This window comes from Pseudomonas sp. PB105 (assembly GCF_009764655.1).
Classification (GTDB): Bacteria; Pseudomonadota; Gammaproteobacteria; order Pseudomonadales; family Pseudomonadaceae; genus Aquipseudomonas; species Aquipseudomonas cyclaminis.
Map to the genome: position 1 here is coordinate 56,463 of NZ_RWIO01000046.1, position 51,583 is coordinate 108,045.

46 protein-coding genes and 1 pseudogene (1 of these 47 running past the window's edge) are annotated in these 51,583 nt (G+C 60.8%); 29 read left to right on the forward strand and 18 right to left on the reverse strand.

The genetic code is table 11. The annotated features are described in order from the left end of the window. Positions 1–960, reverse strand: the 5' portion of a protein-coding gene (hmgA, locus tag EJD88_RS12730; protein WP_158878115.1) for a homogentisate 1,2-dioxygenase. Its footprint begins 324 nt before the window's first position; the window shows 960 of its 1,284 coding nt (coding positions 1–960); its start codon is at positions 958–960; its stop codon lies off the left edge, out of view. A 119-nt stretch (positions 961–1,079) separates the two neighbouring features. Between hmgA and EJD88_RS12735 the strand changes: the two genes are divergently transcribed. After that, entirely contained in the window at positions 1,080–1,859 is a 780-nt protein-coding gene (locus EJD88_RS12735; protein ID WP_158878116.1) for an IclR family transcriptional regulator, read from the forward strand. Position 1,860: 1 nt separating this feature from the next. Here the strand turns inward: EJD88_RS12735 and dacB are convergent, their stop codons facing one another. The 7 genes from dacB to EJD88_RS12770 all read right to left on the reverse strand — a co-directional run bounded on the left by dacB (position 1,861) and on the right by EJD88_RS12770 (position 9,430). Next, positions 1,861–3,306 carry a D-alanyl-D-alanine carboxypeptidase/D-alanyl-D-alanine-endopeptidase gene (dacB, locus tag EJD88_RS12740; RefSeq protein ID WP_158878117.1) on the reverse strand — a complete coding sequence of 482 codons (1,446 nt, stop codon included), beginning with the start codon at positions 3,304–3,306 and terminating at the stop codon, positions 1,861–1,863. 76 nt (positions 3,307–3,382) lie between these two features. Next, positions 3,383–5,800 carry a TonB-dependent receptor gene (locus tag EJD88_RS12745; RefSeq protein WP_158878118.1) on the reverse strand — a complete coding sequence of 806 codons (2,418 nt, stop codon included), beginning with the start codon at positions 5,798–5,800 and terminating at the stop codon, positions 3,383–3,385. A gap of 109 nt (positions 5,801–5,909) precedes the next feature. Further along, positions 5,910–6,845 (reverse strand): glutathione S-transferase family protein, encoded by a 936-nt coding sequence (locus EJD88_RS12750; RefSeq protein WP_158878119.1) that lies wholly within the window; start codon positions 6,843–6,845, stop codon positions 5,910–5,912. A gap of 75 nt (positions 6,846–6,920) precedes the next feature. Then, positions 6,921–7,196: a GIY-YIG nuclease family protein gene (locus EJD88_RS12755; protein ID WP_099585028.1), complete on the reverse strand. Its 276-nt coding sequence runs from the start codon at positions 7,194–7,196 to the stop codon at positions 6,921–6,923. Positions 7,197–7,232: 36 nt separating this feature from the next. After that, positions 7,233–7,703 (reverse strand): nuclear transport factor 2 family protein, encoded by a 471-nt coding sequence (locus tag EJD88_RS12760; protein ID WP_112193583.1) that lies wholly within the window; start codon positions 7,701–7,703, stop codon positions 7,233–7,235. A gap of 96 nt (positions 7,704–7,799) precedes the next feature. After that, positions 7,800–8,435 (reverse strand): response regulator transcription factor, encoded by a 636-nt coding sequence (locus EJD88_RS12765; RefSeq protein WP_099584969.1) that lies wholly within the window; start codon positions 8,433–8,435, stop codon positions 7,800–7,802. A 188-nt stretch (positions 8,436–8,623) separates the two neighbouring features. Further along, entirely contained in the window at positions 8,624–9,430 is an 807-nt protein-coding gene (locus EJD88_RS12770; RefSeq protein WP_099584968.1) for a response regulator, read from the reverse strand. Positions 9,431–9,737: 307 nt separating this feature from the next. On the opposite strand from EJD88_RS12770, the gene EJD88_RS12775 reads away from it, so the two are divergent. The 8 genes from EJD88_RS12775 to EJD88_RS12810 all read left to right on the forward strand — a co-directional run bounded on the left by EJD88_RS12775 (position 9,738) and on the right by EJD88_RS12810 (position 17,460). Beyond that, positions 9,738–10,337 (forward strand): DUF1120 domain-containing protein, encoded by a 600-nt coding sequence (locus EJD88_RS12775; protein ID WP_256673688.1) that lies wholly within the window; start codon positions 9,738–9,740, stop codon positions 10,335–10,337. Between the two features lie 48 nt (positions 10,338–10,385). After that, on the forward strand, positions 10,386–11,000 hold the full coding sequence (locus EJD88_RS12780; protein WP_158878121.1) for a DUF1120 domain-containing protein: 615 nt from the start codon (positions 10,386–10,388) through the stop codon (positions 10,998–11,000). A 39-nt stretch (positions 11,001–11,039) separates the two neighbouring features. After that, complete coding sequence (locus EJD88_RS12785) at positions 11,040–11,657, forward strand: DUF1120 domain-containing protein (RefSeq protein WP_099584965.1); 618 nt, start codon at positions 11,040–11,042, stop codon at positions 11,655–11,657. Positions 11,658–11,736: 79 nt separating this feature from the next. Continuing rightward, entirely contained in the window at positions 11,737–12,357 is a 621-nt protein-coding gene (locus EJD88_RS12790; RefSeq protein ID WP_112196911.1) for a DUF1120 domain-containing protein, read from the forward strand. A 27-nt stretch (positions 12,358–12,384) separates the two neighbouring features. Then, on the forward strand, positions 12,385–13,089 hold the full coding sequence (locus tag EJD88_RS12795) for a fimbria/pilus chaperone family protein (protein ID WP_158878122.1): 705 nt from the start codon (positions 12,385–12,387) through the stop codon (positions 13,087–13,089). Positions 13,090–13,245: 156 nt separating this feature from the next. Continuing rightward, complete coding sequence (locus EJD88_RS12800) at positions 13,246–15,645, forward strand: fimbria/pilus outer membrane usher protein (RefSeq protein ID WP_178117257.1); 2,400 nt, start codon at positions 13,246–13,248, stop codon at positions 15,643–15,645. A gap of 10 nt (positions 15,646–15,655) precedes the next feature. Continuing rightward, positions 15,656–16,795 (forward strand): DUF1120 domain-containing protein, encoded by a 1,140-nt coding sequence (locus EJD88_RS12805; protein ID WP_178117252.1) that lies wholly within the window; start codon positions 15,656–15,658, stop codon positions 16,793–16,795. Positions 16,796–16,812: 17 nt separating this feature from the next. Then, a complete protein-coding gene (locus EJD88_RS12810; RefSeq protein WP_158878123.1) occupies positions 16,813–17,460 on the forward strand; it encodes a DUF1120 domain-containing protein in 648 nt (215 codons plus the stop codon). Here the strand turns inward: EJD88_RS12810 and EJD88_RS12815 are convergent. Next, positions 17,457–18,722, reverse strand: coding sequence for a CynX/NimT family MFS transporter (locus EJD88_RS12815; protein WP_158878124.1), 1,266 nt, complete (start codon positions 18,720–18,722; stop codon positions 17,457–17,459). The two genes, EJD88_RS12810 and EJD88_RS12815, sit on opposite strands and share 4 nt — an antisense overlap. Positions 18,723–18,952: 230 nt before the next feature. Here EJD88_RS12815 and EJD88_RS12820 point away from each other — a divergent pair. Both EJD88_RS12820 and EJD88_RS12825 read left to right on the forward strand, forming a co-directional pair. Continuing rightward, positions 18,953–19,264 (forward strand): annotated as a pseudogene (locus EJD88_RS12820) (type II toxin-antitoxin system MqsR family toxin). Then, a complete protein-coding gene (locus tag EJD88_RS12825; RefSeq protein ID WP_099584959.1) occupies positions 19,261–19,755 on the forward strand; it encodes a type II toxin-antitoxin system MqsA family antitoxin in 495 nt (164 codons plus the stop codon). Before EJD88_RS12820 ends, EJD88_RS12825 begins: the two are co-directional and overlap by 4 nt. Before the next feature lie 58 nt (positions 19,756–19,813). Here the strand turns inward: EJD88_RS12825 and EJD88_RS12830 are convergent, their stop codons facing one another. The 4 genes from EJD88_RS12830 to EJD88_RS12845 all read right to left on the reverse strand — a co-directional run bounded on the left by EJD88_RS12830 (position 19,814) and on the right by EJD88_RS12845 (position 23,983). Then, positions 19,814–20,578, reverse strand: a complete 765-nt coding sequence (locus EJD88_RS12830) for an amino acid ABC transporter ATP-binding protein (protein ID WP_003171943.1) — start codon at positions 20,576–20,578, stop codon at positions 19,814–19,816. Positions 20,579–20,589: 11 nt separating this feature from the next. After that, a complete protein-coding gene (locus tag EJD88_RS12835; protein WP_158878125.1) occupies positions 20,590–21,687 on the reverse strand; it encodes an amino acid ABC transporter permease in 1,098 nt (365 codons plus the stop codon). A gap of 10 nt (positions 21,688–21,697) precedes the next feature. Beyond that, on the reverse strand, positions 21,698–22,879 hold the full coding sequence (locus EJD88_RS12840; RefSeq protein WP_158878126.1) for an amino acid ABC transporter permease: 1,182 nt from the start codon (positions 22,877–22,879) through the stop codon (positions 21,698–21,700). Positions 22,880–22,951: 72 nt separating this feature from the next. Continuing rightward, entirely contained in the window at positions 22,952–23,983 is a 1,032-nt protein-coding gene (locus EJD88_RS12845; protein ID WP_017526224.1) for an amino acid ABC transporter substrate-binding protein, read from the reverse strand. A 348-nt stretch (positions 23,984–24,331) separates the two neighbouring features. Between EJD88_RS12845 and EJD88_RS12850 the strand changes: the two genes are divergently transcribed. Beyond that, complete coding sequence (locus EJD88_RS12850; protein ID WP_158878127.1) at positions 24,332–24,988, forward strand: alpha/beta hydrolase; 657 nt, start codon at positions 24,332–24,334, stop codon at positions 24,986–24,988. A 95-nt stretch (positions 24,989–25,083) separates the two neighbouring features. Then, complete coding sequence (gene rhlB / locus EJD88_RS12855) at positions 25,084–26,547, forward strand: ATP-dependent RNA helicase RhlB (protein WP_178121990.1); 1,464 nt, start codon at positions 25,084–25,086, stop codon at positions 26,545–26,547. An 86-nt stretch (positions 26,548–26,633) separates the two neighbouring features. Here rhlB and moaE read toward each other — a convergent pair whose 3' ends face one another. From moaE to EJD88_RS12880, 5 genes are all read right to left on the reverse strand, one after another. Beyond that, positions 26,634–27,083 (reverse strand): molybdopterin synthase catalytic subunit MoaE, encoded by a 450-nt coding sequence (gene moaE, locus EJD88_RS12860; protein ID WP_158878129.1) that lies wholly within the window; start codon positions 27,081–27,083, stop codon positions 26,634–26,636. A 2-nt stretch (positions 27,084–27,085) separates the two neighbouring features. Further along, complete coding sequence (gene moaD, locus EJD88_RS12865; protein WP_099584953.1) at positions 27,086–27,328, reverse strand: molybdopterin converting factor subunit 1; 243 nt, start codon at positions 27,326–27,328, stop codon at positions 27,086–27,088. After that, positions 27,325–27,798 (reverse strand): cyclic pyranopterin monophosphate synthase MoaC, encoded by a 474-nt coding sequence (moaC, locus tag EJD88_RS12870; RefSeq protein WP_099584952.1) that lies wholly within the window; start codon positions 27,796–27,798, stop codon positions 27,325–27,327. Before moaC ends, moaD begins: the two co-directional genes overlap by 4 nt. A gap of 75 nt (positions 27,799–27,873) precedes the next feature. Then, the gene (locus EJD88_RS12875) at positions 27,874–29,268 is read right to left on the reverse strand and encodes a PhoH family protein (protein ID WP_032886372.1); all 1,395 of its coding nucleotides are present in this window, start codon (positions 29,266–29,268) and stop codon (positions 27,874–27,876) included. Between the two features lie 322 nt (positions 29,269–29,590). Beyond that, positions 29,591–30,715 carry a polysaccharide deacetylase family protein gene (locus EJD88_RS12880; protein ID WP_158878130.1) on the reverse strand — a complete coding sequence of 375 codons (1,125 nt, stop codon included), beginning with the start codon at positions 30,713–30,715 and terminating at the stop codon, positions 29,591–29,593. Between the two features lie 119 nt (positions 30,716–30,834). Here EJD88_RS12880 and yaaA point away from each other — a divergent pair, with 119 nt between their 5' ends. From yaaA to EJD88_RS12960, 16 genes are all read left to right on the forward strand, one after another. Then, a complete protein-coding gene (yaaA, locus tag EJD88_RS12885) occupies positions 30,835–31,614 on the forward strand; it encodes a peroxide stress protein YaaA (RefSeq protein WP_158878131.1) in 780 nt (259 codons plus the stop codon). An 899-nt stretch (positions 31,615–32,513) separates the two neighbouring features. Then, entirely contained in the window at positions 32,514–33,830 is a 1,317-nt protein-coding gene (locus tag EJD88_RS12890) for a nucleotide sugar dehydrogenase (RefSeq protein ID WP_099584949.1), read from the forward strand. 82 nt (positions 33,831–33,912) lie between these two features. After that, complete coding sequence (gene alg8, locus EJD88_RS12895) at positions 33,913–35,394, forward strand: mannuronan synthase (protein WP_160385045.1); 1,482 nt, start codon at positions 33,913–33,915, stop codon at positions 35,392–35,394. 36 nt (positions 35,395–35,430) lie between these two features. Then, on the forward strand, positions 35,431–36,597 hold the full coding sequence (locus EJD88_RS12900) for an alginate biosynthesis protein Alg44 (protein ID WP_112193564.1): 1,167 nt from the start codon (positions 35,431–35,433) through the stop codon (positions 36,595–36,597). Positions 36,598–36,605: 8 nt separating this feature from the next. Beyond that, positions 36,606–38,132, forward strand: a complete 1,527-nt coding sequence (gene algK, locus EJD88_RS12905; protein ID WP_256673689.1) for an alginate biosynthesis TPR repeat lipoprotein AlgK — start codon at positions 36,606–36,608, stop codon at positions 38,130–38,132. Further along, positions 38,129–39,613, forward strand: a complete 1,485-nt coding sequence (locus EJD88_RS12910; protein WP_099584946.1) for an alginate export family protein — start codon at positions 38,129–38,131, stop codon at positions 39,611–39,613. The genes algK and EJD88_RS12910 overlap by 4 nt, the downstream gene beginning before the upstream one ends. Continuing rightward, positions 39,613–41,181 carry a mannuronan 5-epimerase AlgG gene (gene algG / locus EJD88_RS12915; RefSeq protein ID WP_099584945.1) on the forward strand — a complete coding sequence of 523 codons (1,569 nt, stop codon included), beginning with the start codon at positions 39,613–39,615 and terminating at the stop codon, positions 41,179–41,181. The genes EJD88_RS12910 and algG overlap by 1 nt, the downstream gene beginning before the upstream one ends. Positions 41,182–41,192: 11 nt before the next feature. Beyond that, positions 41,193–42,641, forward strand: coding sequence for an alginate O-acetyltransferase (locus tag EJD88_RS12920; RefSeq protein WP_112196908.1), 1,449 nt, complete (start codon positions 41,193–41,195; stop codon positions 42,639–42,641). Positions 42,642–42,649: 8 nt separating this feature from the next. Beyond that, positions 42,650–43,759, forward strand: coding sequence for a mannuronate-specific alginate lyase (locus EJD88_RS12925; protein ID WP_158878132.1), 1,110 nt, complete (start codon positions 42,650–42,652; stop codon positions 43,757–43,759). A 202-nt stretch (positions 43,760–43,961) separates the two neighbouring features. Further along, complete coding sequence (locus EJD88_RS12930; protein ID WP_099584943.1) at positions 43,962–45,494, forward strand: MBOAT family protein; 1,533 nt, start codon at positions 43,962–43,964, stop codon at positions 45,492–45,494. An 11-nt stretch (positions 45,495–45,505) separates the two neighbouring features. After that, positions 45,506–46,690 carry an alginate O-acetyltransferase gene (locus EJD88_RS12935; RefSeq protein ID WP_099584942.1) on the forward strand — a complete coding sequence of 395 codons (1,185 nt, stop codon included), beginning with the start codon at positions 45,506–45,508 and terminating at the stop codon, positions 46,688–46,690. 16 nt (positions 46,691–46,706) lie between these two features. Next, the gene (locus tag EJD88_RS12940) at positions 46,707–47,363 is read left to right on the forward strand and encodes an alginate O-acetyltransferase AlgF (protein WP_099584941.1); all 657 of its coding nucleotides are present in this window, start codon (positions 46,707–46,709) and stop codon (positions 47,361–47,363) included. A 171-nt stretch (positions 47,364–47,534) separates the two neighbouring features. Next, positions 47,535–48,986, forward strand: coding sequence for a mannose-1-phosphate guanylyltransferase/mannose-6-phosphate isomerase (locus EJD88_RS12945; RefSeq protein ID WP_099584940.1), 1,452 nt, complete (start codon positions 47,535–47,537; stop codon positions 48,984–48,986). A gap of 711 nt (positions 48,987–49,697) precedes the next feature. After that, the gene (locus EJD88_RS12950) at positions 49,698–50,162 is read left to right on the forward strand and encodes a multidrug transporter (protein ID WP_099584938.1); all 465 of its coding nucleotides are present in this window, start codon (positions 49,698–49,700) and stop codon (positions 50,160–50,162) included. Between the two features lie 14 nt (positions 50,163–50,176). Continuing rightward, entirely contained in the window at positions 50,177–50,989 is an 813-nt protein-coding gene (locus EJD88_RS12955) for an SDR family oxidoreductase (protein WP_158878133.1), read from the forward strand. After that, on the forward strand, positions 50,990–51,391 hold the full coding sequence (locus EJD88_RS12960; protein WP_099584936.1) for a DUF4440 domain-containing protein: 402 nt from the start codon (positions 50,990–50,992) through the stop codon (positions 51,389–51,391). The last annotated feature ends 192 nt before the right edge of the window (positions 51,392–51,583 follow it).

Here is a 51,583-nt window from a genome sequence, read left to right on the forward strand (position 1 = left end):
GCGGAAGGTGTTTTCGGCGACCATCCAGCGCGGCGGGAAGATCACGAAGTCGAGGTTGGCCAGGCCGTGCACGCTGGTGGGCGAGGTCAATACGGTGAAGATCGACGGATCGGGATGATCGAAACTCACGGTGCCGAGGGTGTTGAAGCGGCGCAGGTCGTATTTGTAAGGCACGTTGTTGCCGTGCCAGGCGACCACGTTCAGCGGTGAGTGGTCCAACTCGCAGGCCCACAGCTCACCGAGGAATTTCTGCACCAGGGTTGTAGGCTGTTTCAGGTCTTCGTAGTGGGCAACCGGCGTGAGGAAGTCACGGGGGTTGGCCAGGCCGTTGCTGCCGATAGGTCCAAGGTCCGGCAGGCGCAGCGGCGCGCCGTGGTTTTCCGCGACATAACCGCGTGCTTGCGCATCCAGCAGTTCGACGCGGAATTTGAGACCACGCGGGAGCACGACGATCTCCAACGGCTCCACCTCCAGCACACCGAGTTCGGTGGCGATACGCAAGCGGCCCTGCTCGGGGACAATCAACAGTTCGCCATCGGCATTGAAGAACACGCGCTCCATCGAACGGTTGGCGCGGTAGGTATGAATGCTGATGCCTGAGGGCTTTTCTGACCCGGCGTTCGCCACCATTGCGACGAGGCCGTCGATAAAGTCTGTCGGCTCGCCGGGAATATCCAAAGGGTTCCAGCGCAGGCGATTGGGCGTTACCGCACCCAGAGGGCCACCGGCCAGCTGTCGCTCCAGCTTGACGAACGCCGGGTGATTGGCCGATGGCTGGATGCGGTACAGCCAAGTGCGACGGGCTTCGCTGCGCACCATGGTGAAGGCGGTGCCGGAAAACAGTTCGGTATACAGCCCGTAGGGCGCTTTTTGCGGGGAGTTCTGGCCGACCGGCAAGGCGCCGGGCAGGGCTTCGCTGGCGAATTCATTGCCGAAGCCCGAAAGATATTCGAGGTTCATGGAGCTTCCTCTGGGGTCAGTTGTTTTTATCGTAATCCAGTTACGCATAACGTAATTTGATCACCATCGACCGTCAAGCTATAAAGACGCCCATTCATCTCTCGGATTCTCGCCCTTCCATGGAAAAGCCCCGCGACACCGGTAAACAGAAAGTCCGCTCGGCCGAAGTGGGCACCGACATCCTCAAGGCCCTGGCCGAGTTGTCGCCCGCCACTTCGTTGTCGCGTCTGGCCGAACATGTGCAGATGCCGGCAAGCAAGGTGCATCGTTATTTACAGGCGTTGATCGCTTCGGGTTTTGCCGAACAGAACACCGCCACCAACCATTACGGCCTGGGGCGCGAGGCGCTGCGGGTGGGCCTGGCCGCACTGGGCAGCATGGACGTGCTGAAAGTCGGCGCAATGCCCCTGGCAGAACTGCGCGACGAGTTGAATGAAACCTGCTTTCTGGCGGTATGGGGCAACCAGGGCGCGACGGTGGTGCAGATCGAGCCGGCGGTGCGCGCAGTCACGGTGGTGACGCAATTGGGTTCGGTGTTGCCGCTGCTCAGCTCGTCCACCGGGCTGGTGTTCAGCGCCTTCCTGCCGTCGCGGGAAACCGTCGAGTTGCGTGAGCGTGAAATCCAGGCCGGTCTCGCCCACGCCCTGGCCGACGACCAGGCCTACGCCCTCACCTGCGAGCAGATCCGCAGCCGTGGCCTGCACTTTGTGCATGGCCTGCTGATGCCGGGGGTGGATGCGCTGTCGGCGCCGGTGTTCAACGCGGTTGGGCAAGTGGCGGCGGTGATGACCGTGGTTGGCCCCACCTCGCTGTTCCATGCCGACGAAGATGGCCCGGCGGCGCAGCGCTTGCTGGCGGCGACCCAGGCCGTGAGTTGGCGGATGGGTTATCAGCCCTGAATCAGTCGTGCCAGTGCGTCAGGGCCACGGCCAGGCGGTTTTCCAGGGCACGGATCGGCGCTGCATCGCTCAAGTAGTTATTGCTGATCATCGAAAACACCAGCCGCCGCCCTTCGGCATCGGTGATGTAGCCGCTCAATGATGACACCCCGGCCATAGAGCCGGTCTTGGCGTGCAGGTTGTTTTCGGCAGCCGTCCCGCGCAGGCGATAACGCAGGCTGCCGCCGGTCATACGGTCGGCATTGCCGGCAATCGGCAAGGCGTTGTACCAGGCGTCGAACCAGGGTTGTCTGGCGCTTACCAGCAGCAGGTCCGCCAGGTTCTGCGCCGACACCAGGTTGCGCCGCGACAAACCCGAGCCATCCACCTGGCTGAGCGTCGCCGGGTCCAGGCCCTGGCGCTGCATAAATGCCGCTACCGCCGCCACACCCGCCGCCGCCGTCCCCGCGTTCGCCGTTTTACGGCCCATGGCCTTGAGCAACGCTTCGGACATGTTGTTGTTCGAGAGCTTGAGCAGCGGCGTGATCAGTGCCTGCAACGGTGCCGATTGATGCTCCGCCAGCACCCTGGCGGTCCCAGGGCTTGCACCGCCAATCACCCTGCGCCCCAGCACCTCGATACCCTGCTGCGCCAGGGCTTGCTCGAACAGATGGGCCACCAGTTGCGTCGGCTCCCACACGCTCACCCACTGCCGGCTTTGCTTGCCCGGCGCCAGCGTGCCTGTCAGTTGCAGCAGATTGGTGCCGTGCTGACGGGTGATGCCATAGCTGTTGCCGGGGCCGCTGACGGCGCGGTTGCCCAGTTGCACGTAATCCGTGGGTGGGCTTAAAGAAACAGTCACCGGCTGGCCGGCAATGACCGGCGCCTTGGCCGTGACGATCAGGGTGCCCGCGTCAAAATCCGCATTGGGCGATACCGTCAACGCCGAAATCTGCGCGCCGTAGTAGGTACTTTCATCGTCCTGGGCCCAGTCGACGCCCAGCCGTTCGGCGTCGAAAAAGCTGTCGTCGAACACCAGGTCGCCCTGCACCTGGCGCACGCCCTGGCTCGCCAGTTGGGCGGCGAGTGCCTGGTAGTCGGCGAACTGGGTGGTCGGGTCACCCAAGCCGCGCAGGTAGAGGTTGCCGGTCAGGCGCTCACCTTGTTGCGGGCCGTTGCTCAGCAGTTGCGTGGAAAAGCGGTATTGCGGCCCCAGCACATCCATCGCCGCAGCGGTGGTGAGCAACTTGAGGTTGGAGGCAGGGATCAGGCGTGTGCGCGGGTTGTGTTGATAGAGGGTGCCGCCACTGCGGGCGTCGCGCACCATGACCGAAACCGTGGCGCCGTTGAGGGCAGGATCGGCCAACAGGCGGTCCAGCGTCGAGGACGTGGACGGCTGCGAAACACTCGCACAGCCGCCCAGTAAAATGCTCAGGCACAGCAGGTGTAGCCATCGTCCAAAGTGCATCGGTACCGTGTTCCGCAAAGCCATTAATGGCCGCAACGCTAACAGCTCCGTACCTTTGTGGCGAGCGGGCTGGGGTTTAGAACTCCAGGGTGCTGGACACCGACACCTGCCGCGCATCGCCCATGGACACAAACAGGCGGCTGGCCGCCGAGGTGTAGTAGACGCGGTCGAACAGGTTCTTCACGTTGACCTGGAACTTGACCTTCTGCCCGTCGATCCGGGTGTCGTAGGTGGCGAACGCATCCGCCACGGTGTAGCCCGGCAGGTCGAAATCGTTGGCGGCGTCGCCTGCGCGCTCGCCGACATACCGCGCACCCGTGCCGACGCGCAACTGATCACCGCCGAAAATGTTGCCGAAGTCGTAGGCCACCGACAACGAGCCGGTATGCCTGGCCACGTTTTGCAGGCGGTTGCCTTGCAGCGTCGGGTCGTTGTCCTTGATGTCTTCGGCATCGGTGAAGGCGTAGCTGCCGATCAGGCTCCACTTGTCGGTCAATTGGCCGCTTGCATCCAGTTCCAGGCCACGAGAGCGCACTTGACCGGCGATGCTGTAGACGGTGTTCGCACCAGAGCCCACCGACACCAGCACGTTGCGCTTGTCGATGTTGAACAACGCCGCGCTGGCGGTGATGCGCCCAGGAATGTCGAGCTTGGCGCCCAGTTCCCACGACTTGGATTCTTCGGGCGTAAGGTCGCCGGTCAAGGTGCTGCCATCGGCCAAGGCAGCGATGGTGGAGTTGGGCTTGAACGATTCGGTGTAGCTGCCGTAGAACGACAGCTCATCGGTGTAGCGATACACCAGCCCCGCACGCGGCACCCAGGCCTGGCCGTTGCCGTCGGTGTTGGCCTTGAACGGCACGCCTTTGCCGGCGTATTGGTCGTACATCTGGTAGCGCGCGCCCGCCACGAATATCCACTGGTCGGTGAGGTGGATCGCGTCCTGGAAGAACAGCGAGTCGCTGCGCAGCAGGTCGGTCTGGGCGCTGTCGGCGGCGCTGACCGTCGTGCCCGCGACTTCGTTGCCATACACCGGGTTGTTGTAGTTGAACGTGGTGCGCGAGGCCTGGCGAATCAGGTCCGCGCGGTAGACCTTGCGGTACTCGTCGTCCAGGCCGAACACCAGGTCATGCTGCATGCCCAGCACATTGACCTTGCCTTCCAGGCTGGCCGTGGTGAAGCGGTCGGTGGTGATCGCGCCCTGGGTGCCGTCCATCCTGCGGGTCAGGGTGCCGTTGGTGTTCACCGCGCTGACGCGCACCTGGCTGGCGTCGTAGGTTTCACGGTTCCAGCTGTAGCCGAAATGGGCTTTCCAGTCGTCGTTCAAGTCGTGGTCGGCTTCAAAGCGGTACAGGTCGGAACGCCCTTCCATATTGTTGAATGACTCATCCAGACGGCGGGTGGCCGGGATGTCCAGCGGGTGGTTGGACTTGTCGATGGCCGTGCCGCGGTCGAACGGCGAAAGAAATTCGCGGTGCTCGTAGGCAAACAACAATTTGGTGGTGTCGCCGTACCAGGCCAGGGATGGCGCCACCAGCGACTCGCGGTGAGTGCCGAAGTTGCGCCAGTAGTCTTCGTCTTCATGGTCGACGATCAGGCGATACGCCAGGCCCGAATCGCCGATGGGGCCGGTGGTGTCGAGGTTGCCGCCGCTGCCGTTCTTGCCGTCGCCGAAGGACGAGCCACGCACGGTCAGGGACGTGGCCTGGGTCAGTTGCGGCTTTTTACTGACGATATTGACCACGCCGCCCGGGTCCTGGATGCCATACAACAGCGACGACGGGCCTTTGAGCACTTCGACCCGCTCCGCGGTTGAGTTCAATGCACGGCCCTGCACCACCGGCATGCCATCGCGCATGATCGAGCCGTTACGGTTGTCGCCAAAGCCGCGCAGCATCACTGCGTCCTGGGTGCTGGCCAAGGTGTTGGCCTGGGTAATGCCGCTGACGTTGGCCAGGGCGTCATCCAGGTTGCGCGGGGTCTGGTCGCGCAGCACTTGGGCGGGTACTACATTGACGGTTTGCGGGGTTTCCAGCAGCAAAGCACGGGAGCGCATCACCGAACTGGTGGGCGGCGGCTGGTAGCTGGTGCTGTCCTCGGTTTGGCCGACACCGCTGATGGTGGTCGAGCCGAGGTTGAGCGCACCCTCGGTGGGCACAGGTTCCAGGGCCAGGGTGCGGGCGTCGATCTGGCGGAAGGTAAAACCGGAGTTCGCCAGCAAGTGTTGCAGGGCCTGGGTCGCGCTCATTTGCCCGCGGACCGCCGGGGCACTGAGGCCGTAAGGCGCTTCATCGGTATAGATCACGCTGATCCCGGTGACCCGGCTGAAATCGCTCAAGGCCTGGGGCAACGGTTTGGCAGCCAGGGCAAAGATGAACTGGGCGCTTTGCTGCTCCTGCGCCTGAGCCACGCCCAGGGGCAGCAATGCCAACCCCGACACCGCTAATACCGAGGCTCCCAGCCACTGTTTAACCAAACCGCCTGCCGTCGACTTCATGCTGTGAGAACCCGTGTAGAAAACGCCGTTAATGCGAATAGATCGCAGTTTCAAGCACTACACGGATGGGCTGGCGATTTACCTCACCTGTATTTACAAATATTTTTATTTATTGCGCCTGAATGCGAAATCCGAAACGCGGGAAATGCACGTGAACGGTACCGGCGCGTTCGTCGGTGCGGCGCAGAATCAGTTCTTCGCGCCCAGCGAAGAGCAATTCGCCAGCGACCGGGTCGACACCGTAATCGATGGCGCTGATGGTCACTTGCTCGCCGACCTGGAAGCCATTCAAGTCCTCGAACACTTCTTCCGGCAACGGCGCCGGTGTGGCCTTTTGTGCGATTTCCAACGCCTGCTCGGCGGTCATCTGGCTCGCGGTGCCATGGCCAAAACCGAGCACACGGCCCAACCACGCCGACACGGCCGGATACGCGTCCACCAACGGCGCGGTCACCGGCGTGGCCTTGAGAAACCACAGCGGGTGGGCCAGGGCAAAGTCGGCAATCGACGGTTCGCCAAACAGGAAGTCGCCCGGCTCTCGCTGCAATTGCTGCTCCAGCCGCGCCATAATCGCCGGCCATTGATGCTTGGCCAACTCGGCCGGAAGCTTGCTCGCGGTGCCGCCGCTGAACAGCGCGGCGCGGTCGGCGAGAAACGCCTTGATCGCTTCCGGCGGCAACTTGCCAAAACGCACCGCCACCGACTCCGGCTGGAACACCAGGCTTACGGCGTGGGCAAACACCACGCTGTCGGCCCAAGTGGCGAAGGTTTGGGTGATCATTTCCTGGCCCAGGGGAAACAACGCAGGTGCAATTTTTTCCTGTTCCAGGCGGCGAGCGATCAGGGCCGTGTCGCAATAAATGTCGGCGCCCACTTGCAGCACCGGGGTTTTACGATAGCCGCCCGTCAAGGCCGTCAGATCCGGTTTTGGCATCACCGGGGAGATATGCACCGAATGCCAGGACAACCCTTTGAAGCCCAGCAACAGCCGAGCTTTTTCCGCGAAGGGGGATGTGGGGTAGTGGTGCAGAATTAGCTCAGACATGCTGGGGTCCACCTAACAAATGAACCCGCAGCTTAGCGCGCATCTTGCTCAGGTGGCGTGATGGGAACCCATCAGTCAGATCAATGAACCACTCGCCGCCAGACACTCCTTCGCACTCTTCTTCAGCTTCTTGATCAAGCGTTCCTGACGCAACGCGTCGCCCTTGCTCGCGCACTGCTCGGTGTACACCAGCGCAACGGCAGGGCTGGAGAGAAAAAACCGTGCGCCCTTGCCGCTCTGATGCGAGGCAAAACGGCGCACCGGGTCATTGCTGATGCCGCAATACAGCGAGCCATTGGCGGCGCGCACCAGGTAGACGTACCAAGGTTTGGGTTCGACGGGATCAGTCACGGCCAGGTTCAACAGACAAGTGGAACACCCAGCGTATCAACGACTGGCCTGGAATGCCTTCAAGCCTTTATTGGCCTGGGCACGCACGGCGTTTTTCACCAACGGCGTCCAACCCAACAACAGGCCCTTGGTGCCGAGTGCCTGGCGCGACCAGCGCCACAAATCAAAGTGATCGTGGTGCTCGCAAATCTTGCCGTCGCGGAACACAAACCGCGCCTGGATATCGTTGACCACGGTGTTGCCCGTGGCGCTGAACAGGTAGGTGGCGACCCAATGCGCGCCGCCGCTGTGGTCATCACTGCGCACGTTGTCGAAAGTCAGGGAGAAGTCTTTGGCGCGGGTGGTGAGCATGCGCCACATATCGCCGGCATCACGTCCGCGCAGTTCGCCGAAGGCCGGGTCGCTGAACACCACATCATCGGTGTAGCAAGCCGCCATCGCCTCGGCGTCAAGGCGCTGGAAAGCGCTGTAGAACTCGGTGATCAAAGCGTTATGGGCGTCGCTCATGGACAGGTTCCGAAAAGCCATAGGGGTTGCGTACGATAGTGCGCAAACGCGCGGAACACTATCGGCATTTACCAGGCTAATACCGCAGGCTAAGCGCTAAGGCACCATGCCACAGCTACGCGCGTAGGCGAACAGGTCCACATCGGTGGAAATGCACAGCCGATGCATCGCCGTGCTTTTCTGTTTGCTGATGGTTGAAATACTGCGATTGACCCGTGCGGCGATCTGGCTCACGGTCATGCCGCTGGCCAGCATGCGCACCACCTCCCGCTCCTTGTCCGACAGCTGCGGCTGCTGAGACTGATCGCCGGTACCCGCCTCCACCATTTGTACTCGCAGACATTCGCTGGCAAAGGTCTTGCCTTCACTGACCGCCTTAATCGCCAGAGGCAGTTCCTTGGCCGAGGCACTCTTGGCCACAATGGCCTGTGCCCCGTGGGCAAACGACGCACGCAACGTGGCCACATTGGCGAACATCGTCACCAGAATCACCGGCAACCCCGGGTACTGGCGCTGCAACAGGCTGAGCAGGCCGTAACCGTCAGCCTGCTGGCCACCCGGCATGGCGAAATCGGTCACCAGCACATCGCAGGGTGTGCTGCCCAGCAACCTGAGCAACTCATCGGGCCCATCGGCCTCCCCCACTACTTTGCACCGTCCATTCGCCTCGATCACGACCCGCTGCCCGATACGCACAATGGGATGATCGTCAGCAATAATTACTTGAAGCATAGGCACCCACGGATGATGGCAACTTGGACGCAGGCAAAATAGCGCCGTGGGCGATCCTCAACAACCGCTCACGACAATGAGCCGGGAGTCTCGTCCAGTGTTTGGTAGCCAATAAGCAACTCCCCACAAAACAAAAAGAAAATACCTACATAAAAAAACCGATCAACACTCGGCAAACCGTCGGCCTCCTACAGGCTGGTCAAGTAGGTGATGTAGGCCTGCAGGTCCGCCTGGAACACTTCCAGCTCGGCCCTGACCGACATCACGCCGTGAGCCTGGACCTGCTCAATCAACTCAACGCCTCTGGCCTCAAGGCCAACCCCACCCAGAAACGCCAGACTGCCCACCAGGCGATGCAAACGCTCGGCAGTCATTGCCGTATTGCACGTGAGGCGCGCATGTTCCAGCAGTGCACTGTCCTCCCGCGCGGCGACCAGCAGGCTTGCGAGCATCATGTCCACCGCCGATTGGCTGCCAAAGGTCTGGACAAGATCAGCGCGGGTGGGCCATGCCACGCCGGGCGGGGTGGGCTTGCGCACCGGCGGCAGCGCACCGGGGCCGGGCAACCAGTACAGCAACACCTTGCGCAGTTGTTGCAGCATCAGCGGTTTGCGCAGCCAGGCGTCCATGCCGGCGGCGCGACATCGTTGCTGATCGTGGAGTGTCAGGTTGGCGGTCAAGGCAATCACCGGCATGCGTGCCAGGCCGTTGATGCGCTCGCGAAGACGGATGGCGCGGGTCATCCGGTAGCCATCCATCAGGGGCATCTGGCAGTCAGTGATCACCAGATCAAAGGGCCGGCTGACGATCGCTGCCAGGGCGCTGCGCCCATCGCTGAACAGCTCAAATCCCAGCCCGAGCGCCCCCAGGTACCAGCCCAGCAAGGCGCGGTAGGTGGAATGGTCTTCCACCACCAATACGGTCACATGCTGCCAATGGGCCGACAGTGCCGATTGCAGGTCAGGCACTTCGCCAGGCGGTGGGCAGGACGGCATGATCACCTCGTTGTTACGGTCGGTCCTACTGCCCTCTTTTGACATTCAAATGACTGCTTAAAAACCCACCAAGTATCCCTATGACCATTTTTATGGCGATACAACAACTACGAAAGCTCAACACTTCCTACACATGCTCGGATTTCTTCCGACGCTATTCAGTGCACTCCAGCATTGTCGTAATAGTTGTATTCCCCCCGCCTCAGGTCGCCCGATAAATTGCGCCCCTCTCCAACGTCAGGCTTTGCCCTGGCACTGTAATTCGTCTGTTTTTGCACTGGAACAACCTGAAATGAAGATGTCCCTGATGAGCACCGCCCTGTTGCTCGCGACCACTCTACCCGCCTTTGCAGCCAGCACTGTGGACCTGACCGTAAAAGGCGTGATCACCCCAAGTGCCTGTACGCCTGTAATTGCAGGCGGAGGCGTGGTCGATCACGGAAAGATCGCCTCAAAAGATCTGGTGCAGGACAACCCTACGTCCCTGCCAAGGGTTATGTTGCAATTTTCCCTCAACTGCGAAGCACCAACCCACTTCGCCATCAGGCCCATCGATAACCGCACGGGTACCTCCATCGGAGGCAGCGACTTCGGCCTTGGCCTGATTAATGGCAACAAGAAGTTGGGGAGGTTTTCCCTGACGCCAAGAAACATGATTGCTGACAACACCGCCGTCCAACCGATTGCCTCTATAGATGGCGGGCAAACTTGGTATGCGGAGTGGGCCTGGGAACTACAGACCCTATGGGGCGTAGGCGCCCTGGACGACGCCAGCATGCCGATTCCGGTGAAGGAACTGACCTTGGATTTTGAAGTAGGGACCCAGATCGCACGCGCAGACCAGTTCGACTGGAGTAACGAAGAGCCCATCGATGGCTCCGGCACTCTGGAAGTGGTTTACCTGTAGCCCTAACCCCCCCGTCCATCGACCTCTTCTCACAAAGGTTCTTTATCCATGAGCACATTTGCCACTCGCGCTGCGCTGGTACTGCTATTCACGCCAATGGTGTTTGCAGCCAGTAACACGGACCTCGCCATCAAAGGCAGCATCACTCCCAGCGCCTGCGAACTCTTGATGTCGAGTGGCGGCGTGGTCGATTTCGGCAAGATGTCGGCCAAGACACTCAATGCTGAACAATTCACCTCACTGCCCAACCAGGCGATGGAGTTTAGCGTGCGCTGTGAAGGCCCGACCTTCTTTACCCTGAACACCATCGACAACCGCGCCGGCAGCTCGGCCAATCATGATAGCTGGCATGGGTTGGGCATGACACCCGACGGAGAGAAACTGGGGGGCGCAGCCCTTGCCTTGCGCGAGCTGGTCGCCGACGGCATACCCGCCCGCCCCATCGTCTCGGAGGACGGCGGCATGACCTGGAAACCGGCAGTGGCGCTCAATCACGTCATGCTGACCGCTGTTGCGATGGGCAACGAACTGGTGCCCATCGCCGTCAAGAACCTGGACGCACAGCTCAGCCTTTATACCCATATCGCACCTGCCGAGCGCCTGACTCTCATCGATGAAGTCCCCGTGGATGGTCATGCCACTGTGCAACTCAACTATCTGTAATTACTGCAGAAAAATGCAACCGAAAGGAACTCGTCCGCCATGAAAAAAATTTTTAGCACTCTCTCTGCCTGCCTGCTACTCGCGTCCCCAGCCGCTTTTGCGGCCTCCACGGTGGACTTGGCCGTCAAAGGCCTGATCGTCCCCAGCGCCTGCACCCCTAGCCTGTCTAGCGGCGGGGTGATCGATCACGGCAAGATTTCGGCAAAAGACCTGCGCCCGGACAACCCGACGCTGATCGGCACTCACACCATGACCATCGCCGTGATATGTGATGCGCCCATTCAGTTTGCCCTGCACTCGGTCGACAACCGCGCCGGCTCAGCCACTGGTCCTACCAGCTACGGCCTGGGACTGATCAACGGCAACCAGAAACTGGGGCGGTATAACCTGATCCTGAGCAACCCGATTGCCGACAGCGTACCAGTGCAACCGATTGCCTCCAATGACGCGGGTAACACTTGGTACAGCGAGCGCTTCTGGGACCCGGGCCTGTACATGTCCGTTGCAGCCATGGATGACGACACTCAACCGCTATCCGCCAAAGAGGTCGTCATGGATATGCAGGTCGAGACCGTCATCGCCCGCACCGACAGCCTGGACCTGAGCAACGAAGTCCCCATCGATGGCTCGGCCACACTTGAAGTGAAGTACCTGTAATGCCTTGCCCACCATGCCGGGGCATATGCCCGGCATGGGTTTTCCGATAGTCGTGCTTATGTGTGCCAGTGATGAACCGATGAATTCGTATGCTCGCTTTCTAGTACTGCTTTTGCCGCTAACCACCAACGAAGTCATTGCCGACTCGCTTGTCGACCTCACGGTTACTGGCAGACTCACGCCCGATGCCTGCCGCGTCGAGCTGTCCGATGAAGGCACCGTCGAACACGGCAAGATTCCCACCTACCGTCTGAACGCCTCGGCACCTACCGCACTGCCCGGGCGGGTGCTCGAATTAAGCGTGATCTGCACACGCCCCATGCTGTTTGCCCTGGTAGGTATCGACAACCGTCCGGAGTCCGCGATAACCCCCGGAACATTCGGCCTTGGAGTCAACGCTCATGCACCGGGACAACGCCTGGGGTCGGTGTCGCTCAGCTACCGCGACTCGATAGGGGATGGACAGCACATGCAGGCGTTGGCATCGATCAACAACGGCGAGACCTGGGTCCCGCAGTCCGCTGCCACACCACAGACCTATATGGGCTTTGCACTACCAGGCGAGCGCCAGCCCGACTTCATCAGCCAGTTGTTCAGCCAGCTCTGGGTCGACACGGTAATCGACGCCACAGAGCACCTGACCCTGGATCGAGACGTGCCGCTTGATGGTTCCATCGTGCTGGACTTGCGCTACCTCTAACTTTTTTGCCCCAACGGATACCCCGTCATGACGACGTTATGTTCAAACACCGCCGCCGGTTTTATCGCCCTGATGCTCTTGCTCGGCACTCAAGTCAAAGCCGACGGCATGGTGCCCGAAAGCTCTGTGGTGATCGTTCACGAAGCCGAGGGCGAGGTGGCGATTTCGGTGACCAATACCGACAGCAAACTCGCCCTGCTGCATGTGACCCTGCAAGACGTCCCCGAAGACACTGAGCCGCTGCTGGTGGTCACGCCGCCGCTGTCACGGGTGGAACCGTCCAAATCACAACTGGTGCGTTTCATTCTGCAAAACCAGACGCCACTGAAAACCCAGCGCCTCAAGCGCGCGATTTTCGAAGGGATGCCCCAGGGCCGGGCCGCTACGCAAGCAGGCCATGCACGCGTGGGTGTGACCGTGCGCCAGAACCTGCCGGTGATCGTGCATCCAAAGGGCCTGGCACTTAACCGCACGCCCTGGACTGACCTGACCTGGTCATTGCGCGATGGCATGTTGCAGGTGCGTAACGACACGCCCTATGTGGTGCGCCTGGCCCAGGAGCTGCGTTTGCTGCCCGGTGACGGCAAGGCCATGTTGCCGCGCACCTATGTGCTGCCGGGTGAAGCATTGAGCGTGCCGGCCAGCGGAGGGCCAGCGACTAAAGTCCAGTTACAGCCGGCCACGGTGTACGGATTTGCCGTTGCGGCCTACGAAGCACCCATCACGCCCTGACCCCACAAAACAGGCGCGCCAGATGCCTGGATAACGAAGTGATAGCTCATTGACTATCACCGGAACGCCTGCATGCGCCGGAAAAACCGGGCCTGGGCGTTCACTATTCGAGTGCCTTTCGTGAAAACAGTATTGAGTTACCGTGACGGCAAAGCCATGCCCGAAACACCGCCTCGCCCCGCCTTGCCGATCACGTTGCTGCTGTGCGCCTTGCTGCCGGCCAAAGGCTGGGCAGAGGGCGCTCCGGCGTCCGGCTTCGACGCCATAACCCTGCACCAACGGGGCATCGACCCGCAATTGGCCAGCCTGCTGCTGGATGCGCCGCGCTTTACCGCCGGGCAACATCTGGTCAGCCTGCGGGTCAACGGTCAGCAACGTGAGCGGGTGCGGGTCAGCTTTGATCAGCAGGGCACACTGTGCTTCGACCGCGCCTTGCTGGACGCCGCCAACCTGGTGGTTCCCGACGACGACCAGCACTGTCATGACTTCATCGCGCGATACCCGCAAAGCCTGGTGGAGCCTGATCCCGCCAACCTGTCGGTGCAGCTGGTAGTGCCCACCGAAGCCCTGCGGCCAACACCCCAGGATGTATCGGGTTATCAAACCGGCGGCTTTGCCGGGTTGCTCAATTACGACCTGACCGGGTTCTACAACCGCTATGGCGATGACGCCAGCCGGTTTGGCTCGGCCAATACTGAAGTCGGCTTCAATGCCGGTGACTGGATCGTGCGCAGCCGTCAGGTGCGGACATGGCAGGATGGCCTCTCGCGCACGACCCATCTGGAGGCCTATGCCCAGCGCACCTTTGCCAGCCATCAAGCGGTGTTGCAGGCCGGGCAGATCAACCTCTACAACCCGGTGTTGTCCGGCGCACAGATCACTGGCGTACAGGTGCTGACCGAGCAGGCCCTGCTGGAGCAAGGCCAGGGCGCGGTGATCGAAGGCATCGCCAACAGTGCGGCGCAAATCGAAGTCCGGCAGAACGGCGCGCTGATTCACTCCACCGTCGTACCCGCCGGGCCGTTTGCGCTGAACGACGTACGACGCTTGAACACCCGTTCGGACGTGGAGGTCACGGTCAAGGAAAGCGTCGGCGGCGAACGACGCTTCACCGTGCCGGCCGCCATGCTCGGCCTCGGTTTGCCTGCACCGGGTTACTCGGTCGCCGCCGGACGGGTGCGGAATATCGGCGATGCCCAGGGCGATGATCCCTGGGTGGTGAGCGCCGGCTGGACAGGCACCGTGCACCCGCAAGTGACCTTGGGCGGCGGCCTGCTGGCGGCCGATGAATACCGCTCTGCCGGTGCCAGCCTGGGCTGGCTGCCGTGGCTGGACAGCCAGATCCAGCTGTCCACGCAACTGTCCGATGCCAGTGGCAGAGAACAGGTCAGCGGCGCACAAACCGATCTGTCCTGGTCCCAGCGCTTGAGCGAACAATGGTCATTCAGCGCGGCCAACTCCTGGCGCACCCCCGGCTATCGTGAACTCGAAGAAAGCACCTACGAACGGGACACCGGCCAGCAGCACTCCCGCTATCGCGATCAACAAAGCATAACGCTCGGCTGGGCCCATCCGTGGCTCGGCGCATTCAGTGCCGGGTTTTCACGGGCCAGCCGTTTCGATGGCGACAGCAGCAGCCGCGCCTTGGCCTCCTGGGGCACCAGTGTAGGCGGCGTGTCTTTGTCGGCCAGTGCCGAATGGCAAATGGGCGGGCGCCAGCAACAGGACAATGCGGTGTACCTGAACATCAGTGCACCACTGGGCGAAAATCGCCGGGTGCGTGGCTGGGTGCGTAACTCAGCCGGTGAGAACCGCACCGGTATGGGCGTCACTGAACAGCTGGACGATCAACTCAGCTATCGGGTCAGCGCCGAACACGACAGCCGCGACCGTCAAGTGGAAACCACCCTGGGCGTGTCGGCACTGCCGCGCTACAGCCAGTTGGACGTCAGCTACAGCCGCTCCGACAGCGAGCGCTCCAGCTATCAAGGCGGCGCCCGTGGCGGCGTGGTGATGCACGGCGACGGCGTGACGTTTTCACCCTACCCCGTGCGCGACACCTTCGCCCTGGTGTCGGTGGGCGACATGAGCGGCGTCAAGCTCAGCACCCCCAGCGGCCCGGTCTGGACCGACTGGCAAGGCCAGGCGGTGGTGCCCCAGGTCAACGCCTACGGCCGCAGCCTGGTGGAAGTGCAGACCCGTTCGTTGCCGCGCAATGCCGACATCAGCAACGGCCTGGCGATGATCTCGGCCGGGCGCGGTGCCGTGGACCGAGTCGAGTTTGGCGTGGGCCTGACGCGCCGCGCCCTGCTCACAGTCAGCACTGACCAGGGCGCACCGCTGCCCACGGGGGCCTCCGTCAGCAGCGCCCGTGGCGAGTTTGTCACCCTGGTCCAGGAAGGCAGCCAGGTGTTCTTGCCCAATGTGCTTGAGCAGCCAGCCTTATGGATTACCCGAGCGGACGGCAGCCGCTGCCAGTTGCGCTTCGAACTGCCGGAAAAAGCCGACCCCTCGGTGTATTTCGAAACCGCACCCGCCCGCTGCCATCAACCTTGAGGACACTGCCATGCCCCTTGTCACCCGTCTGCATCAACTGAGCCTGTGGCTATTGATTGGCGTTGCCGGCACCGCCCTGGCTGCGGACGAATGCCAATTGAATGTGAGCGAACCCTTGGTGGATTTCGGCCTGATGAGCCGCCTCGCCCAGGACGACAGCGCGGCTGAACGCTTGCTGGGCGAGCGCCGCCTGAGCCTGAGCTTCACCTGCCCCAAGGCCGACGACATGAGCCTGTTCTACCGCGCCCTGGCCGCCAATGCGCAGCGTCTGCAATTGACCGAGCACGGCAGCTACGCCGTCGAAGCCGGCCATGCCGTGCTCGATGGGCACCGCGTGGAACTGGGCCTGCTCCCCGCACCTGGCCAGCCACCGTTGACCAGCGCGACAGCTCTGGACTGGCTTCCCGCTCATGGCATCACGCCCGTGCAACGAGGTGCGGTCGTCACCGGCCAGAATCTGTCGTTGCAACTGACCCTGCGCGCCTGGGCCGACCCTGCCGCCACCCAAGTACGGGATGCCACCACCTGGGAAGCCACCGGGACGCTCTATAGCCCCCAGCATGGCCGCTCTCGCGAACTGAACCTGCGTGCGCACTTCGCCCCCGTGGCCTGCCAACCCACGCTGTCGGATCACGGCATCGTGGACTACGGCACCTTGCTGGCCAAAGACTTGAATACCACCCTCGAAACGCCTTTGCCCGGCAGAACCTTGCGCTTTAGCGTGATGTGCGACGCCGCTACGCGTTTTGCCCTGCGCATGCATGACAACCGCCAGGGCTCGGCCACCGGCGGTATCGATGAGACCGCCTATGGCCTGGACCTGGATGCCAGCCACAATAAAATCGGGCGCTTCTATCTGACAATCGACCCAGGTGAATTCAACGCCGACACCTTCAGGACCCTGTACCGCACCGACTCCACCAGCAATGGCGCGGCGTGGAGCAGTTCCAGCCAACGGCAAATCCCCATGGCCGCCAACAGCTACATGGGCTTTACCGACAAGGCCGGCAACACCCAGGGCCCGATCGCGCTGCGCAACCTGTCCGGTACGGTGCGCATCAAAACCTACCTGGCGCCCACTCAATCCCTGGACCTGCGCCACGTAGTGCGCATCAACGGCTCCGGCACCCTCGAAATCATCTACCTGTAACCCTTGGGATCAGCCTCATGAAAAAGCACGACATCGCCCTTTTCACCCTGCTGCTCGGTAGTACGCCCAATGCACAGGCCGCTTCGATCGTGGATCTGGCGGTCAAGGGTCGGATCACGCCCACCGCGTGCAATCCATTACTGTCCAACGGTGCAATGATCGACTACGGCAAAATGTCCCACCAAGACCTGAGCCCGGACAAAAGCACCCGTCTGCCGGTCAAGCTGCTGCAAGTCAGCATCGACTGTAGCGCGCCAAGCCGTTTCGCCTTGCGCATGCACGACAATCGGGACGGCTCGGCCATGGTCAACAGCGAGATTTACTACGGCCTGGGCTTGGACAAGAGCGGCAACCGCATCGGCCTGTATTCCATGACCTTCGACCCTCGCCAGACTCAGGTCGACAGCACCACGCAGGTCTACGGCACCGAGTCCACCACGGGCGGGCTGGCCTGGCGTACCGCCAACCTCAACCCGATCAACATTGGCGCCAACAGCTACCTGGGCTTCACCGCCATCGCCGGCAGCACGGCCGGGCCGTCGGCGATCCAGGAGCTGATCAGCACGGTCAAGGTCGAGACCGTGATCAACGCCACGCAAAACCTGGACCTGAGCAGCGACACCCGACTCGATGGCCTGGCCACCTTGGAGGTCGTGTACCTCTAGCGTTTCTCGCTGTTGACTTGCACATACCGCGCACGCCCGGCGCCCAGCCCAGCGATGATCGCGCCCAGGCCGATCACCGCGAAAATCCAGCCGATGGCCGCCCAGCCACCGGTCCAGTCATGCATCAACCCAACCGCCAACGGGCCGAGGGATGCCAGGGTGTACCCGATGCCCTGGGCCATGCTCGACAGGTTGGCCGCCACATGGGCATCTCGCGAACGCAACACGATCAAGGTCAGCGCCAGGCTGAAGGTGCCGCCCTGCCCCAGGCCGAGCAGAATCGCCCAGCCCCACAAACCGTCCAAAGGCGCATACAGGCAACCGAACAGCCCGCCCAACGTCAGCAGCATCACCACCAGGATTGCCAGGCGCTGGTCTTTGCCACGAGTGGCCAGCCACGGGGCGGCCAGGGAACTCAATAGCTGCACAATAATGGAGCCAGACAGCGCCAACCCTGCTTCGGTGGCACTCAAGCCTCGGTCAATCAGGATCGAAGGCAACCAGCCGAACACGATATAGGCCAGGGACGATTGCAGCCCCATGTACAGGGTCACCTGCCAGGCCAGCGGATCACGCAACAAGCCCTTCACCCGATACGCGACACGGTGAGCGCCGTGTTTCTGTCCGATCTGCGGCAACCAGAACAGCGCCGCCACCAGCGCCGGCAGCATCCAGAAGCCCAGGCCCACAGTCCAGTTGTCGCCGAAATAGTGACTCAACGGCACCGTCGCCCCCGCCGCCAGCGCGGCACCCAGGCACAGCGCCATGGTGTAGACCCCCGTCATGGTGCCCGCGTGCTTGGCGAAATCGCGCTTGACGATACCCGGCAGCAACACGCCGATGATGCCGATGCTTGCGCCGGCGATCAGGCTGCCGACGAACAGACCGACCTCGCCGAAGGAACTGCGCAGGATGATACCGGCAGCCAGTGTCAGCAAAATCCCCAGCACCACGCGCTCAGCGCCAAAACGCCGCGCCAGGATCGGAGCCATGGGCGCAAACAGCCCCAGGCACAGCACGGGCAAGGTGGTCAGCAGACCGGCCTTGGCCGCCGACAAGCCCAGGCTGCTGGATACGTCACCGAGCACCGGCGCCATGCTGGACAGCGCCGGACGCAGGTTCAGCGCCACCAGCACCAGGCCCAACAGCAACAGCCAGGGGCGGTTCACCGTCGCAGGCGCGTGCTGCACGACGTCATCGTCGGCTTCGGCGTCAATCAACAGTTCTTCGAGTTCGGTCGTGTGTTTGGATGGAAGGTTCATTGATCAACTATCGGCAGATGGATTTGGCACGGGGTCCACCAGGCGTCAGACCGACGCTGGTCGTCTGTCGTGGGATGCGGACTTTCGCCCAACCATAGGATGAATTTTCCTACAGCCTATTCAGCGCTGCCTACAAAGGCAACGCACTACGGTTCTTAGGCAGGAAAAGGAGCAGTATTTTCGATTGGTAAAATTACCCTTAGAGGGTAATTATTCGGCTCAGGTGTCTTATGGAAAAGTACACACCTCATTACGATCTGGCGGGGATAAAGGCGGATGTCAGGCGGCTTGGAAGGAAGGCGTTTACCCGCACTGCAGAAGAGTGCGGCGATGCTCTTGGCCTTAGTATCAAGGATATGCAGGAGGTCATCTATGAGCTGCAGAACTGGATGCTGCACAAGTCGATGACCACCTAGGGAGACCATCGAGTTTGGCAAGATGTGTTTCACATCCACTCAAAAGGTAAGGAGATTTACATCAAGGTCACATACCGCACTGACGGTAGGCCTCCGGTAGTCTCCTTCAAGGAGAAAAACCCATGAAAGAAAAAGAGCTTTGCTACATCTGTGGCGCTCCTGATGCGTTGAGCTATTACGAGGGACGCAGTGAAACCATCCGCATCAAAGGCATGGAGCGTCGGGTCGATAATCTTTCAGGCTGGGAATGCGAGGTGTGTGGCGACGGTTTCTGGGATCCCGACAACGACAGCGCTGACCGTTACGGCGAAGCGAAAGACGAACTCACCCTCGCCGCTCGGAAAATGATCGGCGCCGAGATTAAACGTACCCGCCGCAAACTGCACCTTACGCAAAAAGAGGCAGTAGATTTGCTGTCCGGGGCCGGTCACAACGCATTCTCTCGCTACGAACGCGGCGAGCTTCTTGCGCCCAAGCCCTTAGTGCTACTGATTCGGTTGTTGGATCGCCATCCGCATTTGCTGGCGCAAGCAAGAATTCTGGCCGAAGGTGCTGATTTGCGTGGCGCTTTCACCTATACCGTCCACGACGAGACTGAAACGCTGAAAGCCTCATAAATCACAAATAATAAACCCGGCGCCAAGGCCGGGTTTATTTTCAAGCATCATCTATCGATCAATGCAAAATCTGGCTCAAGAACAACTTGGTCCGGTCATTCTGCGGATTGTCGAAGAAGTCATTCGGCGCTGCCTGTTCCACGATCTCGCCCTTGTCCATGAAGATCACGCGGTTGGCCACGGTACGGGCGAAGCCCATTTCGTGGGTCACGCACAACATGGTCATGCCGTCTTCGGCCAGGCCGATCATGGTGTCGAGTACTTCCTTCACCATTTCCGGGTCCAGCGCCGAGGTTGGCTCGTCGAACAGCATGATTTTCGGCTTCATGCACAGGGCGCGGGCAATCGCCACACGCTGTTGCTGGCCGCCGGACAGTTGCCCCGGAAACTTGTGGGCCTGCTCCGGAATGCGCACGCGCTCCAGGTAGTGCATGGCGATTTCTTCGGCCTTGCGCTTGGGCATCTTGCGCACCCACATCGGTGCCAGCGTGCAGTTCTGCAGGATGGTCAGGTGCGGGAACAGGTTGAAGTGCTGGAACACCATGCCGACTTCACGGCGGATCGCTTCGATCTGCTTGAGGTCGTTGGTCAGTTCCACGCCATCGACCACGATGCGGCCCTGCTGGTGCTCTTCCAGACGGTTGAGGCAGCGGATGGTGGTGGACTTGCCCGAACCCGACGGGCCGCACAGCACGATACGCTCGCCCTGCTTGACGTTGAGGTTGATGTCTTTCAACACGTGGAACTGGCCGTACCACTTGTTGACGCCCTGCATCTGGATAATGCCTTCAGGGCTCACAGGCTGTTTGATTGCTTCGCTCATAACAACAACTCCTAACGCTTGTGGCCTGTGTCGAGCTTGTGTTCCAAATGAATGGAATAGCGCGACATACCAAAACAGAAAATCCAGAACACCAGGGCGGCGAACACGTAGCCTTCAGTGGCCATGCCCAGCCATTTCGGGTCGGCGGCGGCTTGCTTGACGCTGTTGAGCAGGTCGAACAGGCCGATGATGATCACCAGGCTGGTGTCCTTGAACAGCGCAATAAACGTGTTGACGATACCGGGGATCACCAGCTTCAGGGCTTGCGGCAGAATCACCAGGCCCATGCTGCGCCAGTAACCGAGGCCCATTGCGGCGGCCGCTTCGTACTGCCCCTTGGGAATCGCCTGCAAGCCACCGCGCACCACTTCGGCCACATAGGCCGACTGGAACAGGATCACGCCGATCAACGCCCGCAGCAGCTTGTCGATGCCCATGCCTTCCGGCAGGAACAGCGGCAGCATCACCGAGGACATGAACAGCACGGTGATCAACGGCACGCCGCGCCAGAATTCGATGAAGGTCACGCAGACCACTCGAATCGCCGGCATGTTCGAACGCCGTCCCAACGCCAGCACGATGCCCAGGGGCAAGGCGCCGGCGATACCGACAGTGGCGATCACCAGGGTCAGCATCAGGCCGCCCCATTGGCTGGTCGCCACATTGGCCAGGCCGAAGATGCCGCCGTGCAACAGGAAGTAGGCGATGATCGGGTACAGCACCAGGAAGCCCAGGCCGTAGATCGCCTTGCGCTGGAAGCGCGAGATGAACAACGGCGCCACACCAACGATGGCCAGCCACACGGTCAGGTCTACACGCCAGCGCAGGTCGCCGGGGTAGTAGCCGTACATGAACTGCCCGAAGCGCTGTTGGATAAACACCCAGCAGGCGCCCTCTTTGGTGCAATCGGCGCGTGTGGTGCCGACCCAGTTCGCATCAAGGATGGCCCAATGCAGGATCGGCGGTACTACCAGGTAGACCAGGTACAGCGACAGCAAGGTCAGCAGGGTGTTGAGCCAACCGGAAAACAGGTTGGCGCGCATCCATGCCACCGGGCCGAAGACTTTGTTCGGCGGCGGCATATCAGGTTTGAACGTATGCGTACTCATGGGCGTTTCCTCACCGCTCGATCAGCGCAATGCGCTTGTTGTACCAGTTCATCAGCAGGGAAATGCTGATGCTGATCGCCAGGTACACGCTCATGGTGATGGCAATGACTTCGATGGCCTGGCCGGTCTGGTTGAGCACCGTGCCGGCAAACAGCGAAACCATTTCCGGGTAACCGATACCGGCGGCCAACGACGAGTTTTTCGCCAGGTTCAGGTATTGGCTGGTCAGCGGCGGAATGATCACCCGCAAGGCTTGCGGGATGATGACCTTGCGCAGCGTCGGCCCAGGGCGCAGGCCCAGGGAGCGCGCAGCTTCGGTCTGGCCGTGGCTGACGGACTTGATGCCCGAACGCACGATCTCGGCGATAAACGCTGCCGTATAAACAGTCAGTGCCAGGGTCAGTGCCAGCAATTCAGGAATCAGCACCCAGCCGCCGACAAAGTTGAAGCCTTGCAGCTTGGGCATTTCCCAGTGCAACGGTGCACCGAAGATCAGGGCGCACAACGCCGGGATCACGATGAACAGCGCCAGGCCCGCCCAGAACTTGTGGAACGGAACGCCAGTGGCTTCAAAGCGCTTGTTGGCCCAACGCGCCATCAGCACAATTGCCACGATCGCCACCACCACGCTGGCCACAAAGGGCCAGAACCCGTCAGCGGCCAGCGCTGCCGGCATGTTCAGGCCTCGGCTGCTGACAAAGAAGGTGTCACCGAAGTTATGGCTATTGCGCGGCCCCGGCATGGTCAGGAACACCGCGAAGTACCAGAACAGGATCTGCAGCAACGGCGGAATGTTGCGGAACACTTCCACGTACACCGTCGCCAGCTTGTTGATCATCCAGTTCGGTGACAGGCGCGCCACGCCGATGATGAAGCCGAGCAAGGTTGCCAGGACCACGCCGATCACGGTCACCAGCAAGGTATTGAGCAGGCCGATTACAAAGACGCGGGCATAGCTGTCCGATTCGATGTAGTCGATCAAGTGCTGCGCGATGCCAAAGCCGGCACTGCGCTCAAGAAAGTCGAAACCCGAGGTAATGCCCCGGTGCTGAAGGTTGGTCTGGGTATTGTTGAAGAGGTACCAACCCAGCGAGACCACCGCCACAATCGTGATGATCTGGAAGAGCCACGCACGCACTTTGGGATCGCTGAAGCTGAGCTTCTGCTTTGGTGCGCCGATTTGATTTTGCATGAAGTGCCCCGGAAAGAATGGAACAGAACATCACCCGGCGGTTGGCCCACCGGGTGACAGAACCATCAGCGATCAGCGCACAGGGGGTGCGTATTGAATGCCGCCGTTGTTCCACAGCGCGTTCAGGCCACGGTCGATTTCCAGCGGGGTGCTCTTGCCCAGGTTGCGCTCGAACACTTCGCCGTAGTTACCGACTTGCTTGACGATCTGTACGACCCAGTCTTTCTTCACTTTCAGGTCTTTGCCGTATTCGCCGTCAGCACCGAGCAGACGTGCAACGTCCGGGTTCTTGGTGGACTTGGCTTCAGCTTCAACGTTTTTCGAGGTGATACCGGCCTCTTCAGCGTTGAGCATGGCGTAGCCTACCCAGCGCACGATAGCCAGCCACTCGTCGTCGCCATTACGCACGACCGGGCCCAGGGGTTCCTTGGAAATGGTTTCCGGCAGAACCACGTAGTCCTTCGGCGAGGCCAGCTTGCTGCGCTGGGCGAACAGTTGGGACTTGTCGGAGGTCAACACGTCGCAACGACCGGATTCCAGCGACTTGGCGCTTTCGTCGGAGGTGTCGAAGGTGATCGGGGTGTATTTCAGACCGTTGCCACGGAAGTAGTCGGAAACGTTCAGCTCGGTGGTGGTACCGGCCTGGATGCAGATGGTTGCACCGTCCAGTTCCTTGGCGCTTTTGACGCCCAGCTTGTTGTTTACCAGGAAGCCGATGCCGTCGTAGTAGGTAATGAAGCCCGGGAATTTCAGGCCCATGCCTGCGTCACGGGAGCTGGTCATGGTGGTGTTGCGCGAAAGGATGTCGACTTCGCCGGACTGAAGCGCGGTGAAACGCTCCTTGGCGTTCAACTGGCTGAACTTGACCTTGGTCGCGTCGCCGAACACAGCAGCGGCTACAGCGCGGCAAACGTCAGCGTCGATCCCGAGGATCTTGCCACTGGCATCCGGTACCGAGAAACCCGGCAAGCCGTCACTCACACCGCATTGCACAAAGCCTTTCTTCTGCACGGCGTCCAGAGTGGCGCCAGCTTGGGCGAAACCACTGACACCCAGTACAGCGGCCGCGGAAACGATGGCCAGGGTGGATTTCAATACCTTCATTCAAACCTCCAAATACGCTCTTGTTGTGTCGAAGCTCCGAACCTCAGCGCACCCTTATGAGGCGATATCGACCCGTGTTGGTTTTTTTTAGGGCCGAGCGGCATGAGGCTGTCGCGGTAATTCCAGCTGCTTTCCTACAAGCGGCACTCACTGATAGTGTTACCGTCACAAGAAAGTTCTGACATCGACCTACACGTAGCAAGGCGCGTACCAGAGTCGCGGCTGAGTCGTTTCAGCCCATGGTCAATAGAAAAAGATTCAGCCTTGCGACATTCTCTTAACAGATCAACCTCTAGCGCACCGTTCCGTCGCACTTAATCGGAGCGCACGCACATTTATGGAGCAGACATGACCGAGCCCTTGATTCTTCAGCCCGCCAAGCCCGCAGACGCCTGCGTAATCTGGTTGCATGGCCTGGGTGCCGATCGCTACGACTTCTTGCCGGTGGCTGAAGCGTTGCAGGAAGAATTGCAGACCACCCGCTTTGTATTGCCCCAGGCGCCGACCCGTGCGGTGACTATTAATGGCGGCTACGAGATGCCGAGCTGGTACGACATCAAGGCCATGAGCCCGGCGCGTTCCATCAGTCTGGAAGAGCTGGAAGTATCGGCAAAAATGCTCACGGATTTGATCGAGGCCCAGAAGAGAACCGGAATAGACGCTTCGCGAATTTTTCTTGCGGGTTTTTCCCAGGGCGGCGCCGTGGTCTTCCACACTGCGTTTATGAATTGGGAAGGCCCGCTGGGTGGCGTCATCGCCCTCTCCACTTACGCGCCTACCTTTGGTGATGAGCTGGAATTGTCGGCCAGCCAGCAGCGCATTCCGGCCCTGTGCCTGCACGGCCAGTACGACGACGTGGTACAGAACGCCATGGGCCGTACGGCGTACGAGCACCTGAAGAGCCGTGGTGTCACCGTGACATGGCAGGAATACCCAATGGGTCACGAAGTGTTACCTGAAGAGATACGCGATATCGGCACTTGGCTGGCCGAGCGCCTGCGCTGAACTCCGCGTTTATGTAGCCGTATGACAGACGCACTACGCCGCGCCCGATTCTTGCATTACACTGGCCGGCGTACATTCCTTAACCAATTAATGAGATCACCGTGCTCAAAGCACTCAAGAAGATGTTCGGCAAAAGCGAGGCTGAGCCGCTCGCGCCTGTTCCCAGTGCTCCTGTCCCCTCCTCCGGCAGCCGCAATGACGGCCAACAGCCCGGCCGGACCGCACCTGTCGCGCAGCCGAAGACGCCGCCGGTGACACCGCTCGAACAGGCGACACCTCAGGCTGAAGCCGCGCCAGCCCCGAAGCCGCGCCGGGAACGTGCGCCCAAACCGGTCGTCATTCCCTGGAAACTCGAAGACTTCGTCGTCGAGCCCCAGGAAGGTAAAACCCGCTTCCACGATTTCAAACTGGCTCCGGAACTGATGCACGCCATCCAGGACCTGGGCTTCCCTTACTGCACGCCGATCCAGGCGCAGGTGCTTGGCTTCACCCTTGCCGGCAAAGACGCCATCGGCCGTGCCCAGACCGGCACCGGCAAGACCGCCGCGTTCCTGATCTCGATCATCACCCAGCTGCTACAAACACCGCCGCCGAAAGAGCGCTACATGGGTGAACCGCGCGCGCTGATCATCGCCCCGACCCGGGAGCTGGTGGTACAGATCGCCAAGGACGCCGCCGACCTGACCAAGTACACCGGCCTCAACGTGATGACCTTCGTCGGTGGCATGGACTTCGATAAACAGCTCAAGCATCTCGAAGCCCGCCACTGCGACATCCTGGTCGCCACCCCTGGCCGCCTGCTGGACTTCAACCAGCGCGGCGACGTGCACCTGGACATGGTCGAAGTGATGGTGCTGGACGAAGCCGACCGCATGCTCGACATGGGTTTCATCCCGCAAGTGCGCCAGATCATTCGCCAGACCCCGCCGAAAAACGAGCGCCAGACCCTGCTGTTCTCCGCGACCTTCACCGAAGACGTGATGAACCTCGCCAAGCAGTGGACCACCGACCCGTCCATCGTCGAAATCGAAGCGCTGAACGTCGCCAGCGAAAACGTCGAACAGCACATCTACGCTGTGGCCGGTGCCGACAAGTACAAGCTGCTCTACAACCTGATCAACGACAACGGTTGGGAGCGCGTCATGGTGTTCGCCAACCGCAAGGACGAAGTACGCCGTATCGAAGAGCGCCTGGTGCGCGACGGCGTCAACGCCGCGCAACTGTCGGGCGATGTGCCACAACACAAGCGCATCAAGACCCTGGAAGGTTTCCGCGAAGGCAAGATCCGCGTGCTGGTGGCCACTGACGTCGCCGGGCGCGGGATTCATATCGACGGCATCAGCCACGTGATCAACTTCACCCTGCCGGAAGTGCCGGACGACTACGTGCACCGGATTGGCCGTACCGGCCGTGCGGGTGCTGCGGGTGTGTCGATCAGCTTTGCGGGAGAAGATGACTCGTATCAGTTGCCATCGATCGAGACCTTGCTGGGCCGCAAGATCAGCTGCGAGACACCGCCGACGCACTTGCTGCGTGCCGTGGAGCGCAAGCGCCCCTAAGGCTTGGAATGCAGTAAAAATGTGGGAGGGGGCTTGCCCCCTCCCACATTTGATTTGAGGTGATTTTAAGAGAGGTGTTCGGCGGGCTATTTCCAGCGATCCGCGGCAGCGTGGTCGCTGTCCCGCCCTTCCACCCAGCGCGCCCCTTCGGGGGTGTTCTCTTTCTTCCAGAACGGCGCCCGGGTCTTCAAGTAATCCATCACAAACGCACACGCATCAAACGCCGCCTGGCGATGGGCACTGGCGGCCGCGACAAACACAATCGGCTCACCCGGCTCCAACGCGCCAACGCGGTGCAGCACTTCGAGCTTGAGCAACGGCCAGCGTTGCTCGGCTTCCACGACGATCTTGGCCAAGGCCTTTTCGGTCATGCCGGGGTAATGCTCCAGGAACATCCCCGACACATCGCGGCCGTCATTGAAGTCGCGCACATAACCAACAAAGCTCACCACCGCGCCCACGCCCACGTTGGCCGCGTGCATGGCGTTGACTTCGGCACCGGGATCAAACGCCTGGACCTGCACACGGATGGCCATGCTCAGCCTCCGGTCACGGGCGGGAAAAACGCGACTTCATCGCCTGCTTGCACCGGTTCGTCGAGGCTGCACAACTCCTCGTTGCGGGCGCACATCAGGCTCGTCTCGTTGAGGACTGCGAACTCGGGGTCACCGGCCAGCGCCAGGCGCACGGCATCAACGGTGGCAAACTCACCTTCCATCTCCAGCGAATCGAAGCCCACCGCTTCGGCATAGCGCGCAAAAAACAGTACGTTAATGCTCATACTTGATCCGCCTTGAAATGCCCGCTCTTGCCGCCCAGTTTTTCCAGCAGGCGAATACTTTCGATGGTCATGCCGCGATCCACGGCCTTGCACATGTCGTAGATCGTCAGTGCAGCGACACTGGCAGCGGTCAGTGCTTCCATCTCTACGCCGGTCTGCCCGGACAGTTTGCAGCGCGCCACGATATGCACGGCGTCCACACCATCGGCGCTCAGTTCAACCTTGACGCCGGTAAGCATCAACGGATGACACAGCGGGATCAGATCACTGGTTTTCTTGGCAGCCTGGATCCCGGCAATGCGGGCCACGGCAAACACGTCGCCCTTGGGGTGGGCGCCGTCGACAATCATTTGCAGGGTGCCTGGCAACATGCGCACCCGCGCTTCAGCCACCGCCTCACGGAACGTCACGGACTTGTCGGTGACGTCGACCATATGGGCGCGACCTTGGGAATCGAGATGAGTCAGCACAGCGATACTCCTGATCAGGAGCCGCGAGTGTAAACCATGTGGGAGGGAGCAAGCGCCCTCCCACAGTGACCGCGTTTACAGATGGGATTCGGCGTATTCGGCCAGAATCGAGCGAGGCACCCCTTGCAGCGCAATGTGCACGCCGTTGGGGAAGTCTTTGAAGCGTTCCGTCAGGTAGGTCAGCCCGGAGCTGGTCGCGGACAGGTAAGGGGTGTCGATCTGCGCCAGGTTGCCCAGGCACACCACTTTTGAACCGGCGCCGGCACGGGTGATGATGGTCTTCATCTGGTGCGGCGTGAGGTTCTGGCATTCATCAATCAAAATCAGGCTTTGCTGGAAGCTGCGACCTCGGATGTAGTTGAGGGATTTGAACTGCAACGGCACTTTGCTGAGGATGTAGTCGACGCTGCCATGGGTGTTTTCGTCATCCATGTGCAAGGCTTCGAGGTTGTCGGTGATCGCCCCCAACCACGGCTCCATTTTTTCCGCTTCGGTGCCGGGCAGGAAACCGATTTCCTGGTCCAGGCCCTGCACGCTGCGGGTCGCGATGATGCGGCGATAGCGTTTGGTCACCATGGTCTGCTCGATAGCAGCGGCCAGGGCGAGGATGGTTTTACCGGAACCCGCGGCGCCGGTCAGATTGACCAGGTGGATGTCCGGGTCGAGTAGCGCGTACAGCGCCAGGCTCTGGTAGATGTCACGCGGTTTCAGGCCCCAGGCTTCCTGGTGTAGCAGGGGTTCCTGATGCAGGTCGAGGATCAGCAGCTTGTCGACCTGAATCTCCTTGATCCAGCCTACAAAACCCTGTTCGTCGATGATGAATTCATTGATGTGCACGGCCGGCAGGTTGTCGATCAGTTGCACCTGATGCCAGGTGCGGCCGTGGTCCTGACGGGTTTCGACCTTGCTCACGAGGTCCCAGAACGAGCCGGTCACCGTGTGATAACCCCGGGACAGCATTGAAACGTCATCGACCAGTTGGTCGGTGCTGTAGTCCTCGGCCGCAATCCCGCACGCTCGGGCCTTGAGGCGCATATTGATGTCTTTGGTCACCAGCACCAGGCGCAGGTCCTTGTCGCGCGCGTGCAGGTCGATCAATTGGTTGATGATTTTGTTGTCGTTGAGGTTTTCCGGCAGCAGGCTGTTGGGCTCGCTGCGCTTGCTCATCAGGATCGACAGCAAGCCCTTGGGCCCGCTTTTGCCACGCTGGATCGGCACGCCGACTTCAACATCCTCGGGTGAGGCTTCGCCCAGGGTCTTGTCGATCAGGCGGATGGCCTGGCGGCATTCGGCGGCAACGCTGTGGTGCCCACTTTTGAGCTTGTCGAGTTCCTCAAGCACAATCATCGGGATGGCGACGTGGTGTTCTTCGAAGTTAAGCAGTGCGTTTGGATCGTGGATCAGTACGTTGGTATCAAGCACATAAAGGATTGGCTGGTCGGAAGAAGGGGTGCGTCCATGATCATCCATACTCGGTCACCTTTGTGGGAGCCAGTCGACGCAATACCACGACAGTGCTGCGCCTCGATTGACCGCCGAACACACCGCAAAAGGAGTCTTGGAAGACGCCACCTGTGGTGCAGGTTTCGGCGATCTGACTTCGTAATACCGCAAAACCCATGACAGAAAAAAGCACTTTGACGCTTTTTTGAAGTTTATTTTTCAGGATGACGAATAGCACTAGCCGAGTGCCATGCACCCCGTTAAAGTCGGAAGTCCGCCTGCCTCGAAACGTCGCACAAAATCACCCCCATTTCGCCTTAAACCCAACAGGGGCAGGCACTTCATATTTTTAACGAAAGGCTTCCCGGCAGTCCTGCCAACCCAAGCCACTCTGCGCCGTTGCCTGTAGCAACAGAGGCAATGCCACCCGCGCCTTGTCCTGGGTATCGTGGAATACAATCACCCCTTTGCGCCACAGCAGCATCAGCGTGAGCACGCGCTGCATCGACTCATCGGCCTTGAGCTTGCCCGGCTCGTCCTGGGAATCGATGTCCCACAATGCCACCTGCAAGCCCTGCTGCTGGAAAAAACCCTGGCTGTCCGCACGACGCTGTCCATAGGGCGGGCGGAACAGCGGCACATAGTTTTCCGGCATCAGGTTCTGCACCAGCGCGGCACTGCGGGTGATGGAGCTTTGCCAGTCGACCCAATGGCTATGGGACCGGTACTGCCAGCCTTGGGTGCCGACGCACTGGCCCTGGTACAACGCCTCCACCTCAGCGGCGGAACTGCGCTCTACGCGGGTTTGCAGGCTGCTGCCGAGGGCAAAGAAGGTGGCGTTCATCTTCTGCTTGCGCAGGTAGTCGGCGAGCCAGTCGGTATTGCCACTGACCGGCGCCGGGCCGCCGTCGAAGGTCAGCAGGAACAGACGGTCGTTGAACTCGTCGCCGTTACGTTCATGGTCGCCGAACCGCGCAACTTCGCTGCTGATCTGCGGGAACAACGCGGCTTTGCGCAGCAGTTCGTCCAGGTAGCGTTCGTGGAAGGTATGGCTGGGGGCGGACCAGCCTATATAGAAGGAGTCTTCGCTGACTTCGAACTTGCCGGCCTGTTCGCGCAGGTCGTCCATGTTTTCCACCAGGTAGCAGAACGAGGCATCCACCTCGCAGCTCTGTTGGGCGACGGTGTAGTTTTCCAGCAAGCGTTGCCAGAGCTGGCGGCGCAGGTCGTCGATGACGGCCTGGTTGATGATCTTCAGGCCCAGGCGCTGTTTGAGCGCTGCGTCGCCCAAGGACTCACTGGCGAGCAGGCTGCGGGCGAACATCAGGATTTCGGCGCGCGAGGCGACGTCGAACAGCGCAGGGCTGCTGAGTTTTTCGGGCCAGGTGCCACGGTCCAGGCTGGCGACGTCCGTCGGCGCCGCATGGGCGTTCAGGCTTAACAGGCACGCGGCCAATAACAGTGCTATTCGCACACAGGGTCTCCCTCTCCAGAGTCGTCGGCCACTATAGCGGATCGCGCCTATCGGCATCATAGGTGGAGTCAAACCGCCCCAGCCCCTAGAATCCCCCCACGATTACAGGAGACGACTTCATGCTGACGGTGATTTCCCCCGCCAAGACCCTCGATTTCGAGTCAAAACCGGCGACCCCACGCTTCACCCAGCCGCAATACCTCGACCACTCCCAGGAGCTGATCGAACAATTGCGCGAGCTGAGCCCGGCGCAAATCAGTGAGCTGATGCACGTTTCCGACAAAATCGGCGGCCTCAACGCCGCACGTTTCGGCAGCTGGACGCCGGCCTTCACTCCGGAAAACGCCAAGCAGGCGCTGCTGGCGTTCAAGGGCGACGTATATACCGGCCTCAATGCCGAGACGTTCAGCGATGCCGACTTCAGCTACGCCCAAGACCATCTGCGCATGCTCTCGGGCCTCTACGGCCTGCTGCGCCCGCTGGACCTGATGATGCCGTACCGCCTGGAGATGGGCACCAAACTGGCCAACGCCCGTGGCAAGGACCTGTACGCATTCTGGGGCACGCGCATCAGCGAATGGCTCAACGAAGCCCTGGCCGAGCAAGGCGATGATGTACTGCTCAACCTGGCATCCAACGAATACTTCTCGGCGGTCAAGCGCACGGCCCTGAAGGCACGGATCATCAATACCGAGTTCAGGGACTTCAAGAACGGCCACTACAAAATCATCAGTTTCTACGCGAAAAAAGCCCGGGGCATGATGAGCCGCTTCGTGATTGAGGAGCGCATCAACGATCCGGCCAAGCTCAAGCAGTTCGATGTGCAGGGCTATCGCTTCAATGCGGAGCAGTCCAAACCGGACAACCTGGTGTTTTTGCGCGATCACGCACCGGAATAAGGCCTCGCAGCCTTCTTTCAGACAATGAGATCCAAATGTGGGAGGGGGCGTGCCCCCGATGGCGGTGTGTCAGCCAGAGATAACTTGGCTGATCCGCTGCAATCGGGGGCAAGCCCCCTCCCACATTTTTGTCCGCATTTCCCACCATGAATCGTCAAATTTATGGCGTCAAAAAAAATCCAGACACATCCCTAACATTTATTTCACTCGACATTTCCGATTTTTTTTCGTAGTGGCACCACTTTTTTTAAACACTAGTGGCACAAAACTATCCCACCGCGCCAACTCCCTGTAACTACTGGCTCAAATAGCAAGTGCTATCAATATAGTACCAGTGCCATCTCGGTTAATATTTCAAGAAATTTCCACGCTCGGGATAGGCGGTCTGGAACTTCGTCCAAAAGCACGGCTCATACCACCGGTAACGAAATTCTCTGATTCTGTAAGAGATGACTTACATGGCGACCAACGGAAGTAGCGAAGTTGTCACATTGAACTTTGACTCATTGGTCATATTGCCAACCGATTAATCAAGAGCGGCGACAAGGATGATTTGCTTCTCCCTGTAAGGCCAGGGCCAAACCTCCCCTAATGGTCAGTGAGTCAACCCAAGGCATTGATATTTAAAGGTTTGCAGCCTCTATCAAAGCCCTGCGGCACTGGCGCCAGGCCCTTCTCCCAGGAAGGCCGGCTGCATTTGAGGGCAGGTCCCAACAACAAGGCCACGTTGCGCACAACTTGAGTGCACTAGTTAGCCACTCACTATTTAACATGCCTGTACGCGGTAAGTCGGCGTCTATTCGCCCAACTTTCGTGGCATCAGTGACGCTTGCAAACATGAACTCCGGCCATTAATTGGCATGTTTAACACAGTCTTGAATGACAAAGAGGTAAATGCGATGCGCATCAGCATATTTGGTCTAGGTTACGTTGGCGCAGTGTGTGCCGGTTGCCTGTCTGCCCGTGGCCACGAAGTGGTCGGCGTAGACATCTCCAAGGATAAGATCGACCTTATCAACGCTGGCAAATCGCCAATCGTTGAACCGGGTCTGGGCGAGCTGTTGAGCCAGGGTATCGAAACCGGTCGACTGCGCGGCACCACCAACTTCGCCGAAGCCATCCGCGATACCGACCTGTCGATGATTTGCGTCGGCACGCCGAGCAAGAAAAACGGCGACCTGGAACTCGACTACATCGAAGCCGTGTGCCGCGAAATCGGTTTTGTCCTGCGTGACAAAGCCACCCGCCACACCGTAGTGGTGCGCAGCACCGTGCTGCCGGGCACCGTGGCCAACGTGGTCATCCCGATTCTCGAAGACTGCTCCGGCAAGAAAGCCGGCGTCGACTTCGGTGTCGCGGTCAACCCGGAATTCCTGCGTGAATCCACCGCCATCGCCGACTACGACCTGCCACCGATGACCGTCATCGGCGAGTTCGACAAAGCCTCCGGCGATGTCCTGCAGTCGCTGTACGAAGAACTCGACGCGCCGATCATCCGCAAGGACATCGCCGTTGCCGAGATGATCAAGTACACCTGCAACGTGTGGCACGCCACCAAGGTGACCTTCGCCAACGAGATCGGCAACATCGCCAAGGCCGTCGGCGTCGATGGTCGTGAAGTGATGGAAGTAGTCTGCCAGGACAAGACCCTCAACCTGTCCCAGTACTACATGCGCCCAGGCTTCGCGTTCGGCGGCTCGTGCCTGCCAAAAGACGTGCGTGCCCTGACCTACCGCGCCAGCTCCCTGGACGTGGAAGCGCCGTTGCTCAACTCGCTGATGCGCAGCAACGAGTCCCAGGTGCAGAACGCCTTCGACATCGTTTCCAGCCACGACAAGCGCAAAGTCGCCCTGCTGGGCCTGAGCTTCAAGGCCGGCACCGACGACCTGCGTGAAAGCCCGCTGGTAGAACTCGCGGAAATGCTGATCGGCAAGGGCTACGACCTGAGCATCTACGACAGCAACGTCGAGTACGCCCGTGTCCACGGTGCGAACAAGGACTACATCGAAGGCAAGATCCCGCACGTGTCGTCCCTGCTCAACTCGGACTTCGACGACGTGATCAACAACTCCGACGTGATCATCCTGGGCAACCGTGACGAGAAATTCCGCGCCCTGGCGCAGAACGCACCGCACGGCAAGCAAGTGATCGACCTGGTGGGCTTCATGTCCAAGGCGACCTGCACGACCGGTCGCACCGAAGGCATTTGCTGGTAACAGCAACGGCAAGTTCCGCGCTGCACCTGTCCTGATCCCCAGCAGGTGCAGCCGGAGCCTTCTTCACCTTCGGATGACGCTTATGTCCAAGTTAAAACACGTACTGCTCCAATCCGCCGGCTGGCTGTTCTTTCTGAGCCTGCTGATGGGTCTCGCCTTGCTGTTGCCGGCGAGTACGTTCGACTCCGAGTCGAAGAATTTTATTTTCCTGATTGGCGCCGTCGGTATCTGGCGCTACTCGATGGGTGCTACGCATTTCTTTCGCGGCATGCTGTTTTTGTACGTGGTCTACCCGCACCTGCGCCGTAAAGTGCGCAAGCTGGGCAAGGCCGCCGACCCATCCCATGTGTTCCTGATGGTTACCAGTTTCCGGATCGATGCGCTGACCACCGCGCAGGTCTACAGCTCGGTGATCCGCGAGGCCATCGAATGCGGCTTCCCCACCACCGTGGTCTGCTCCCTGGTGGAAATGTCCGATGAGCTGCTGGTCAAGAGCCTCTGGGAAAAGATGAACCCGCCGGACCACGTCAAGCTCGACTTCGTGCGCATCGCCGGCACCGGCAAGCGTGACGGCCTGGCCTTCGGTTTCCGCGCTATCTCCCGCCACCTGCCGGACGACCGCGCCGTCGTGGCGGTGATCGATGGCGACACCGTGCTCGCCGAAGGCGTAGTACGCAAGACGGTGCCGTGGTTCCAGCTGTTCGGCAATGTCGGCGGCCTGACCACCAACGAGTTCTGTGAAGTGCGCGGCGGCTACATCATGAGCGAGTGGCACAAACTGCGCTTCGCCCAGCGCCACATCAACATGTGCTCCATGGCCCTGTCCAAGCGCGTGCTGACCATGACCGGGCGCATGTCGGTGTTCCGTGCCAGCGTCGTGACCGACCCGGGCTTTATCGCCGACGTGGAAAGTGACTCGCTGCAACACTGGCGCCTGGGCCGCTTCAAGTTTCTCACCGGCGACGACAAGTCCAGCTGGTTCAGTCTGATGCGCCTGGGCTACGACACCTTCTACGTGCCGGATGCCGCGATCAACACCGTGGAACACCCGCCGGAAAAGAGCTTTATCAAGGCCAGCCGCAAGCTGATGTTCCGCTGGTACGGCAACAACCTGCGCCAGAACTCCCGCGCCCTGGGCCTGGGCGTACGCCGCCTCGGTCTGTTCACCAGCGTGGTGTTGTTCGACCAGCGCGTGTCGATGTGGACCTCCCTGCTCGGCCTGACCGTGGCGATCATCGCCACCTTCAAATACGGCGGCGCGTTCATCCTCGCGTACCTGCTGTGGATCGGCATCACCCGCCTGATCCTCACGCTGCTGCTGTCGTGCTCCGGCCACAAGATCGGCCCGGCTTACCCGGCGATTCTCTATTACAACCAGATCATGGGCGCGCTGGTGAAGATCTACGTGTTCTTCCGCCTTGATCAACAGTCCTGGACCCGCCAGGACACCAAACTGACCCGCGATTTGGCCAGCTTTCAACGTTGGTTCAACACCTGGTCGTCTCGGACCATGACCTTCTCCGCCGGCAGCATCTTCGTCGCCGTTTTGCTGATGATGGTCTGAACCTGCCAAGCCTGAATTAACTTAGGAATACACCTGATGAATAGCCAAGCAAACGTCAACGTTGTCCACGAATCCGAAGCCCAGCGCCAACACGCACGGGTCAAAATCCCGGCCAAACTGCGCTTTTTCGGCAATGACGGCAAACCCACCGAAGCGCGGGTGATCGACCTCTCCGCCGGCGGCCTGGCATTCACTGCGACCCAACCGCTGAACGTTGGCGAAGTGCACAAGGGCCGCCTGCAGTTCGTGATTGATAACCTCGGCCTGGCGATGGACGTCGAGTTGCAGATTCGCTCCTACGACCGCCAGAGCGGCCGCACTGGTTGCCAGTTCCAGAACCTGGAGCCACAGGATATCTCGACCCTGCGCCACCTGATCACGTCGCACTTGTCCGGCGACATCGTGTCCATGGGCGACGTGCTGGCGACCCTGCAACGCGACAACTTCACCAAGGCACGCAAGGTCAAGGACAGCGGCAGCGGCATGACCGCGTTCGGTCGCCTGCGCGCCGTGGTGTTCAGCGCCGGTATCTTCATCGTTGGTCTGGCGGCGTTCGGGTTTGTCTTCAAGTCGGTGTACGGCATGTACTTCGTCAGCCACGCCCAGGCCGGCCTGGTGAGCGTGCCCGGCATGAACGTGACCATGCCGCGCGACGGCACCGTGCAGAGCCTGCTCAAAGGTGACGCGATTGCCGCCAAAGGCGCGCCACTGGCGACCTTCAGCACCAGCATGCTGGATGTGCTCAAGGGCCACTTGGACGAAGACCAACTGCAACCGGCCAAGGTCGAAGAGCTGTTCGGCAAGCAAATGACCGGCACCCTGACTTCGCCGTGTGATTGTGTGGTCGCCCAGCAAATGGTCGCCGACGGTCAGTACGCCAGCAAAGGCGATGTGATCTTCCAACTGGTGCCACGCGGCGCCCCGGCCAATGTGGAAGCACGCTTCACTTATCGCCAGTTCGGCGACGTGCGCCCAGGCACGCCAGTGAGCTTCCAGGTCGCCGACGAAGACCAGGTGCGCACCGGCACCATCGTCAGCAGCACCAGCCTGAACAGCGCCGACCTGTCCTCCGACATCCGCGTCCAGATCAAGCCTGATGCCCCGCTGGACAGCGCCTTCGCCGGCCGCCCGGTGGAAGTCACCAGCGACCGTGGCCCATCGCTGAACTGGCTGATCGATAAAGCCATGGCGCACGGTCTGTAAGCGAGGACATGCCTGTGAACCCTATCTCAATAACAACACCGACCCATGTGGGCGCCGGGCTTGCCCGCGATGCAGGCGACTCGGTACATCAGTTGCACCGCGCCGATACCATCGCAGGCAAGCCAGCTCCCACACAAAGCAGATCGCACTTCGCCTCGGCCTATTGCGCGCTGGCCCTTGCGGTCAGCCTCGCCGGTTGCGCCGGCCTGCCCGACCAACGCCTGGCCAATGAAGCGCTCAAGCGTGGCGACACGGCCACCGCGCAGCAGAATTACCAGCAACTGGCAGACCTGGGTTACAGCGAGGCCCAAGTGGGCCTGGCCGATATCCAGGTAGGCACCCGCGATCCGGCGCAAATCAAACAGGCCGAAGCCACTTACCGTGCCGCGGCGGACACCTCGCCGCGCGCCCAGGCGCGCCTCGGCCGCCTGCTGGTGGCCAAGCCTGGCGCCACCGAAGCCGAGCACCATGAAGCCGAAGGCCTGCTGAAAAAAGCCTTTGCCAATGGTGAAGGCAACACCCTGATTCCGCTGGCGATGCTGTACCTGCAATACCCGCACAGCTTCCCGAATGTGAACGCCCAGCAGCAGATCAGTAAATGGCAGGCCGCCGGTTATCCGGAAGCCGGCCTGGCCCAAGTGCTGCTGTATCGCACCCAGGACACCTACGACCAGCACCTCGATGATGTGGAGCGCATCTGCAAAGCCGCGCTGAACACCACCGACATCTGCTACGTCGAACTGGCCACGGTTTATCAGAAGCAAGCCGCGCCGGAAAAACAGGCCGAGTTGCTCAAGCAGATGGAAGCCGGCTACAGCCGTGGCACCGTCACCGCCCAGCGTGTCGACAGCGTCGCTCGTGTGCTGGGCGATGCCACCCTCGGCACGCCGGACGAAAAAACCGCCCAGGCCCTGCTGGAAAAAATCGCCCCTGGCTACCCGGCATCCTGGGTCAGCCTGGCGCAGCTGCTCTACGACTTCCCGGAACTGGGCGACGTCGACCAGATGATGAAGTACCTGGACAACGGCCGCGCCGCCGACCAGCCGCGCGCCGAATTGCTCCTGGGCAAGCTCTACTACGAAGGCAAGTGGGTCCCGGCAGATGCCAAGGCCGCCGAAGCGCATTTCGAAAAAGCCGTGGGCCGTGAAGTGGCCGCCGATTACTACCTCGGCCAGATCTACCGCCGTGGCTACCTGGGCAAGGTCTACCCGCAAAGAGCCCTGGACCACCTGCTGACCGCTGCGCGCAACGGCCAGAACAGCGCCGACTTCGCCATCGCCCAACTGTTTTCCCAAGGCAAGGGCACCAAGCCCGACCCATTGAACGCCTATGTCTTCAGCCAATTGGCCAAAGCCCAGGACACCCCGGAAGCCGTTGAGCTGGCCACCCAGCTCGAAGCGCCCCTGACGCCGGAACAACGCGCCCAAGGCCAACGCCTGGTGCAACAGGAACTGGCCACTCGCGGCACCCTGGCCCAGAGCTCGTTGCAACTGCACGCCCTGGATGAAGAAGAAGACGGCGAGGAATCCCTATGAAGCTCAACCCATTCGTCAAGGCCGGCATTGGCCTGACCTTTGCCCTGCTGTGGTCGTGCCCGACCCTGGCCGCGCTGACCGAAGCCAAGAACTTCGGCCTGGAAGTGAAAATCACCGGCCAGTCCGAAGATGACCGCGACCTGGGCACGCAAAAAGGCGGCGACGTCAACGGCGTCGGTATCGACCTGCGCCCGTGGATCTACGGCGAAAGCGGCAACTGGAGCGCTTATGCGATGGGCCAGGCGGTTGCCTCCAGCGACATCATCGAGACCGACACCCTGCAACAGTCGGCCGATGACGAAAACCAGCAAACCACCAACAACGATCGCAAGACCAAGAAAAACTACTTGGCGATGCGCGAGTTCTGGGTCGGCTACAGCGGCTTCACGCCCTACCCTGGCGAGATCCTCAAGCTCGGCCGCCAACGCCTGCGCAATGACGACGGCCAATGGCGCGACACCAACATCGAAGCGCTGAACTGGACCTTCGACACCACCTTGCTCAAAGCCAACGTGGGCGTCGCCGAACGCTTCAGCGAATACCGCACCGACCTCAAGGAACTGGCGCCCGTCGACAAGGACCGCCAGCACCTCTACGCCGACGCCGCCTACCAGTGGACGCCCGGCCAATGGATCGGCCTGCGTGGTCACCACACCCATGACAACGGCAAGCTCGACTACCCGGAACCCGGCCAGCCGACCGACTCGTTGGACAAACGCGAGAACGGCGACCTGACCTGGCTCGGCATCGAAGCCAACAGCGACGCCTATAACTGGCGCAACACCAACACCGTCAACTACTGGGCAAGCATCACGGGCATGCGCGGTGATCGCGACAAGGTCAACGCGCTCAAGTCTGACGGCACCCGTCCCGACCAGGCCAAGAACAGCGACGACCTGAGTGGTTGGGCCACCGATATCGGCGTGCGTCTGCGCCTCGACCCGCAATGGCAAGTGGGTGCGGCCTACGCCCGCGCCAGCGCCGACTACGAGCAGAACGGCCTGCAAAGCAACCGTTCGAACTGGACTGGCACCCAGTCCCGCGTGCACCGCTTCGGCGAAGCGTTTCGCGGCGAGATGAACAACATGCAGTCCATGAGCCTGTTCGGTTCCTGGCAGCTGCGCGAGGACTACGACGCCAGCCTGGTCTACCACAAGTTCTGGCGCGTGGACGGCAACAAGCCGGTGAGCAGCAACGGCATCGCCGCGCTGGATAACACCACCGACGCCGCCGGTGACATTATCGCCAGCACCTCCCTGCCACTGGCCGACGGCAAGAAAGATCTGGGTCAGGAGATGGACCTGGTCGTCACCAAGTACTTCAAGAAAGGCCTGCTGCCGGCCGCGCTCAGCCAGTCGGTTGACGAACCCTCGGCCCTGGTGCGTTTCCGTGCCGGCGTGTTCAAACCGGGCGACGCCTATGGCAGCAATGTCGACTCCTACATGCACCGCGCCTTTGTCGACGTGGTCTGGAAATTCTGATGGGAGCCTGCGCCATGAATCCTCAAAGCCTGCTCGTCGCGGCCATGCTGCTGGCCAGCGCCTCGGCCCTGGCAGACACGCCGGCCAAGGCGCCGACCATCGCCAAGGAACTGCAACAGGCCAAGACCTACACCATTTCCAGCCCGCCCACCGCGCCGCTGGAAATGGCCAAGCCGGCCCTGCCGGACCTGTCGGGCTACACCGCCGCCGCGATGGAAAAGAAGATCGTGCGCAGCAAGCCCGGCAAAATCAGCATCCGCCGCATGATGCAGGAAGACGCCCTCAAGGACTTTATCGGCGGCGACAACAAGATGGCCGAATGGGTGGTGCGCCAGCACGGCATTCCCCAGGCGATTTTTGTCGACGACGGCTACATGAACCTCAAGGACTTGCTGGGCAAAGTGCCCAAGCAGTACTTCAGCGAAACCTCGCCGGGCGTATTCCTGGCCAAGTTGCCGATCGTGGTCGGGCGCAAGGGCATCCTGGACATCGACAACAAGACCCAGGAGCTGCGCCTGTCCCAGCAGGCCGGTTCGTTCCTGATCAACGACGGCCAGCTGTTTGTGCGTGACACCAAAGTCACCGGCTGGGACGAGAAGGCCAACGGCCCGGCGCTGTTCAAGTCGCCCAAGGAGTTCCGCCCGTTCCTGCTGGCCTGGGGCGGCACCGAGACCTACATCTCCAAGACCAAGATGGCCAGCTTCGGCTACGCCAACAGTAAGTCGTACGGGGTGAGTATTTCCCAGTACACGCCGAACATGGCCAAGGTGCTCAAGCGCGCGGAACCGACCGGCTGGATCATCGATTCCGAGTTCTCGGACATGTGGTACGGCTTCTATTGCTACGAGACCACGGGCTTTGTGATCAAGGGCAATACCTACAAAGACAACATCGTCTACGGCATTGACCCCCACGACCGTTCCCACGGCCTGATCATCGCGGACAACACCGTCTACGGCACCAAGAAGAAGCACGGCATCATCATTTCCCGGGAAGTGAACGACAGCTTCATCTTCAATAACCGCAGCTACGACAACAAGCTCTCGGGCCTGGTACTGGACCGTAACAGCGTGAACAACGTGGTGGCTGACAACGAGTTCTACCGCAACCACACCGACGGCATCACGCTCTATGAGAGCGGCGATAACCTGCTGTGGGGCAACAAGGTGATCAGCAACCGTCGCCACGGCATTCGGGTGCGCAACAGCGTGAACATCAAGCTGTACGAAAACACCTCGATGGCCAACGGCCTGACCGGCGTCTACGGCCACATCAAGGATTTGACCGACACCGACCGCGACATCGCCCTCGACCCGTTCGACGCCAAGGTCTCGCTGATCGTGGTCGGCGGTGAGCTGGCCGGTAACGGCAGCGGGCCGCTGTCCATCGACTCGCCGCTGAGCATCGAGCTGTACCGCGTGTCGATGCTGGCGCCGACCAAATCCAGCGGCATCAGCTTCTCCGGCGTTCTTGGCGAGCGCCAGGAAGAAATTCTCGACCTGCTGGTGCGCCAGCAGAAAGCCGTGCTGATCGACCCTGTCGAACGCCAGACCGAAATGCAGGACTGAGGATGACCCTTATGCACCCACACATGATCAAACTGCTGAGCCTCTCGGGTCTGACCCTCGGCCTGCTCGCGGCCAGCCAGGGCGTACGCGCCGACGAGCTGAAGGCTCCGACCTTCACCGCCGAGCCGTGCTGCAGCCTGTGCCCGGCCGCCCATGACGCAAAGAACTACACCACGCGCTACCAGCAGAACTTCACCACCCTGGTACAAGCCCAGGGCGACTGGCTGTTCCGCACCCAGGAAGACCTGCGCACCGAATTCGACACCAGCCCCGCCGGCTACAAGCGCATGCAACAGCTGCACGATGCGTTCAAGGCCAAGGGCGTGGAACTGGTGGTGGTCTACCAGCCGACCCGTGGCCTGGTGAACCGCAACAAGCTCAACCCCGAAGAGAAAGCCAAGTTCGACTTCGACAAGGCCCTGGGCAACTACAAAACCATGCTCGGTCGTTTCGCCAAGATGGGCTACGTGGTGCCGGACCTGTCGCCGTTGACCAATGAGCAACTGCCGGATGAACTGCCGGCCCACGATTTCTACTTCCGTGGCGACCAGCACTGGACGCCATACGGCGCCCAGCGCACCGCGAAGATCGTCGGCGCCAAAGTGCGTGCCATGCCTGAGTTTGCCGATATTCCCAAGCGTGAATTCGAGACCAAGCGCTCCGGGCGCATGGGCAAGACCGGCACCCTGCACAACATGGCCGGGCAGCTGTGCGGCACCAGCTACGCGATCCAGTACATGGACCAGTTCACCACCGAGCCCAAGGGCGAAGCCGGTGACGGCGACCTGTTCGGCGATTCCGGCAACCCGCAGATCACCCTGGTGGGCACCAGCCACAGCGGCAAGAACTACAACTTCGCCGGCTTCCTGGAACAGGAAATCGGTGCCGACATCCTCAACGTCGCCTTCCCCGGCGGTGGCCTGGAAGGTTCGATGATCCAGTACCTGGGCAGCGACGAATTCCAGAAAACCCCGCCGAAAATCCTCATCTGGGAGTTCTCGCCGCTGTACCGCCTGGACCAGGAGACCATCTACCGCCAGATGATGTCGCTGCTGGACAACGGCTGCGAAGGCAAGACCGCGCAGATGAGCGCCAGCACGACGTTGAAACCCGGCAAGAACGAATTGATGGTTAACAGTTCGAACAAAGACCTGCGCAACGCCAACCATCAGGTTGATATCCGCTTCGCCGATCCGTCGGTGAAAACCTTGCAAGCCACCCTCTGGTACATGAACGGGCGCCACGAGGACATCAAGATCGAGAAACCCGAAACATCCGATACAGACGGGCGTTTCGCCTTTGAACTGCGCACCGATGAAGACTGGGCCTCGCAGAACTTGCTGGCCGTGGAAGTGCAGGGCCCCGAAGCGGGCGCTGCGGCGCAGAAGGTCGAAGCGAAAATTTGCACACGCAACGTATTCGCCGCCGGTGGTCAACAGACTGCATCAACGGGGCAATGAGGTTACTTATGCAGAAGTTATTGATTCCATCGTTGCTCGGCCTGGCGATCTTTGCCGGCGCAGCCAACGCCGCCGCGCCACTGCGTCCGCCCCAGGGCTATTTCGCACCGATCGAAGCGTTCAAGACCGGCAACTTCAAAAATGATTGCGACAGCATGCCGACGCCGTACACCGGCCCGCTGCAATTTCGCAGCAAGTACGAAGGCTCCGACAAGGCCCGTTCGACGCTGAACGTGCAGTCGGAAAAGGCCTTTCGTGACAGCACCGCCGACATCACCAAGCTGGAAAAAGACACCAGCAAGCGCGTGATGCAGTTCATGCGCGACGGCCGCCCGGAGCAGCTTGAATGCACGCTGAACTGGCTGGTGTCGTGGGCCAAGGCTGACGCGTTGATGTCCAAGGACTTCAACCACACCGGCAAGTCCATGCGCAAATGGGCGCTGGGCAGCATGGCCTCGGCCTATGTGCGCCTGAAGTTCTCCGACTCGCACCCGCTGGCCAACCACCCGCAGGAAGCCCAACTGATCGAAGCCTGGTTCAACAAACTGGCCGATCAGGTGGTGAGCGATTGGGACAACCTGCCCCTGGAAAAAACCAACAACCACTCCTACTGGGCCGCCTGGTCGGTGATGGCGACGTCCATCGCCACCAACCGTCGCGACCTGTTTGATTGGGCGGTGAAGGAATACAAAGTCGGCGTGAACCAGGTCGACGACCAGGGCTTCCTGCCCAACGAATTGAAGCGTCAGCAGCGGGCCTTGTCGTACCACAACTACGCCCTGCCGCCACTGTCGATGATCGCCAGTTTTGCCCTGGTCAACGGTGTCGACCTGCGCCAGGAAAACAACAGCGCGCTCAAGCGCCTGGGCGACAAAGTGCTGGCCGGGGTCAAGGACCCGGAGATCTTCGAGCAGAAGAACGGCAAAGAGCAGGACATGAAGGATTTGAAGCAGGACATGAAATTCGCCTGGCTCGAACCCTTCTGCACCCTCTACACCTGCGCCCCGGATGTGGTGGAGCGCAAGCATGGGATGCAGCCGTTCAAGACGTTCCGCCTGGGGGGTGACCTGACCAAGGTCTACGACCCGGCGCACGAAAAAGGCAACAAAGGTTCCTGACGAAACGCGGTGAATAAAAAATGTGGGAGGGGGCTTGCCCCCGATAGCAACGGCGACTGTTACACCGCCATCGGGGGCAAGCCCCCTCCCACATTTGAAGCCGGTTTCGACAGTGAGTTTGCAATACAACCCTCCCCGAAATTCGTGGGGGGTTTGGGGGGGCTGCGGCCCTTGACTGTTGGTTAAACATGGAGAGATCGGGATGGTTTTCTCGTCCAATGTGTTCCTGTTTCTGTTCTTGCCGATCTTTCTCGGCTTGTACTACTTGAGCGGGCAACGCTATCGCAACCTGCTGCTGCTGATTGCCAGCTATGTGTTCTACGCCTGGTGGCGAGTGGACTTCCTGGCGCTGTTCGCCGCCGTCACGCTGTGGAACTACTGGATCGGCCTCAAGGTCGGTGCAGCCGGCGTGCGCACCAAGCCGGCCCAACGCTGGCTGCTGCTCGGCGTGGCCGTCGATCTGTGCATCCTCGGCTACTTCAAGTACGCCAACTTCGGCGTCGACAGCATCAACGTCATGATGAAGTCGGCGGGCCTTGAGCCGTTCATCCTCACCCACGTGCTGTTGCCGATCGGGATCTCGTTCTACATTTTCGAGTCCATCAGCTACATCATCGACGTGTACCGTGGCGACACCCCGGCGACCCGCAACCTGATCGACTTTGCGGCGTTCGTGGCGATTTTCCCGCACTTGATTGCCGGCCCTGTTCTGCGTTTTCGCGACCTGGCCGACCAGTTCAACAACCGCACCCACACCCTCGACAAGTTCTCCGAGGGCTGCACGCGGTTCATGCAGGGTTTCATCAAGAAGGTGTTTATCGCCGATACCCTCGCGGTGGTGGCCGACCATTGCTTCGCCCTGCAAAACCCGACCACCGGCGACGCCTGGCTCGGCGCGCTGGCCTACACCGCGCAGCTGTACTTCGACTTTTCCGGCTACAGCGACATGGCCATCGGCCTGGGCTTGATGATGGGTTTCCGCTTCATGGAAAACTTCAAGCAGCCGTACATCAGCCAGTCGATCACCGAGTTCTGGCGCCGCTGGCACATCAGCCTGTCCACCTGGCTGCGTGACTATCTGTACATCACCCTGGGCGGTAACCGTAAAGGCACGCTGACCACCTACCGCAACCTGTTCCTGACCATGCTGCTGGGCGGCCTGTGGCACGGCGCCAACATCACCTACATCGTGTGGGGCGCCTGGCACGGCATGTGGCTGGCGATTGAAAAAGCCATTGGCCTGAACACCGCGCCGCGCAGTTTCAACGTGTTGCGCTGGGCCTTCACCTTCCTGCTGGTGGTGATGGGCTGGGTGATCTTCCGCGCCGAAAACCTGCACGTCGCCGGCCGTATGTACGGTGCGATGTTCAGCTTTGGCGAGTGGTCGCTGTCGGAACTCAACCGCGCCAACCTCACCGGCCTGCAAGTGGCAACCCTGGTGGTGGCGTACGCAACCCTGGCGTTCTTCGGCCTGCGCGATTTCTACACCAACCGCCCTGCCGAAAAAACCAAGCCTGTCGACCCAAGCCTGATCAAGGCCGTACCGGGCGACAACCCCGGCAGCATCCACCAGCCAGGTTTCACCGTTGGCCAGGACGCCGCCGTGCAACCGGCCTACTGGACCGCTGACTGGCCACGCTACGCCATGCGCGCTGCGGTGCTGCTGCTGTTCGTGGCGTCGATTCTCAAACTGTCGGCGCAGAGTTTCTCGCCGTTCCTTTACTTCCAATTCTGAGGGAGCCGACCATGACCCGTTCATTACGCGTCCTCTATATCAGCCTGTTCATGGTGCTGCTGCTGGCACTCGGCGCCTGGTCGCTGCGCAGCTTTCTGGGCTTCAGCACCAACGCCGAGGCCACCGTGCTCAATGGTCGCTGGACCAAGGCCGTCGAGACGCACTACGACGACGAGTTCCCGATCAAGCGCATCGGCACCAACCTCTGGGCGGCGCTGGACTACAAGCTGTTCAATGAAGGCCGCCCCGGCGTGGTGCTGGGCCGCGATCATTGGTTGTACAGCGACGAGGAGTTCAACCCCGCCGTCAACGAGGACCAGAACCTGCAAGGCAACTACGCGCTGGTCGAAGGCGTACGCCAGAAGCTCAAGGCCCAAGGCATCCAACTGGTGATGGCGATCGTGCCGGCCAAGGTGCGCCTCTACCCGGAACACCTGGGTGAAGTGAAACCGGCGAGCATCCACGCCAACCTGTACCAGGACTTCCATGCCCGTGTCGCCGCCGACAACATCCCGGCGCCCGACCTGCTCGGCCCGTTGCAACAGGCCAAGCTGGGCGGCAAGCAAGTGTTCCTGCGCACCGACACCCACTGGACGCCGGATGGTGCCGAAGTCGCGGCCAAGCAGTTGGCCAAGGCGATTGCCGACAAGACCCCGCTGAGCGGCGAGCCGCAGCGCTTTGTCACCGAGGCCGAAAAGACCGAGCCGCACAAAGGCGACCTGCGTCTGTTCCTGCCCCTGGACCCGCTGTTTGAAAACCTGATGCCGCCTAAAGAGCCGCTGGAAAAACGCGTCACGCACCTGGCCGAAACCAAAGGCGACGACGCGCTGTTCAGCGACAGCGAAACCCCAGTGGCACTGGTCGGCACCAGCTACAGCGCCAACCCCAACTGGAACTTCGTCGGTGCCCTCAAGCAAGCCCTGGGCAGCGACGTGGTCAGCTACGCAGAAGACGGCCACGGCCCGATCCTGCCGATGCTCAGCTACCTGAAAAGTGACGACTTCAAGAACAGCCCGCCACAGGTGCTGATCTGGGAGTTTCCTGAACGCTATCTGCCTGTGAACAACGAAATCGGTGATGCCGACCCTGCGTGGGTTGCGCAACTTAAACAAGCCGGTTCACGCCAACAAAACATGGCACTGAACACCCCAGTTAAAAACCAAAAATCCGAGACGCCCGACCGGGCGCAAAACTGAAAGAGAGGTAACTCACATGACTTTCACTACAACTCCTCGTCGTCTCGCTAAAACCCTGGCCATTGCTGCCGGTCTGAGCTTCGTATCGATGTCCGCCTTCGCCGGTGGCGATGCCGCGCTCTACGGCCCTACTGCGCCAAAAGGTTCGAGCTTCGTACGTATCTACAACGCCAGCAACCAGGAAGTCAGCGCCACCGTGGGCAACACCAACCTCAGCGAGGTTGCGCCACTGGCCAGCAGTGACTTCAGCTTCATGCCGGGCGGCGACTACAGCGCCAAGGTTGGCAGCCAGACCCTGCCGGTCAAACTCGCCGCCGACCACTACTACACCCTGGTCAACAGCGGCAGCGGCCAGCCTCAGCTGATCGAAGAACCGCCGTTCAAGAACAAGCAGAAGTCCCTGGTGCGCGTGCAGAACCTCAGCGACAAGGCCCTGACCCTCAAGACCGCTGACGGCAAGACCGACGTGGTCAAGTCGGTAGCCGCCAAAGGTCGTGGCGAGCGTGAGATCAACCCGGTGAAGGTGAGCCTGGCGTTGTATGACGGTGACAAGAAAGTCGGCGATGTGAAGCCGGTTGCCCTGGAGCGCGGTGAAGCAGCGGTGCTGTATGTCACCGGTTCCGGCAGCAGCCTGTCGCCAGTGTGGGTGAAACGCCCCGTGTCGACCCGCTAACTATTCCCCTGTGGGAGCCGGGCTTGCCCGCGATGGCATCACCTCGGTGTCACTGACAGACCGAGTCGCCTGCATCGCAGGCAAGCCAGCTCCCACAGGGACCGAGACAAAAACAAGAGTGAAACGACAAACCTTCGTAGCTCTGACCCAAATTGATTCAAGGAGAAACACATGATCCCAGTAATCCTTTCCGGTGGTAGCGGCTCACGTCTTTGGCCGCTTTCCCGTAAACAGTTCCCCAAGCAATTCCTGGCCCTGACCGGTGAGCACACGCTGTTCCAGCAAACCCTGGAACGCCTGGTATTCGAAGGCATGGACACCCCGATCGTGGTCTGCAACAAGGATCACCGCTTCATCGTCAACGAGCAGTTGAGCGCGCGCAAGCTCGAATGCCAACGCATCCTGATGGAGCCGTTCGGTCGCAACACCGCGCCGGCCGTGGCCCTGACCGCGATGATGCTGGTCAACGAAGGCCGCGACGAGTTGATGCTGGTGCTGCCCGCCGACCACGTGATCGATGACCAGAAAGCCCTGCAACGCGCCCTGGCCCTGGCCACCGTGGCAGCCGAGCGTGGCGAAATGGTGTTGTTCGGCGTACCGGCGACCCGTCCGGAAACCGGCTATGGCTACATCAAGTCCACCAACGATTCGCTGCTGCCCGAAGGCGTGAGCCGCGTCGAGCAGTTCGTGGAAAAACCCAATGAAAAACGCGCTGTCGAGTTCGTCAAAAGCGGCGGCTACTTCTGGAACAGCGGCATGTTCCTGTTCCGCGCCAGCCGCTTCCTCGAAGAGCTGAAAAAGCACGATCCGGACATCTACGACACCTGCGTGCTGACCCTGGAACGCAGCGAACAGACCGCCGACACCGTGTCCTTCGACGAAGCCACCTTCGCCTGCTGCCCGGACAATTCCATCGACTACGCCGTGATGGAAAAAACCCAACGCGCCTGCGTCGTACCGCTGAGCGCCGGTTGGAGCGACGTGGGTTGCTGGGCCTCGCTGTGGGCGGTCAACGATAAAGACGCCAACGGCAACGTCACCAAGGGCGATGTGGTGATCCAGGACAGCAAGAACTGCATGATCCACGGCAACGGCAAGCTGGTGTCGGTGATCGGCCTGGAAAACATCGTGGTGGTGGAAACCAAGGACGCGATGATGATTGCCCACAAGGACAAGGTCCAGGGCGTCAAGCAGATGGTCAACACCCTCAACGAACAGGGCCGCAGCGAGACCCAGAACCACTGCGAAGTCTACCGTCCGTGGGGCTCCTACGACTCGGTGGACATGGGCGGCCGCTTCCAGGTCAAGCACATCTCGGTCAAGCCGGGCGCGTGCCTGTCATTGCAGATGCACCACCACCGCGCCGAACACTGGATCGTGGTCAGCGGCACGGCTGAAGTGACCTGCGACGAGAACGTGTTCCTGCTCTGCGAGAACCAGTCGACCTACATCCCGATCGCCTCGGTGCACCGCCTGCGCAACCCGGGAAAAATCCCGTTGGAGATCATAGAAGTACAATCGGGCAGCTACCTGGGCGAAGACGACATCGAGCGTTTTGAAGATATCTACGGTCGCTCGACGCCGGTTGAACGTGGTGTGTCGGTGAAAACTATCGCGCAGTAAAACAGTCGTACAAGAAGCCCTCGTCCAGCCGACTGCGTCCCCTATCCGCAGCCGGTTGGGCGGGGGCTTTTTTATTCAGTCATTGCCAGCGCCAATGCCAGTGCCGCAGAGCGTCCGTCAATTGCGTCAAGCGTTACCGAACTTGACAGCACCGTACAACTGGGCCGCCTTACCACCCTCGGTCATGAGCGCGCCCAAGACTCTGGACAACGTACCACTACTGTTGGCCAGGTTTTTCCCAGCCTCTTGCGCAGCCATGCCACCCAAGGCAATACCCGCCCCCTTGGCATGCTTGGCATTCATACCGCTGTTACACAGCTGCGACGAAGGCCCTTGCAGCAGGGTTTGACCCAAACTTGTAAGTTTGTGGTCCCGCATGCGACCAGACGAAGGAGAATTCGCCGCGTGGTCCATTTGCCGGGACGCTCCAGCAGCGTTCTGCGCTGGCGCTTTAGGGGCAGTGATGAGGGAGGTCACCACCGACGACAAGACATTGGAGACAACGGGCACAATAAGAGCTGAAGCAACCATAGTGGGTCTCACTTATTCTGACTTCGGTTATTACCCTCCTGGGCGGTCTGTATTTCCCTATGTTCGCTCTGTGGAGACAATGCGCCATCGGGTTCCTTCGTAAACGAAAACTGATGCCCACGATAGGCACCAAGGCCAACCCACAGGTAGGATGTTTTATCCGCGTATGAGGTTGTCATCATGTTTTTCGGCGTCCTACTGATCATCACCTGGCTGATCCTGCTGCTGCGCTACCCCGCCAAAGCCTTGCCGGTATCGCTGGCCGCCGCTGTCGGCCTGGGTTTTGTCGCAGTGTGGGTGGTCTGGCTGGACAACCGCGAGGCCTCGCAGCTGGCGCGCCTTGAACTGCGCATCGCCTACGCCCCACAGGACTGCCCCGCCGACCGTCCGCTGAAACTCACCCTGAACAACGGCAACGACGTACCACTGACCGAACTGCGCTGGCGCGTCGCCGCCTATGCGCCCGGCGACACAGTGAATCTCGCCGACAACGTCTATGCTGCCCCGCGCTATCGCGGCCCCGGTGAATTGCAGGCTGGCGCCACCTGGGACGATTGCCTGCCCACCCCGCCGCTGCGCCCCGGCTACCGCCCGCAAACCCTGGAATTTCGTGCCGAGCACCTGCAAGGCAGCTTCTCGGACTGACAAAGGATTGATCCATGCCCAATGTTCTCATCACCGGTTGCTCCAGCGGCATCGGCCGTGCGTTGGCCGATGCCTTCAAGGCTGCCGGCTACGACGTATTGACCAGCGCCCGCCGCGAAGACGACGTGATCGCCCTCAACGACGCGGGCTTCCACGCTGTGCTGCTGGACGTGAATGACGCTGCCGCCCTGCAGACCCTGGCCGCGAACCTGGACGAACTGGATGTGCTGATCAACAACGCCGGCTACGGCGCCATGGGCCCGCTGCTCGACGGCGGCACCGAGGCGATGCAGCGTCAGTTCCAGACCAACGTGTTTTCCATCGTCGGCGTCACCCAGGCGCTGTTCCCGGCGCTGCGCAAGCGCAAAGGCCTGGTGGTGAATATCGGCAGCGTTTCCGGGGTGCTGGTCACGCCGTTTGCCGGTGCCTACTGCGCCTCCAAAGCGGCGGTGCATGCCTTGAGCGATGCACTGCGCATGGAACTGGCGCCGTTTGGCATACGGGTGATGGAAGTACAACCCGGCGCCATCGATACACGCTTTGCCAAAAACGCCGGGGCCCAGGCCGAGTTGCTGATCAACGAGCAATCGCCATGGTGGCCATTGCGCGAAGGCATTCGCGCACGCAGCCAGGCCTCCCAGGACAAGCCGACACCTGCCACGGTGTTTGCGGCGGATGTGCTCAAAGCCGTGCAACAGCCGCAGCCACCACGCCTGTTGCGCTCGGGCAATGGCAGCCGGGCGCTGCCGTTGATGGCGGCGTTGTTGCCCAAGGGGTTATTGGAAACCGTGTTGAAGAAACGCTTTGGCTTGAAGGGGAATTTTTAAATGATCGACTACAGCGATTTTTTCGAAGAAGTCATCCAGACCCACATCGAGATCGAGCAATGGTTTGCCGGCGTTGCGCCTGACGGCACCTTGCAAAACCTGCTTGCGCGCTTCTCGCCGGAATTCAGCATGATCGCTCCCGCCACCGGCACACGCGTCAATGCAGCCGGGGTGAATGCGCTGTTCACGCGCCTGGGCGGGATGCGGCCGGGGCTGAAAATCACCTTGAGTGAAATGGCCGGGATTGACCGGCATGCACGCGGTGCGACAGTGACTTATCGCGAGCATCAGGTGGACGACAGCGGCACCCAAACGGATCGGCGGGCCACCGTGGTGTTTGAGAAGCAGGCGAGTGGCGCGCTGTTGTGGCGCCATTTGCATGAAACCTATGTAGCTCAATGAACTAACTGCCCAGCCGGATCCTACAAAAAACAGCGAATGGGCTGACAGCATTACAAGGAAACTAACCCCAGGCTCTTTCACCTCTGTCTACTCACAGGTGAAAGGATGCCAAGGGATTTTATGCGAAGCGGTGTGCCGGATGCGCACACCACGACTCGCCAGCGGCTGACCAGCCTGCTGGACCTGCCCAAA

What these genes read in the sequence shown, in the direction of transcription:
- EJD88_RS12735 (WP_158878116.1), top strand. Translation starts at nt 1,080, where the DNA reads ATGGAAAAGCCCCGCGACACCGGTAAACAGAAAGTCCGCTCGGCCGAA.
- dacB (WP_158878117.1), bottom strand. Translation starts at nt 3,306, where the DNA reads ATGCACTTTGGACGATGGCTACACCTGCTGTGCCTGAGCATTTTACTG.
- EJD88_RS12745 (WP_158878118.1), bottom strand. Translation starts at nt 5,800, where the DNA reads ATGAAGTCGACGGCAGGCGGTTTGGTTAAACAGTGGCTGGGAGCCTCG.
- EJD88_RS12750 (WP_158878119.1), bottom strand. Translation starts at nt 6,845, where the DNA reads ATGTCTGAGCTAATTCTGCACCACTACCCCACATCCCCCTTCGCGGAA.
- EJD88_RS12760 (WP_112193583.1), bottom strand. Translation starts at nt 7,703, where the DNA reads ATGAGCGACGCCCATAACGCTTTGATCACCGAGTTCTACAGCGCTTTC.
- EJD88_RS12765 (WP_099584969.1), bottom strand. Translation starts at nt 8,435, where the DNA reads ATGCTTCAAGTAATTATTGCTGACGATCATCCCATTGTGCGTATCGGG.
- EJD88_RS12770 (WP_099584968.1), bottom strand. Translation starts at nt 9,430, where the DNA reads ATGCCGTCCTGCCCACCGCCTGGCGAAGTGCCTGACCTGCAATCGGCA.
- EJD88_RS12775 (WP_256673688.1), top strand. Translation starts at nt 9,738, where the DNA reads ATGAGCACCGCCCTGTTGCTCGCGACCACTCTACCCGCCTTTGCAGCC.
- EJD88_RS12780 (WP_158878121.1), top strand. Translation starts at nt 10,386, where the DNA reads ATGAGCACATTTGCCACTCGCGCTGCGCTGGTACTGCTATTCACGCCA.
- EJD88_RS12785 (WP_099584965.1), top strand. Translation starts at nt 11,040, where the DNA reads ATGAAAAAAATTTTTAGCACTCTCTCTGCCTGCCTGCTACTCGCGTCC.
- EJD88_RS12790 (WP_112196911.1), top strand. Translation starts at nt 11,737, where the DNA reads ATGAATTCGTATGCTCGCTTTCTAGTACTGCTTTTGCCGCTAACCACC.
- EJD88_RS12795 (WP_158878122.1), top strand. Translation starts at nt 12,385, where the DNA reads ATGACGACGTTATGTTCAAACACCGCCGCCGGTTTTATCGCCCTGATG.
- EJD88_RS12800 (WP_178117257.1), top strand. Translation starts at nt 13,246, where the DNA reads ATGCCCGAAACACCGCCTCGCCCCGCCTTGCCGATCACGTTGCTGCTG.
- EJD88_RS12805 (WP_178117252.1), top strand. Translation starts at nt 15,656, where the DNA reads ATGCCCCTTGTCACCCGTCTGCATCAACTGAGCCTGTGGCTATTGATT.
- EJD88_RS12810 (WP_158878123.1), top strand. Translation starts at nt 16,813, where the DNA reads ATGAAAAAGCACGACATCGCCCTTTTCACCCTGCTGCTCGGTAGTACG.
- EJD88_RS12815 (WP_158878124.1), bottom strand. Translation starts at nt 18,722, where the DNA reads ATGAACCTTCCATCCAAACACACGACCGAACTCGAAGAACTGTTGATT.
- EJD88_RS12825 (WP_099584959.1), top strand. Translation starts at nt 19,261, where the DNA reads ATGAAAGAAAAAGAGCTTTGCTACATCTGTGGCGCTCCTGATGCGTTG.
- EJD88_RS12830 (WP_003171943.1), bottom strand. Translation starts at nt 20,578, where the DNA reads ATGAGCGAAGCAATCAAACAGCCTGTGAGCCCTGAAGGCATTATCCAG.
- EJD88_RS12835 (WP_158878125.1), bottom strand. Translation starts at nt 21,687, where the DNA reads ATGAGTACGCATACGTTCAAACCTGATATGCCGCCGCCGAACAAAGTC.
- EJD88_RS12840 (WP_158878126.1), bottom strand. Translation starts at nt 22,879, where the DNA reads ATGCAAAATCAAATCGGCGCACCAAAGCAGAAGCTCAGCTTCAGCGAT.
- EJD88_RS12845 (WP_017526224.1), bottom strand. Translation starts at nt 23,983, where the DNA reads ATGAAGGTATTGAAATCCACCCTGGCCATCGTTTCCGCGGCCGCTGTA.
- EJD88_RS12850 (WP_158878127.1), top strand. Translation starts at nt 24,332, where the DNA reads ATGACCGAGCCCTTGATTCTTCAGCCCGCCAAGCCCGCAGACGCCTGC.
- moaE (WP_158878129.1), bottom strand. Translation starts at nt 27,083, where the DNA reads ATGGCCATCCGTGTGCAGGTCCAGGCGTTTGATCCCGGTGCCGAAGTC.
- moaD (WP_099584953.1), bottom strand. Translation starts at nt 27,328, where the DNA reads ATGAGCATTAACGTACTGTTTTTTGCGCGCTATGCCGAAGCGGTGGGC.
- EJD88_RS12875 (WP_032886372.1), bottom strand. Translation starts at nt 29,268, where the DNA reads ATGGATGATCATGGACGCACCCCTTCTTCCGACCAGCCAATCCTTTAT.
- yaaA (WP_158878131.1), top strand. Translation starts at nt 30,835, where the DNA reads ATGCTGACGGTGATTTCCCCCGCCAAGACCCTCGATTTCGAGTCAAAA.
- EJD88_RS12890 (WP_099584949.1), top strand. Translation starts at nt 32,514, where the DNA reads ATGCGCATCAGCATATTTGGTCTAGGTTACGTTGGCGCAGTGTGTGCC.
- alg8 (WP_160385045.1), top strand. Translation starts at nt 33,913, where the DNA reads ATGTCCAAGTTAAAACACGTACTGCTCCAATCCGCCGGCTGGCTGTTC.
- EJD88_RS12900 (WP_112193564.1), top strand. Translation starts at nt 35,431, where the DNA reads ATGAATAGCCAAGCAAACGTCAACGTTGTCCACGAATCCGAAGCCCAG.
- algK (WP_256673689.1), top strand. Translation starts at nt 36,606, where the DNA reads ATGCCTGTGAACCCTATCTCAATAACAACACCGACCCATGTGGGCGCC.
- EJD88_RS12910 (WP_099584946.1), top strand. Translation starts at nt 38,129, where the DNA reads ATGAAGCTCAACCCATTCGTCAAGGCCGGCATTGGCCTGACCTTTGCC.
- algG (WP_099584945.1), top strand. Translation starts at nt 39,613, where the DNA reads ATGGGAGCCTGCGCCATGAATCCTCAAAGCCTGCTCGTCGCGGCCATG.
- EJD88_RS12920 (WP_112196908.1), top strand. Translation starts at nt 41,193, where the DNA reads ATGCACCCACACATGATCAAACTGCTGAGCCTCTCGGGTCTGACCCTC.
- EJD88_RS12925 (WP_158878132.1), top strand. Translation starts at nt 42,650, where the DNA reads ATGCAGAAGTTATTGATTCCATCGTTGCTCGGCCTGGCGATCTTTGCC.
- EJD88_RS12930 (WP_099584943.1), top strand. Translation starts at nt 43,962, where the DNA reads ATGGTTTTCTCGTCCAATGTGTTCCTGTTTCTGTTCTTGCCGATCTTT.
- EJD88_RS12935 (WP_099584942.1), top strand. Translation starts at nt 45,506, where the DNA reads ATGACCCGTTCATTACGCGTCCTCTATATCAGCCTGTTCATGGTGCTG.
- EJD88_RS12940 (WP_099584941.1), top strand. Translation starts at nt 46,707, where the DNA reads ATGACTTTCACTACAACTCCTCGTCGTCTCGCTAAAACCCTGGCCATT.
- EJD88_RS12945 (WP_099584940.1), top strand. Translation starts at nt 47,535, where the DNA reads ATGATCCCAGTAATCCTTTCCGGTGGTAGCGGCTCACGTCTTTGGCCG.
- EJD88_RS12950 (WP_099584938.1), top strand. Translation starts at nt 49,698, where the DNA reads ATGTTTTTCGGCGTCCTACTGATCATCACCTGGCTGATCCTGCTGCTG.
- EJD88_RS12955 (WP_158878133.1), top strand. Translation starts at nt 50,177, where the DNA reads ATGCCCAATGTTCTCATCACCGGTTGCTCCAGCGGCATCGGCCGTGCG.
- EJD88_RS12960 (WP_099584936.1), top strand. Translation starts at nt 50,990, where the DNA reads ATGATCGACTACAGCGATTTTTTCGAAGAAGTCATCCAGACCCACATC.